50 protein-coding genes and 2 pseudogenes (1 of these 52 running past the window's edge) are annotated in these 57,671 nt (G+C 40.0%); 5 read left to right on the top strand and 47 right to left on the bottom strand.

Annotation, left to right across the window (positions count from 1 at the left end; translation table 11 throughout):
- Positions 1–504: pseudogene (locus JOC28_RS03215) on the bottom strand (2-hydroxycarboxylate transporter family protein); its annotated part reaches 126 nt to the left of the window's first position; the annotation flags it as partial.
- Positions 505–521: 17 nt separating this feature from the next.
- Positions 522–2,144 (bottom strand): malolactic enzyme, encoded by a 1,623-nt coding sequence (locus JOC28_RS03210; RefSeq protein WP_205009206.1) that lies wholly within the window; start codon positions 2,142–2,144, stop codon positions 522–524.
- Between the two features lie 153 nt (positions 2,145–2,297).
- Here JOC28_RS03210 and JOC28_RS03205 point away from each other — a divergent pair, with 153 nt between their 5' ends.
- Entirely contained in the window at positions 2,298–3,209 is a 912-nt protein-coding gene (locus tag JOC28_RS03205; RefSeq protein WP_205009205.1) for a LysR family transcriptional regulator, read from the top strand.
- Positions 3,210–3,370: 161 nt separating this feature from the next.
- Here JOC28_RS03205 and JOC28_RS03200 read toward each other — a convergent pair whose 3' ends face one another.
- The 14 genes from JOC28_RS03200 to ccpA all read right to left on the bottom strand — a co-directional run bounded on the left by JOC28_RS03200 (position 3,371) and on the right by ccpA (position 19,879).
- Entirely contained in the window at positions 3,371–3,982 is a 612-nt protein-coding gene (locus JOC28_RS03200; RefSeq protein WP_205009204.1) for a TVP38/TMEM64 family protein, read from the bottom strand.
- A gap of 312 nt (positions 3,983–4,294) precedes the next feature.
- On the bottom strand, positions 4,295–5,116 hold the full coding sequence (locus tag JOC28_RS03195; protein WP_205009203.1) for a hypothetical protein: 822 nt from the start codon (positions 5,114–5,116) through the stop codon (positions 4,295–4,297).
- A 245-nt stretch (positions 5,117–5,361) separates the two neighbouring features.
- Positions 5,362–6,924 carry a glycosyltransferase family 39 protein gene (locus tag JOC28_RS03190; protein ID WP_205009202.1) on the bottom strand — a complete coding sequence of 521 codons (1,563 nt, stop codon included), beginning with the start codon at positions 6,922–6,924 and terminating at the stop codon, positions 5,362–5,364.
- A gap of 28 nt (positions 6,925–6,952) precedes the next feature.
- Complete coding sequence (locus JOC28_RS03185; RefSeq protein WP_205009201.1) at positions 6,953–8,644, bottom strand: sensor histidine kinase; 1,692 nt, start codon at positions 8,642–8,644, stop codon at positions 6,953–6,955.
- Positions 8,589–9,275: a response regulator transcription factor gene (locus tag JOC28_RS03180; protein WP_205009200.1), complete on the bottom strand. Its 687-nt coding sequence runs from the start codon at positions 9,273–9,275 to the stop codon at positions 8,589–8,591. Before JOC28_RS03180 ends, JOC28_RS03185 begins: the two co-directional genes overlap by 56 nt.
- Positions 9,276–9,441: 166 nt before the next feature.
- Entirely contained in the window at positions 9,442–10,125 is a 684-nt protein-coding gene (locus JOC28_RS03175; protein WP_205009199.1) for a hypothetical protein, read from the bottom strand.
- On the bottom strand, positions 10,122–11,489 hold the full coding sequence (locus tag JOC28_RS03170; RefSeq protein ID WP_205009198.1) for a DUF3114 domain-containing protein: 1,368 nt from the start codon (positions 11,487–11,489) through the stop codon (positions 10,122–10,124). The genes JOC28_RS03175 and JOC28_RS03170 overlap by 4 nt, the downstream gene beginning before the upstream one ends.
- 151 nt (positions 11,490–11,640) lie before the next feature.
- Positions 11,641–12,393, bottom strand: a complete 753-nt coding sequence (locus JOC28_RS03165; protein WP_205009197.1) for a hypothetical protein — start codon at positions 12,391–12,393, stop codon at positions 11,641–11,643.
- A gap of 132 nt (positions 12,394–12,525) precedes the next feature.
- Positions 12,526–13,362, bottom strand: a complete 837-nt coding sequence (locus JOC28_RS03160; RefSeq protein ID WP_205009196.1) for a DUF3114 domain-containing protein — start codon at positions 13,360–13,362, stop codon at positions 12,526–12,528.
- 529 nt (positions 13,363–13,891) lie between these two features.
- The gene (gene thrS / locus JOC28_RS03155; protein ID WP_205009195.1) at positions 13,892–15,835 is read right to left on the bottom strand and encodes a threonine--tRNA ligase; all 1,944 of its coding nucleotides are present in this window, start codon (positions 15,833–15,835) and stop codon (positions 13,892–13,894) included.
- A 97-nt stretch (positions 15,836–15,932) separates the two neighbouring features.
- Complete coding sequence (locus JOC28_RS03150; RefSeq protein WP_205009194.1) at positions 15,933–16,103, bottom strand: hypothetical protein; 171 nt, start codon at positions 16,101–16,103, stop codon at positions 15,933–15,935.
- Positions 16,104–16,386: 283 nt separating this feature from the next.
- Positions 16,387–17,718: a glycosyltransferase family 4 protein gene (locus tag JOC28_RS03145; RefSeq protein ID WP_205009193.1), complete on the bottom strand. Its 1,332-nt coding sequence runs from the start codon at positions 17,716–17,718 to the stop codon at positions 16,387–16,389.
- A gap of 1 nt (position 17,719) precedes the next feature.
- Positions 17,720–18,718, bottom strand: coding sequence for an LTA glycolipid anchor biosynthesis glycosyltransferase, IagA/BgsA family (locus JOC28_RS03140; protein ID WP_205009192.1), 999 nt, complete (start codon positions 18,716–18,718; stop codon positions 17,720–17,722).
- 159 nt (positions 18,719–18,877) lie between these two features.
- Positions 18,878–19,879 carry a catabolite control protein A gene (gene ccpA / locus JOC28_RS03135; protein ID WP_205009191.1) on the bottom strand — a complete coding sequence of 334 codons (1,002 nt, stop codon included), beginning with the start codon at positions 19,877–19,879 and terminating at the stop codon, positions 18,878–18,880.
- Between the two features lie 378 nt (positions 19,880–20,257).
- Between ccpA and JOC28_RS03130 the strand changes: the two genes are divergently transcribed.
- Positions 20,258–21,346: a M24 family metallopeptidase gene (locus JOC28_RS03130; protein WP_205009190.1), complete on the top strand. Its 1,089-nt coding sequence runs from the start codon at positions 20,258–20,260 to the stop codon at positions 21,344–21,346.
- A 228-nt stretch (positions 21,347–21,574) separates the two neighbouring features.
- On the opposite strand, the gene JOC28_RS03125 is transcribed toward JOC28_RS03130, so the two are convergent.
- From JOC28_RS03125 to JOC28_RS03110, 4 genes are all read right to left on the bottom strand, one after another.
- On the bottom strand, positions 21,575–21,763 hold the full coding sequence (locus JOC28_RS03125; RefSeq protein WP_205009189.1) for a hypothetical protein: 189 nt from the start codon (positions 21,761–21,763) through the stop codon (positions 21,575–21,577).
- Between the two features lie 127 nt (positions 21,764–21,890).
- Positions 21,891–22,571 carry a hypothetical protein gene (locus tag JOC28_RS03120; RefSeq protein ID WP_205009188.1) on the bottom strand — a complete coding sequence of 227 codons (681 nt, stop codon included), beginning with the start codon at positions 22,569–22,571 and terminating at the stop codon, positions 21,891–21,893.
- 15 nt (positions 22,572–22,586) lie between these two features.
- Positions 22,587–23,498 carry an ROK family protein gene (locus JOC28_RS03115; RefSeq protein WP_239548835.1) on the bottom strand — a complete coding sequence of 304 codons (912 nt, stop codon included), beginning with the start codon at positions 23,496–23,498 and terminating at the stop codon, positions 22,587–22,589.
- Between the two features lie 85 nt (positions 23,499–23,583).
- Positions 23,584–24,441 (bottom strand): hypothetical protein, encoded by an 858-nt coding sequence (locus JOC28_RS03110; RefSeq protein WP_205009187.1) that lies wholly within the window; start codon positions 24,439–24,441, stop codon positions 23,584–23,586.
- A gap of 97 nt (positions 24,442–24,538) precedes the next feature.
- On the opposite strand from JOC28_RS03110, the gene JOC28_RS03105 reads away from it, so the two are divergent.
- A complete protein-coding gene (locus JOC28_RS03105) occupies positions 24,539–25,213 on the top strand; it encodes an NAD(P)H-dependent oxidoreductase (RefSeq protein ID WP_205009186.1) in 675 nt (224 codons plus the stop codon).
- A 9-nt stretch (positions 25,214–25,222) separates the two neighbouring features.
- Positions 25,223–25,618 (top strand): lactoylglutathione lyase, encoded by a 396-nt coding sequence (gloA, locus tag JOC28_RS03100; protein ID WP_205009185.1) that lies wholly within the window; start codon positions 25,223–25,225, stop codon positions 25,616–25,618.
- 33 nt (positions 25,619–25,651) lie between these two features.
- On the opposite strand, the gene JOC28_RS03095 is transcribed toward gloA, so the two are convergent.
- Positions 25,652–27,121, bottom strand: coding sequence for a glycoside hydrolase family 1 protein (locus JOC28_RS03095; RefSeq protein ID WP_205009184.1), 1,470 nt, complete (start codon positions 27,119–27,121; stop codon positions 25,652–25,654).
- Positions 27,122–27,130: 9 nt separating this feature from the next.
- A pseudogene (locus JOC28_RS10870) lies at positions 27,131–28,978 on the bottom strand (glucose PTS transporter subunit IIA).
- A 160-nt stretch (positions 28,979–29,138) separates the two neighbouring features.
- Here JOC28_RS10870 and JOC28_RS03085 point away from each other — a divergent pair.
- Positions 29,139–29,888 carry a MurR/RpiR family transcriptional regulator gene (locus JOC28_RS03085; protein ID WP_205009183.1) on the top strand — a complete coding sequence of 250 codons (750 nt, stop codon included), beginning with the start codon at positions 29,139–29,141 and terminating at the stop codon, positions 29,886–29,888.
- A gap of 327 nt (positions 29,889–30,215) precedes the next feature.
- On the opposite strand, the gene smpB is transcribed toward JOC28_RS03085, so the two are convergent.
- The 25 genes from smpB to JOC28_RS02960 all read right to left on the bottom strand — a co-directional run bounded on the left by smpB (position 30,216) and on the right by JOC28_RS02960 (position 57,169).
- On the bottom strand, positions 30,216–30,683 hold the full coding sequence (smpB, locus tag JOC28_RS03080) for an SsrA-binding protein SmpB (RefSeq protein ID WP_205009182.1): 468 nt from the start codon (positions 30,681–30,683) through the stop codon (positions 30,216–30,218).
- Positions 30,684–30,698: 15 nt separating this feature from the next.
- Positions 30,699–33,143 (bottom strand): ribonuclease R, encoded by a 2,445-nt coding sequence (rnr, locus tag JOC28_RS03075; RefSeq protein ID WP_205009181.1) that lies wholly within the window; start codon positions 33,141–33,143, stop codon positions 30,699–30,701.
- 524 nt (positions 33,144–33,667) lie between these two features.
- Positions 33,668–33,904 (bottom strand): preprotein translocase subunit SecG, encoded by a 237-nt coding sequence (gene secG / locus JOC28_RS03070; RefSeq protein WP_205009180.1) that lies wholly within the window; start codon positions 33,902–33,904, stop codon positions 33,668–33,670.
- Between the two features lie 45 nt (positions 33,905–33,949).
- Positions 33,950–34,096, bottom strand: a complete 147-nt coding sequence (gene rpmG / locus JOC28_RS03065) for a 50S ribosomal protein L33 (protein ID WP_205009179.1) — start codon at positions 34,094–34,096, stop codon at positions 33,950–33,952.
- The gene (locus JOC28_RS03060; protein ID WP_205009207.1) at positions 34,093–35,286 is read right to left on the bottom strand and encodes a multidrug efflux MFS transporter; all 1,194 of its coding nucleotides are present in this window, start codon (positions 35,284–35,286) and stop codon (positions 34,093–34,095) included. Before JOC28_RS03060 ends, rpmG begins: the two co-directional genes overlap by 4 nt.
- A 109-nt stretch (positions 35,287–35,395) precedes the next feature.
- On the bottom strand, positions 35,396–37,042 hold the full coding sequence (locus JOC28_RS03055; RefSeq protein ID WP_205009178.1) for a hypothetical protein: 1,647 nt from the start codon (positions 37,040–37,042) through the stop codon (positions 35,396–35,398).
- A complete protein-coding gene (locus JOC28_RS03050) occupies positions 37,032–37,733 on the bottom strand; it encodes an ABC transporter ATP-binding protein (protein ID WP_205009177.1) in 702 nt (233 codons plus the stop codon). The genes JOC28_RS03055 and JOC28_RS03050 overlap by 11 nt, the downstream gene beginning before the upstream one ends.
- Before the next feature lie 163 nt (positions 37,734–37,896).
- A complete protein-coding gene (gene coaE / locus JOC28_RS03045; RefSeq protein ID WP_205009176.1) occupies positions 37,897–38,517 on the bottom strand; it encodes a dephospho-CoA kinase in 621 nt (206 codons plus the stop codon).
- On the bottom strand, positions 38,514–39,335 hold the full coding sequence (gene mutM / locus JOC28_RS03040) for a DNA-formamidopyrimidine glycosylase (protein ID WP_205009175.1): 822 nt from the start codon (positions 39,333–39,335) through the stop codon (positions 38,514–38,516). Before mutM ends, coaE begins: the two co-directional genes overlap by 4 nt.
- The gene (locus JOC28_RS03035) at positions 39,328–39,780 is read right to left on the bottom strand and encodes a hypothetical protein (protein WP_205009174.1); all 453 of its coding nucleotides are present in this window, start codon (positions 39,778–39,780) and stop codon (positions 39,328–39,330) included. The genes mutM and JOC28_RS03035 overlap by 8 nt, the downstream gene beginning before the upstream one ends.
- A 106-nt stretch (positions 39,781–39,886) precedes the next feature.
- Positions 39,887–40,459 (bottom strand): histidine phosphatase family protein, encoded by a 573-nt coding sequence (locus tag JOC28_RS03030; protein ID WP_205009173.1) that lies wholly within the window; start codon positions 40,457–40,459, stop codon positions 39,887–39,889.
- An 11-nt stretch (positions 40,460–40,470) separates the two neighbouring features.
- Positions 40,471–40,941, bottom strand: coding sequence for an NUDIX hydrolase (locus tag JOC28_RS03025; RefSeq protein ID WP_205009172.1), 471 nt, complete (start codon positions 40,939–40,941; stop codon positions 40,471–40,473).
- A 9-nt stretch (positions 40,942–40,950) separates the two neighbouring features.
- Positions 40,951–41,421 carry an 8-oxo-dGTP diphosphatase gene (locus JOC28_RS03020; RefSeq protein ID WP_205009171.1) on the bottom strand — a complete coding sequence of 157 codons (471 nt, stop codon included), beginning with the start codon at positions 41,419–41,421 and terminating at the stop codon, positions 40,951–40,953.
- Between the two features lie 55 nt (positions 41,422–41,476).
- Complete coding sequence (locus JOC28_RS03015; protein WP_205009170.1) at positions 41,477–42,001, bottom strand: DinB family protein; 525 nt, start codon at positions 41,999–42,001, stop codon at positions 41,477–41,479.
- 157 nt (positions 42,002–42,158) lie between these two features.
- On the bottom strand, positions 42,159–43,055 hold the full coding sequence (gene era, locus JOC28_RS03010; RefSeq protein WP_205009169.1) for a GTPase Era: 897 nt from the start codon (positions 43,053–43,055) through the stop codon (positions 42,159–42,161).
- A gap of 249 nt (positions 43,056–43,304) precedes the next feature.
- On the bottom strand, positions 43,305–43,748 hold the full coding sequence (locus tag JOC28_RS03005; RefSeq protein ID WP_205009168.1) for a diacylglycerol kinase family protein: 444 nt from the start codon (positions 43,746–43,748) through the stop codon (positions 43,305–43,307).
- Positions 43,729–44,226, bottom strand: coding sequence for an rRNA maturation RNase YbeY (gene ybeY, locus JOC28_RS03000; RefSeq protein WP_205009167.1), 498 nt, complete (start codon positions 44,224–44,226; stop codon positions 43,729–43,731). Before ybeY ends, JOC28_RS03005 begins: the two co-directional genes overlap by 20 nt.
- A gap of 128 nt (positions 44,227–44,354) precedes the next feature.
- Complete coding sequence (locus JOC28_RS02995) at positions 44,355–45,092, bottom strand: DUF6994 family protein (RefSeq protein WP_205009166.1); 738 nt, start codon at positions 45,090–45,092, stop codon at positions 44,355–44,357.
- A 40-nt stretch (positions 45,093–45,132) separates the two neighbouring features.
- Positions 45,133–46,185 (bottom strand): PhoH family protein, encoded by a 1,053-nt coding sequence (locus tag JOC28_RS02990; RefSeq protein WP_205009165.1) that lies wholly within the window; start codon positions 46,183–46,185, stop codon positions 45,133–45,135.
- Positions 46,186–46,276: 91 nt separating this feature from the next.
- Positions 46,277–47,629, bottom strand: a complete 1,353-nt coding sequence (locus JOC28_RS02985; protein ID WP_205009164.1) for a LysM peptidoglycan-binding domain-containing protein — start codon at positions 47,627–47,629, stop codon at positions 46,277–46,279.
- A 245-nt stretch (positions 47,630–47,874) separates the two neighbouring features.
- Entirely contained in the window at positions 47,875–48,090 is a 216-nt protein-coding gene (locus JOC28_RS02980) for a YozE family protein (protein ID WP_205009163.1), read from the bottom strand.
- A gap of 25 nt (positions 48,091–48,115) precedes the next feature.
- Positions 48,116–48,625: a peptide-methionine (S)-S-oxide reductase MsrA gene (gene msrA / locus JOC28_RS02975; protein WP_205009162.1), complete on the bottom strand. Its 510-nt coding sequence runs from the start codon at positions 48,623–48,625 to the stop codon at positions 48,116–48,118.
- 267 nt (positions 48,626–48,892) lie between these two features.
- Positions 48,893–51,187 carry a GbpC/Spa domain-containing protein gene (locus JOC28_RS02970; RefSeq protein ID WP_205009161.1) on the bottom strand — a complete coding sequence of 765 codons (2,295 nt, stop codon included), beginning with the start codon at positions 51,185–51,187 and terminating at the stop codon, positions 48,893–48,895.
- A 113-nt stretch (positions 51,188–51,300) separates the two neighbouring features.
- Entirely contained in the window at positions 51,301–56,163 is a 4,863-nt protein-coding gene (locus tag JOC28_RS02965) for a glycoside hydrolase family 70 protein (protein WP_205009160.1), read from the bottom strand.
- 133 nt (positions 56,164–56,296) lie between these two features.
- On the bottom strand, positions 56,297–57,169 hold the full coding sequence (locus tag JOC28_RS02960; protein WP_205009159.1) for a helix-turn-helix domain-containing protein: 873 nt from the start codon (positions 57,167–57,169) through the stop codon (positions 56,297–56,299).
- Positions 57,170–57,671 lie beyond the last annotated feature (502 nt).

The following is a 57,671-nucleotide window of genomic DNA, read 5'->3' as shown; positions in this document are numbered from 1 at the left end:
CATTTGGGCAAATGAGATATACATAACAGAGTGACCGAAACCTTGTCCAAGAAGGGCACCCATTGCACCTGTCGCAAAGAAACCAACAACCATTGAAATCAAGGCAACTGGAATGAATTTTGTAGAGGCTTTAACCAAGAGGTTACGGTTCATACCAAGGATAGAACCACAGATGAGGGCTGCGATATAGAAATCGAGGAAGCCCCAATCGCTCATAAAGCTAGAAGTTGCTGAAACAACGTCTTTTGGAACAAGACCAGTCGCAGCAAGCACTGCAGCTGCAATCAAGGTGAAGACTGAACCACCACCCAGGTAAGTATTCCAAAATGGAAGTTTTTCTCCAATATAGTAGAACAAGTGTCCAAGAACCACCAACATGAAGGTGATACCAACCATGTTAAGTGGCAATTTGCCCATTGCGATAACAACGATAAGTGTCAGAACAAAACCTAGGTAGAGAGGTAAAGACACACCTGAGATTTTGATATCATTTAGTTTTTTCACTTAATCTCCGACCTTTCTTAGTATTCTGGATACCATTTAAGGTCACGAACTGCTTTAGCCATGTCAGTTTCTTTAGCTTGAGCCAATCCTTGTTCTTGAGCTTTTTTAGCAACTGCTTCCGCTACTTTGATAGAAACGTCAGCAACATATTTGAATGGAGGAAGAACTGGTGCACCTGGTTGTCCTGGGTTAACGATACCTGACAATGAGTGAGCGGCTGCACCGATCATTTCGTCTGTAAGAAGTGATGCTTCTGAAGCAAGCATACCAAGACCAAGACCTGGGTAGATCAAAGCGTTGTTAGCTTGACCGATTTCATAGTCAACACCTTTGTAGCTGATTGTTCCTGAAGGAACACCAGTAGCAACGAAGGCTTTACCGTCTGACCATTCGATAACTTGTTGTGCAGTTGCTTCCAATTTTTTAGTTGGGTTTGAGATTGGGAAGATAACTGGGCGTTCAGTGTTTTCACACATTGCTTCAACAACTTCTTTAGTGAAGGCACCTGGGTTAGTTGATGTACCAACCAAGATTGTTGGTTTAACTGTCTTAACAACGTTAAGAAGATCAGTCATGTCGCCAGCGTTAGCAAAGTCTTCACGTTTTTTAGCGAATGGTTTTTGAGCTGGAGTAAGGTCTTCCATATCGTCGAACAAGAGACCTTGTTTGTCGATCATGAAGAAACGTTTGTAAGCTTCTTCTTCTGAAAGTCCTTCTGAAACCATTTCAGCGTGAACACGATCAGCAATACCAGCACCAGCTGAACCACCACCGTAGCAAAGGTAAACTTGGTCAGTCAATTTTTCACCAGTGATGTCAAGGGCACCGAAGATACCACCAAGAACTACGATACCAGTACCTTGGATATCATCGTTGAAAGTTGGGATTTCTTTTTTGTAACGGTTAAGGATATCAGCCGCTGTTGAACGACCGAAATCTTCCCAGTGAAGGTAAAGTTTAGGGAATGTGTTTTCAGCGATTTGAACAAATTGGTCGATGAAGTTATCGTATTGTTCACCGCGAACACGTTCATGACGGTTACCAAGATACATTGGGTCTTCCAAAAGTTCTTTACGGTTAGTACCAGCATCGATAACAAGTGGCAATACTGATGAAGGATCGATACCTGCTGCTGCAGTGTAGACCATCAATTTACCAACTGAGATATCAACACCTTGAGTTCCCCAGTCACCGATACCAAGGATACCTTCTGCGTCAGTAACAACGATCAAACGGATATCACGGTCACCAGCAGCGTTTTTCAATGTTTCTTCGATATTTTCTGGGTGGTTAATATCAAGGTAAGCTGCATATTGTGGGTCTACAAAAAGGTGGCTGTAGTTTTCGATTGTGTCAGCGATAACTGGATCATAAACGATTGGGTTGAATTCAACAATGTGTTGGTTGAAAAGGTAGTAGAAAAGAGTACGGTTTGTGTTGAAGATTTCCATCAAGAACAAACGTTTTTCCAAGTCACTTGATTTTTGTGAGAAATGTTGGTAAGTTTGCTCAGCTTGTTCTTCAATTGTTTGAACGTAAGGAGGCAAAAGTCCGATAAGACCAAGTTCTTTACGTTCTTCCATTGTAAAGGCAGTACCTTTGTTAAGGAATGGGTTGTTTAAAATGTCATGTGCACGCATGATCGTGACCTCCATAAAGTAAAATATGATAAGATTTTTTCTTATGGAGGCATTATAAACCTCTCATCTTCTTATAGTCAACTTGCCAAGGTTTGATAAATAATATTTATAATAAAAGAGCTAATATGATAAAATATTAGCAAAGGAGTCCTTATGAACCTCAGAGATTTTGACTATTTTTTCCAGCTATCCCAGCTCAATTCTTACACTGCTGTCGCCAAGCATTTTGGGGTCAGTCAGCCCACAATCACCTATGCCATCAAGCGTCTAGAAGAGCAATTCAATTGCCATCTCATCATCAAAGACCCTGCCCATCGAACGGTTGAATTAACTCAGGAGGGCTTGATTCTAGCTCGTCATATAGAGCAGATTTTAATTGAAGTTTCCGTTGCTCATAAAGAAATTAAACGCTATTCTCAAAAAAAATTGACTATCGGTTTTCCACCCATTATCAGAGCCCGTATCATTTCAAAATTATTGAATCACAAGAAGGATCTTTCCTTCCTCAGTAATTTTGACCTGCATACTGAAGGATCTAAGTTTCTCCTGCAGGAGCTTTTGAATGGGGAGCTTGATTTTTCCTTTATCGGAAGTCATCTACCGCTAGAACATCCCAATCTGGAAATCTTCCCCCTCTACAAGCGTGAATTTTATATCTTTGTTTCCGAAAAGCACCCTCTAGCTGATAGAAAAGAAATTTCCTTCAAGGAATTACTGGATCAAAATTTTATCATGCTCGACTCAGGGCATACCCATTACGATGTCTTTAATCAACTCAATCAACAGTATCATAATCAAGCAAAGGTTATTTTTGAGCTCAATGAAGTGTCACTGGTTGGACAGCTAGTTAAGGAAAATATTGGCATTACCCTCTTGACTGACTTTGTCCTCTTTACCGACACTGAAGGGCTGGTAAAAATCCCTCTGGTCGAATCTGAAAAGCAATACTTCCACGTCAGCTATGCCTATCCCAAAAACGCAGTGCTATCTCCAGATTTGGAGAATCTCATCTCTATTTTAGAAGACATCAAGACGAACCAAAAGAGCCTGGGAAAAAACTCCTAAGCCCCTTTATTTTTTTCTAGTCTGATTTGCAAGACGCAGTGGTTGAGTGGGCTCTAATTCGTTGATAAATCAACTCTTACAGCCCTACTCAACTGTGCGGAGGTGGGACGACAAAATCGAATTCCTTCGGAATTACCGATTTTTGTCCCACTCTCTTTTTCTTATTGGAATATCTGAAGAACTGCATTTAGTCCTTGATAACCAATTATGGTGTAGAGATAAAGTGTCGCTGGTTTTGAAATGAGGAAAATGACTATAAATTTTTTCCAGGTCATTTTGGAGAGCCCTGCTACCACACAGAGAAAATCGTCTGGAAAGCCTGGTAAAATGAAGGCTGCGGCTAGGAATTTTTCAAAGAATTTACCATCATTGCGGTCTAGATAGGAAACATACTTATCATAGGTCTCTTCTGAGACAAAGGCTTTCGCGAAGCCATTTCCATAACGACGAGCCAAACCAAAGGCTAAGAGTGAACCGATGAAAATCCCCACAAAATTATAGATAAAGCCGTAAAGAGGACCAAAGATGATATGTCCGATAATGGCTGTCATACCACCAGGAATGATCGGGTAAATGACCTGCACCATCTGTAAAAGGATAAAGAGCAGAGGTCCAAAAGCCCCTAAACTAACCAAGGTCTTCTGAAAACTGCCTCCAACAGCCATCATATTAGGATGAGTCTTGAAGTAGTAAAGGAGAAAAGCTGACGCAAACAAACCAAGGATGGTCAAGCTTCTGATAATCAGTTTCTGATCAATAGTTTTTACTTTCATAGCTTCCTCCTTCTTCCTGTTACAATACTATTTACTACTTCTTCACTTTTCCTTTTTTCATAACTGAACCCGTTTTAAAGGTCAATAAACTAACCAAGAGCGCAAAAATTCCGAAAAGTGACAAGAAACCAATACCTAATTTTTTCATAAAATCCTCTTTTTACTTATTAAGATAGTTCCAGTATAAAGGAAATTTAAGTAAAAAGCTCGGCTAAACCGTCAAAAAATTGTGGCAAAAGTGTGGCAGAAAAGAAATCAGATTTTAAACCAACTTCTTCTCTAGTCTATCTAAAAACGCAAATGTGATCTGGCTTAGCTCCAAGAATCGTCTGAATCATCGTCAGACCAGTTACCTTTTGCTGCACCACCAAAAATTTGGGCAATCATTTCATCTGTCACCTTGTTGTCTTTGAGGCTTGTTGAGACTGCATTTTGAGCTGTTTCCAATTGTTTTTCAAGGTCTGATTGTTTTTCAACATAGCTTGCATAAGTTGTTGAATATTTCTCTTTCAAGGTCTTGAGGGATTCGATATCTTTCAAGAGTTTAGACTTATCATCTGATGATAGGCTTGAGTCATCGACAGCTTGTTTAAGGTCAGTCAGATCATCTGTATCAAGGTCTTCGATACTGTCTGGTGTATCTGCATTGAGCTTAGACCAGATACTTGCATTAGTCTTCATCAAGTTTGTGAACTCAGTATTGAGTGGTTCGATATTGTCTGTATAGAGTTTTTCCAGCTGACTTTGAAGGTCGCTTGCCTTCGTGATATTATCTTTAGCTTTTTCAATAGCTGCAAGGAAGGTCTTCTTATCGTCTGATGACAAACCAGAATCATTGATAGCCGTTTTCCATTCGTCATAGGTCATGCTTGCTGTTGCTGCGTTAAATGATTCGCTATCTTCACGGTCTCCCCAATTATCAGAGCCGTCAGCTAATTGACTGAAATCTGAATCAAAGCGAGTTTCCATACGATCTTCAAAATCACCGTGATCACCGATCTTAGTTCCGACAGCTACACCTGCACCTGCTACTAGAAGAACACCTGCGCTGATGAGGAGGGTTTTCTTCCAGTTCTTAGTCAAGCCAGTTTTAGCTTTTTGAAGTTGTGATTTGATTTGATCTTTTTTAGACATGTTTGTTACCTCTTTTATTATCTTTTTGATGATACTAGTATAGCTCTTAAAAAAATAGAATGCTCGGTCATTTCAGGGTAAAGCTGTGGCAAGAATGTGGCAAAGTTTTCGGTCTTTTTTCCTAAATTCTAGGACTTAAAAAATATCTCTAGTATCAACTAAAGAAGTCACCAAAGACCTCAACTTGAATCTTAGAAACAAGAAAACCTCGGTCCTAGTAAGATCTAGAATCGAGGTTTTGTTTGTTATTTTTTGCGCCAGCTGTACTTTTTAAAGTCTCCGCTCTGCCATTTTTCAAAAGTATAGGCGTAGCCTGCAACCACAAATGGTAAAAGTAGGTAGACATAAGGTGAAGTGTACTGACTCTTAGTCTCCCAAAGCAGGTGGAAGACAAGGCCACCTGCTAGGTAGATAAAGGGATAGAGCTTGAGGTGGGCATCCTTGTCCGTCTTCTTGAAGAAGGCAATGAAGAGGAAGGCACCCGCATAAATCATGATAAGAATAGCATGCGTAATCTGATAGAGAATACGATAGAGCCAACGTCCGTGATAAAGGCTGGCAGCAAAGGCATTAATCAGAGGCTGCTTCTTGAAACGACTGGGACCAGACCAGATTGACTCAAAGGTCGAATCCATCCAGGTCGATAAGAACTTGTCCTTAAAGAAGGTCCAGGTATAAGCTGGATGTTGAATGAAATAGGAGACACTCTCCTGTACACTCGCTTTTGCATCCGCTTCGATTGCCTTGTAATCACCGTTTTTTTCAAAATAAATGCGGCGCACATAATGGTTATACCAGCCTGGTTGACGACGACTATTACCATCATCTTGCAAGCCCATAGCCAACCAGGTCACCTTAGGAGTCCCACTCAGGTCCTGACCAGACAAGTGTTCATAATAAGCCACCGTTGCCTTGTTCATCCCCCAGCCTAGACCAATCATGGCTAAAGCAATCAGAATAGGCTTGAAAGATTTTTTGCTCATGGTTTCAAAAAAGAGGACCAAGCTCAAAGCCACCAATAGGAGAATATAGTTATTCCTAATCCAATAGGATAGGGCTAAGAAGACAATTGCTCCTGCTGCCCATTTCCAATTTTTAGTCTTCAAATAGCGGAGCAGGAAATAGATACCGAAGCTGGCAAAGAAGAGCCCAAAGATTATGCCATATACAAAGAGAATATTGAAAAATTGCGGCAGAAAGGCAAAACTCAATAAAATACTATATCGGGTAATCTGTTCATCCTTAAAGAGCAGGTCTGTCGTCTTCCAAGTGGAAAAATTGATCCCAATGACCGCAAAGAGATTGAGAACAAAGAAGATAACCATACTTGGAATAGGAATAATCTTCATGACCAGACGTTCAAAGGTCACAAGTCCCAACTGGTGAGGATAGCGATAGAGATACTCTCCCGTTTGGAGAAATCTCAAATTACCACTATTAATTTCAACTGCCGAGCGAAAGACAGTCGCTGCATCATCTCTGGTCTTATCAGTCGTTATAGCAATCAAGACAATCCCGATAAGCAAGTAAGTCAGAGCAAGCGACCAGAAGACCTTCTTATGCGACTGCTTAGCAAACCATTTTCTACTGATATAAAGGATAAAGACAAAGAAAATCAAGGTCAAAAAGACCCAAATCTTAACTGGCAGCAGCTCTGCCCATTCCCCACCGTCCAGATAAACAATGGTCTGAACCAATAAGGAGGACAAGAACAGCAAGCCCATGAGGGGAATACCGCCCCACCTGACCAGCCACTGCAAGGCTTTGGATAAGCCCAATCCCATACGATAAAGTCGGTTTTTCATCATTTTCCAGAGCTTATAACCCTAAGCTCTGCTACTCCTTTCCTGAATTGATTGGAAGTGTCAGACTAAAGCAGGTGCTTTCTGCATCCGACTCCACCCAAATCTGTCCACCGTGTCTTTCCACGATGTCTTTAGTCATGGCCAAGCCGATACCGAAATTGCCTCCGCTTCCCTTATAGAAACGTTCAAAGAGGTGCTTACGGTCTTCTGCTGAAATAGCAGGGCCATTATTGCAAATCGAAATTTTAAGAAGATTTCCTGTCTGCTTAGTCTCGATAGAAATCTTGTCCTTGGCATAGCGGACAGCATTTGACAGGATATTCATCAAGGCTCTTTCAATCAAGCGTTCGTCAGCTTGAATTTCGACAAATTCATCTTCAAACTGGTGTTGGAAGATAATTCCCTTATCATCAGCCTTATTCTTAAGACGCCAAGTCAGATCATAGAGAATCTCTGGAATACTGATAGTTTCCAAATCAAGCTGAGACTGGGTCGATTCCATCTTAGAAATGGTCAGAATATCATCAACCAGCTCTGCCATTTTCTGACTTTCGTCAAAGATAACTGAGGCAGCCGCCTTCTCATCCTTGATAACACCTTCTTTAATGCCTTCCGCATAACCTTGGATGGACATGAGTGGCGTACGCAATTCATGACTCGAATTCTGGAAGAAGACTTGCTGACTGCGCTGATTGGCATCAATCATATCACTCATGTGCTGAACTGTTGACGACACCTCATTGAACTCCTTGTAAGGAAGAACAGGTGCAACCAAATCCTCCTCACGATTTCCAAGGCGTGTAATATAGTCCTTCAAGCTAAGAAAGGCCTTGTCAGTCTTGCGAGAAGTCAGGTAGATAAAGACTGTGGCAACGAGACCGATAACCAGGAAGATAATCAAGAGAGCAATGTTGATCCAAGTGTCCATGCTCTCAACTGGTGTTACATTGGCAAAGACAAAAACATAGTAATTCTTAGCTGTTTCACCACTTGAAGCCTCACGAATATAGTAGTCATTAAGGACACCCTTATAGGTTCCCATATCAACGACATAGGTGTAACCGTGAATTTTAACCTTGGCCATCTGAGCATTGTCAAGCAGGGTCACCGTATCTTCAACAGGTTCTTCCTGATCAGAGGCAGTTGAACTCGCCTGACTACTTGATTGGTCGCTGGATTGACTAGTTGAAGTCGTGCTTTCCTCTGACTCATCGTCGTCATCATCGCTATCGTCATCCTTGTCATCATCATCCCAATCATCTGAGTCATCTTCATCATCAAAAAATCCCCAAGAATCAGCATTCTTATAGAAATAATTGGTGATGGTTTTAGAGATGGTCTTGTCTGAAAAATCATCTAGGCTAGTCGACAGGTACTGTGTTTCAAAATCCTCATCCACAATCACATAGGTCGTTTCAAAGATATTTGCCTGTGTGCTATCACCATTTGCCGACACACCTGAGTAGAGCGAATTGAGAATGGTAAACTGATTTTGAATGGCTGTACTGGTCTGCTCATCGATAAAATAGCTGAGCGTCAAATTGAAGACCAACCAGATAGTTCCAAATGAGAAGAAGATGATGGACAGAGGTTGCAAAAAGAGTGTCTTTCTCAGACTAGAGCGACTGCGATTTTGCCACCAACGTCTCGGATGAAGCAGGACTTCCTTAATCTTTTTTAGCCAATTTGAAACCATAGCCCCAAACCGTTTCAATAAGGACATCACTCTCCACCTCTCTTAATTTCTTACGCAGACGCTTGATGGTATCATCCGTCACGCGCGTCTCCACATCACTTTCATAACCCCAGACCTTCTCCAAAAGCTCGTCACGAGACACCGCCTCATCCTTTTGCAGCATCAAGACACGCAAAAGCTCAAACTCCGTATTGGTCAGCTTGATTGGCTTATCTTGGAACATAGCAGAGCGGTCCTTCTCAGACAGACTTAGACCATGGTAGTCCATCTTAGCCGTATTATCAGCTGCTTGCGCTCTGGGCTGACGCGTCAAAATCGCCTTGACACGTAGAGTTAATTTGATAGGAGAAAAGGGTTTGGTAAAGTAGTCATCAGCCCCAGCTGAAAAACCCTCCACAAAATCCTTATCGCTATCACGCGCGGTCAAAAGAATGATCGGCACATCTGAACGCTTACGAATAGCCTGGGCTGTACCAAAACCATCTGTCCCAGGCATCATGACATCCAAAATCACCACATCTGCCTCTTCTTCCATAAAACGCAGGAGCAATTGATCTCCTGTCTCAAAAATCTCGACCTCCATGCCCTCTTCTCTCAAAAAAGAGGCAATCAGTTCACGGATATTTTTTTCATCATCAGCAACATATACTTTTGCCATTTTAGTCACCTTTTTCACTTAGTTCAAAACAAAATACCATTTCAGTTAGACTTTCTCAACCTGCTCTAAAGACTCAGAAATTCATTTTGTTTTCTTTAGTCCTATCTTATCATAATTAGGTCAAAAAATGGCAGTCCGTCACAGACTGCCACACTATTGCCTAAATTTACTGAGCTTGGCTACTGCTTGCTTGACTGTCTGCTTTCTTGTAATCAGCCAAAAAGGATTCAACACTGTCAGCTAATTTCTCATCCGAAGTTGTCACATCAGTAGTTGAGACGGTTCCTGTCTCAGCGAGACTACCATCTGCCTGTAAACTCTGTTGAGCGGTACGGTAGATATAGGCTCCATCTTTCTTCTGCAATTGAGGCTTAGCTGGGTATTGCTGAATGGTAATAGCAGATTCTGTCAGACTTGAGTAGGTCTTCTTCTTATAGGCAGCAACTGTTAAAAATTCTAGCTTGACCTCACGAGTGGTCAGAAGATAGTAATCATCTCCAGATTTCTTATAGGTACCTTCGCCCATCCAGATTGTTGGGTAGATGTCATCTGTCTCTGCTTCTTCACGCGCCTCATCCAGATAATCTTGGTCGTAATTCTCAGCATAATAATAAACAAAGTGGCTCTCGTCAACCAGCTTAAAGTCCTGATCAATATCGTAAACCTTGCCAATCTCAATCTTTGAAACCGATTCAAAACTGAAATCATCAAAATCCTGGGCCGTTTCAACCAAGCCCCAATCATCTTCGACAAAGTAAGCATCATAAAAGAAATAACCGGCACCTGCTGCTACAAGCAGGAAAACCGTAGCCAAGGCAATCAAGCCCTTTTTTCTTTTTAATTTTTTCATTTACGATACCCCTCAATCATCTTCTTAAAGGAATTGGCACTAGATTTGACTAGACTTGCTGCACTCTTACCTTTTTGAGAATAGTAACCTTCTTTGTTATAGTAGGAATTTGCCCACTGCAACTTATCCGATTCTTGCCAAGAATACTTCAATTTATTAGGAGACTTGTAGGTATAGGTCTGACGATTTGCTTCGATACGGAAGGTCGGATCATTAGGTCCAACTGGTTTCACATCTAGTCTAATATGAGCGGCATCATTGGCAGAAGCATAGTTAAAGCTTGCACCATTGATAATTCCCGTCTCTGAAGCACCCTCAGGATCAACCTCATTCAAAAACTCACCTTGACTGTTGAGGATAAACTCAGTGTGAAAATCCATCACAATCTTGATATTGGTAGACATGGTATAGTTGGGATAGACGACAACTCCATCTCCAAACTGACCAAGTTGAACGGAAACCTTATTGTGCAGACGAGAGGATTCACCCAAATCATAGGTGACATCATAGTCGTAACCATCGATACCAAGTGCCTCGCTGACACTATTTTTCTCATCCTTGGTTGCCAAATAGCGTGCCAAAGCCTGCTTGTCTGTCTCTCCATCCTTACCATAGTTTGTCCTGACCCACTGAGCCTGCTGGGCAGAGATGACATAACGAAATTGATGAGTCATACGAGCCAGACTAGTCTTTTTAGAAAGACTACGCTTGGGAAAGGCCTTTTTGACTACCTCTGAGAAACTATCCCAAAAATCGCTAGCTGGCTCCAAATCATCTGAAAAACTTGCAACCAAACGTGCCGTCTCTTGATTATCACCTGAAAGATTATTAGGCAAAGCCATATTTTGATAGGAGACTGTCAGCAATTGCTGAGCTTCTTTCTCACCAAGTACCTGATAGACTTGGGCATACCACATATTTTGAAAGCTACTACTACCGAAACGCTTGGTCTGACTGAGCTGATCTGATAAATCCTTTTGCAGGCTTGCCAGGTCACCTTTTTTTGAAAGCCCATCGATAAAACCATCTGCGATAGAAATATAAGACCAACCATCTTGAGAAAGAGATTGACTAGCCGCTTCAAGTTGACTCTTGAGACTATCCTTATCGCTGTCTGATAGAGCCTTTGGCAAGAGCTTGAGATGACTGGCGATTGCCTTAATAACCAATTCTTGATTATCTGTTACTTTCAATGTCACAGATTGATCCGCATTAATTGTGTCCGCCCCTTCTAGAGCGAGCGAACTTGATGAACTTGTTGCATCCGTTGAGCTGCTGCTATCTTCGGCAAGACTGACTGTCAAGGGCAGGGCTAGCCCCAAAGCAAGACTTGTCATCGCTCCAAAAATCACTTTTTTCTTCATAAAAATATTTTAACATAAGCGCAAAGCTCTGAAAACAGTCAAGCTCAAACGATATAGAGAACAATTCAAGCCTCAGTTTTTTGTCTCACAAAAATCAGACTAAAAAGAGGCTAAAAACTTACCTTTTAGCCTCACATCTTATTTATCAATCCTATTCTTGACTGCCGCCAGCATTTGCATAGACTGCCTCCCACATGTCGCTTGTGATTTGGTACTTATCATAGATGGCATCAACAGATTTTTGAGCTGCGTCATACTGGTTTTGAAGGTCAGTCACCGCTGTGTCAAAAGCTGATAATTGGCTAGCATACTGCTGGTCCAAGGCAGCAGCTTCATTGACATCTGCAACCAGCGCTGCTTTTTCAGTATCAGTCAAAACTGTTGAAGCATTGATTTCTGCTATAAGCTTTTGATTGGCGGTCTCGCTTGATGTATCAGTGTCCTCTTGGTCCTCTGAGACATTTTCATTGGCGTCAGACTCATCTTCTGCATTGTAGAATTTTTCCCAAGTGCTTTCATTGTCCGCATAGACCGCTTCTTCAGCTTTATAGTAATCGCCCAGCTGGCTGTCTTCTAGGTTCTGAATCTGTTTATCCAGATCGTCTAGTTGACTATCGTACTGCGCAGCTTCATTGACAGCATTGGTAAAGGCTGTCTTTTGGTCATCTGTCAATGAGCTCTTAGGAATCAAGCTCAGAAGTTCTTGACACTCTTGAGCGTGAGTCCATTCAGATTCTGTGCTTGTGCTGTCTTGGCTTGACTGACTTGTCTGGCTAACTTGACTGCTTTGACTGGTAGCTGTGGTCTGTTCTGCTGAGACAAAGTGGCTGACACCAACTGCCATGGATAAACCAAGTGCTCCGAGTACTAGGGCTGATTTCAGCGAAATTGCTTTTGTTTTCATGTGAGTAACCTCTTGCATCGACCTTGCGATGCCCTTTCTCTTTATGCTACTAGTATAGCGCAGCCATTTTTCAAAAGCTCGGTCATTCAAGGGTAAAGCTGTGGCAAGTATCCGATCATTTTTGTGGCAAATTTAGGACTTTTTAACCGCCCTGCAAAATTGCTGGCGCTGACGTTTGAGTTGCTTAGCCAGAGACTGCTGATTTTGACTAAAACTGCCAGTCTTGGCATAGAGACCGTCATGCGGTTGTGGTCTAAACAAGGGACGTTGACCACTCGGAGATTTATAGGACCTAGCCAGTTTTTTCCTAAACTGCGGATCATGCTGGCTAATGGGAGCAACATCTAGCTGTGCATGTCTCCACCAACGACCATAGTTAAAGCTGGCGCCATTAACAATTCCAGCCAAGCGAAAAGTCTCTGTATCTACTTCATTGAGAAAATAGCCCTGACTAGATAGGATAAACTCCGTGTGATATCCCAGAATAATCTTGCTATTAAGCATGGCAATTCCATCAGGAAAAGAGGTATCCTTCTTATGACGTTTATTGTGCAAACGACCCAAATCCCAAGTCCAGAATCGCTTACCTTTCAGATAAAGAGCCAAAGCCTGCCAGTCGTTCATGTCATCTTTTCTATAATGACGACGAACATAGTCCGCCTGCTGACTCGAAATTACATAGCGTAGCTGATGAATCTTACGCTCTAAGGAGCCTGGCTGAGCCAAAGTTAGACCAGGAAAAGCAAGATTGACCAGATCCGCCAACTGTCTAAAAAAGGGATTATGAGGTGCCAGGTCACTTGAAAACCTAGCAACCAGCTTCTTATTCTCAGCCAAGTCACCCGATAAATCCTTGGGCATTCCAATCAGATCAAGAAAATCTTTCAAGAGAATTCTAGCAGACTGACTAGACTTGACTGACTTTCTCCTCAACCAAAATTGACTAAATTCTTTATCACCTATTAACATGCCCCTATTATAGCATAGCCTATCTAAAATCTCTTTTTGATGACTATTTTATGATAAACAAAAAGACAACCAGCTTAGATTAGCTAGTTGTCTCAGACTGTAGATAAACCTAACTTTTCAACGGAATTGGACACAAAAGCTCTGCTTGTTTAAAATAAATGACCGATTTCATGCGAGCGGGAGTGCTAAGACAGTCTGGGGATAGACTGTTTGAGGTTGGAAATAGAGAAAGCGAAGCTTTCATCAAGACAGTCTGGGAGACTGTCTTAGGCATTTACCTGATACTTCCGCCGTGATGAAAGTATAAGAAATGCCTATATAAAAATATTTCTTATACTCGGAATGTTTGAGAGTGAGACAGTCCAGTGGACTGTCTCAGGTCTGAGCTTTGAAACTGGAAGGCGAAGAGGCTCAAATGGAATTCCACTGATTCCTGAAATCATCCACTGGATAATTTCACCTACCGTCCGACATCACTTAAGGAAAGTATCGGAAAAAGACTTTGTCTTAAAAATAATTATAAAACTTCTTAATCTTCTACACGTGATTTGCGTGCGATGTCAGCTTGGATATCTGAGATGAAGTCGTTGAGGGCTTTTGTCTCAGTAGCCTTGCTTCCGTAGCGACGGATGTTAACTGCTTTTTCTTCCATCTCTTTATCACCAACGATCAATTGATATGGAATTTTTTGTGTTTGAGCCGCACGAATCTTGTACTGCATTTTTTCGTTACGGTCATCAACTTCGGCACGGATACCACGATCTTTAAGGGCTTTAGCCACTTCCCAAGCGTAGTCGATGTGAGCTTCGTTTGAGATTGGGATAACAGACACTTGTTGTGGTGCCAACCATGTTGGGAATGCTCCCTTGTAGTTTTCAATCAAGATAGCTGTGAAGCGTTCCATTGTTGAGATAACACCACGGTGAATCATAACAGGACGGTGTTCTTCACCATCAGCACCGATGTATTTGAGATCAAAACGCTCTGGAAGAAGGAAGTCAAGCTGAATTGTTGATAAGGTTTCTTCATTCCCAAGGGCAGTTTTCACTTGGATGTCAAGTTTTGGACCGTAGAAGGCTGCTTCGCCTTCAGCTTCAAAGTAATCTACACCCATTTCATCAAGGGCAGCTTTAAGCATGCTTTGAGCGTTTTCCCACATTTCATCGTTGTCATAGTATTTTTCCTTGTCTTCAGGATCACGGTATGACAAACGGAAACGGTAGTCATTAAGATTGAAGTCACCGTAAACATCGATAATCAATTGAAGCGCACGTTGGAATTCTTCTTGAATTTGCTCTGGTGTGACAAAGATGTGACCATCATTGAGTGACATTTCACGTACACGTTGAAGACCTGTAAGGGCACCTGATTTTTCATAACGGTGCATCATACCGATTTCAGCGATACGGATTGGCAATTCACGGTATGAGTGAACATGGTGTTTGAAAACTTGGATGTGGTGTGGACAGTTCATTGGACGAAGAACGAACTCTTCACCATCACCCATATCCATAGTTGGGAACATGTCTTCAGAATAGTGCTCCCAGTGACCTGATGTCTTGTAAAGTTCAACAGAGGCTACTGGTGGTGTATAAACGTGTTGGTAACCTGATGCCAACTCTTTATCAACAATGTAGCGTTCCAATTCACGACGAATTGTCGCACCATTTGGCAACCAGAATGGCAAACCTTGACCAACTTCTTGTGAAATCATAAAGAGGTCAAGCTCTTTACCAAGTTTACGGTGGTCACGTTCTTTAGCTTCCTCACGACGTTGGATGTAAGCTTTAAGGTCTTTTTTGTCAAACCAAGCTGTACCATAGACACGTTGCATCATAGCGTTATCGCTATTTCCACGCCAGTAAGCACCAGCCACATTGAGCAATTGGAAGACTTGGATACGACCAGTTGATGGCACGTGTGGGCCACGGCAAAGGTCAACGTATTCACCCTGACGGTAGATAGTAAGTCCACCTTCATCTTCTGAGTGCTCTTCGATCAATTCAAGTTTGTAAGGATCGTTTTTGAAAATCTCACGTGCTTCATCTTTAGATACTTCCTCACGAATTGAAGGGAAGTTTTCTTTAACGATTTTCTTCATTTCTTCTTCGATACGTGGCAGATCTTCGTTAGAAATTTGCCCTGCTTCATTGTCAGTATCATAGTAGAAACCATCTTCGATCGCTGGACCAACTCCCAAGTGGATGTCTGGGAAAAGGCGGCGCGCAGCTTGTGCAAAAAGGTGAGCAGCTGAGTGACGAAGCACAGGAAGAGCATCCTCATGGTCAGGTGTCACGATTTCGATGCTACCATCTTCAGTCAAAGCACGAGTTGTGTCAACCAATTTACCATTGAATTTACCTGCCAAAGCTTTCTTAGCAAGCGATTTGCTGATAGATTCAGCAACTTCAAAAGTTGTTACGCCATTCTCAAATTCACGAACAGCGCCATCTGGGAAAGTAATGTTAATCATATTAAGATACCAAGTCCTACTGGAAAACTACTGGAAAATCGATAAAATAGATTCATCTTTTTTCTGAGTTTTCAAGACAGATTAGTTCCTTTCTATATTATTTTTCTTTTTTAATAGCAGAACCAAGCAGACTACCAGCAACAATACCGATGCCGAGCCAAGAATAACCAAACCAGACACCCCACAGAGATAAAAGAATGCCTGCGACCAGACCAATCATCAAACCTTCAAGTAAAAATGTTTCGCGAGATTTTTTATTATTTGCCATCTTGTTTATCCTAACTTTTAGTCATAAAAAAATTGCGACTGTCCTCAAGGACGTCGCAACGTGGTTCCACCTTTATTTATCCACAACAAAAAAAGTTGCAGACCTCTACTGGCTATATCGTGGCCACCGTTTTATGTTTTCATAAAAACAAGGAAGGAGTATTTTCGGATAGGTTTACGTCTTTGCAGCAACCAGACGCTCTCTGAAAAACCTGACACCTCAAACATGTCTTCGTTAAGTATTATAACACGATTTCTTAAATTTTCAAGCAGTCAATCGCTTTTTAATCGAAGAAATCTCTCAGGCTGTCAATCAAGCTCTTAGGTGTCTTGACCATACGAGCCGTCGTCTTAGCTGTGCCTCTGACCACACGAGACGGGGCACTCATGGTACGTCTTACAACCTTGATATGAGTATATTTTCGCTTACCATCTCTTGAAAATGGGCTGCGCTCAACCTTATATTCTTTAGAGATAATCAAATCCAGATAGAGCTCATAGACTGATTTTCCAAAATGATCAGCTGAAATGCTATAAAGCTTTTCGTCCAACTTAGCCTGATCCATTTGAGGCGTTGATTGGATAGCCTCAATGATAGCCTGAGACAGATTGTTCTCATCATAGTAAAGAGTCCCAAACATAACATCATCAATCAAGTCATCCAAATAAGGATTTCCATGTGCAATCACTGGAGTCCCACTTGCCAAACTCTCTGTATAAGTCAGCCCCTGGGTCTCGCTAGTTGAAGCAGAGATGAAGAAATCAGCCGCCTTGTAATAAAGTGCCGTCTCAGTCTGAGCAACCATTCCTGTAAAGATAACTGCATCTTGAATCCCAAGCTCCTTAGTCAGTTCTTCCAAATCAGGGCGATAAGGACCATCACCTACCACAACTAATTTGAGCTGAGGTTGGTTTTCTAAAACTGCTGGCAGAGACTTCAACACCGCCTGAATATTTTTCTCATAAGAAATGCGAGATAGACTCAAGAGCATAGTATCCGCATCAGCAATTCCCAGTTGAGAGCGCAGCTCTTTGACATCCTCATCGGTCAAATCAGGTCGTAAGTACTGGTCAAGCTCAATCCCTGTCGGAATGATACGCTTTTGAATAGCTACATCATAGCCATCCAGAATGTTTTGAACGATTCGACTCGGACAGATAACCGCATCATAATTGCGCAAGTAATCCTTAACGAAATACTTGACCATGCTAGGTTTAATCAAACGCCCCTTGGCGATATAATGCACATAGTCTTCATAATGAGTGTGGTAGGTATGAACGATAGGAATCCCCAACTCACGCGCAATCATATAGCCGAAACTCCCCATAACAAACTCTGTATGGGTATGGATAATATCCAAATCGTGTTCCTTAGCAATCTGATAAGCTGTATTAAGCCCAGAGTAGACCATACGACGATCGGTAAAAGCGATAAATGGAACACTAGGCAGACGAACAATGGTTGGATCATCATCTACCTTGATATTCTTTTCAGTAGCCGTAAAAATATAGACATCATGCCCAGCTTTTTCGAGTTCCTCCTTCAAGGTACGAATACTAGTCGCAACCCCAGAAACTTGTGGAAAATATGTGTCTGTAAAAAAGCCGATTTTCATCCTAATCCTCCATCACTTTCTGATAGACATCAGCCAATTGCTGAGCAACTAATTCAATTCGGCGGCTCTGAGCAACTGCATAGCCAGCATCTTCTTTTTGACTCTGACCAGACAGAACCTTACGAAGAGCAGAGACAAAACCTGGAACATCAGAAGCAAACTCGACCGCATCCTGACCGATCCATCCCTCATAAACAGGAATATCACGAAGAACCAGGTGTTGATGACTGGCAAGCGCTTCAAGGACAACAATCCCTTCCGTTTCTTCCAAACTTGGGAAGAAAAAGGCGTCCGCTCCGCTCATTGCTCCCTCGTAGATATCTCCCTTAATATAACCTGGGAAAATTACATTTGAAGGGTGATTTTTCTCAACCAAACGGCGAATCTTAGCTGGGATAAGCATCTTGTTGATTTGCCCAAACCAGATAAAGGTCACATCGGGCATGCTTTCTGCTACCTTAACAAAATCCTCAATTCCCTTACGCTTAAAATAAAGACCAGCTGAAATAACCACTTTCTGACCTTCTTTTAGCTGAAAATATTCTCTAAAAGCCTCTTCCTTAGTCTTATCAGGCACATACTTAGCCAAATCAATCCCATTTGACACAGGGTAGATAGGACAGGTAATCCCATAAGATTGGATCAACGATTTTGAATATTCTGTCGGTGTGATAATCGCATCCGCTGCACGATAAAAATGCATCAGATACCACTTAAATAGTGGCGCAATCTGATTTGATAAAATAAAAGAATTTCTAAAATCTTCTTTGGTTGAATGGCCGTGCATGATAACCTTTTTACCTGAACGCTTGGCAGTTTTCAAAAGATGCCAACTCATCAGACCGTAAGTATTGATATGGACAAGGTCATAATCATCATGTTCATCAGTCGTATAAGGAATTCCTTGAGACTCAAGCGCCCTTTGCTGGTGCTTGATTGCTCGACCGATTCCTGACTTACTGATAGCCTTTTCACCTTCTAAGTACAGTAAAACTTTCATACCATTATTATAGCTCATTTGCTCCATTTTTTCACTTAAAATCTTATGAGAAGCATTCTTCTTGGAGTTTGTCATAACCCTTTTTTTCTATTTCAAATAAAAAAGTGGAAGACTGACTCAGCACTTCCACTCTTAATTAGGACAAGGTTAAACCTGTCCCTAGCGACTAGAATCACGTTTAGTAATGCCGTGATTAAGGATGATTTCCTTATCTTCTAGTTCTTCTTTGTTCATGATTTTTGTCAACATACGCATGCTGACAGCTCCTAAGTCATAGATTGGTTGACTAATTGAGCTGAGGTTTGGACGTGTGTACTTGGTGATTGGTGAATCGTTACTTGTAATGATTTCAAAGTCTTCTGGTACTGATTTACCAGCTGCAAAGAGACCATTCAAGAGACCTGCTGCCAATTCATCCTCAGCTACATAAGCTGCTGTCGCTCCTGAATTAAGGACACGCTCTGCCAAGTCAAAACCGTCTTGATAACGGTAATTAGCTTCAAAAACCAAACCTTCGTTGAATGGCAAACCACTTGCTGTTAGACCATCCTTAAAGCCGTTTAGGCGAAGCTTACCATTGATATCATCGATTAGCGGACCTGATACAAAGGCGATTTTTTCATGTCTTTGAGACAGCTCGCCAATAACATCAGAAACAGCCTGTGCATAGTCAATATTGACACTTGGAAGTTGGTGCTCAAGGTCAACTGTACCTGCAAGAACAACTGGTGTGCGTGAACGCGAAAACTCAGCACGAATCTTTTCAGTCAAGTGGTGACCCATGAAGATAATACCATCAACCTGCTTAGCAAATAGGGTGTTAACCACTCCCACTTCCTTATCGTCATCCTCATCACTTGAAGCTAAAACAATATTGTACTTGTACATAGCAGCGATATCATCGATACCCTTAGCTAAAATTGAAAAATAGCTGTTAGCAATATTTGGGATGACCACTCCGACGGTAGTTGTTTTCTTACTTGCCAAACCACGAGCTACGGCATTTGGTCGATAGTCAAGTCGATCAATCACTTCAAGAACCTTTTTACGAGTATTTTCCTTGACGTTTTTATTGCCATTTACGACACGGCTAACGGTAGCCATTGACACACCAGCCTCACGGGCAACGTCATAAATAGTAATCGTATCATCGGTATTCATTCTTATTATCATCCTTTCTTTTGTAAATTACGCTTTCAAATATATTTTACCATTAAGTGAAAACACTTTCAAGTAAATAGCTGTGCTTAAAGGAAAAAATGAAAGGGATTTCTGATAATAATCTGCTATTTTAAAGTAGTTTTTACAGAATTTCCGACCAAAATCTCAAGGACCTTCTATGAATATTCCTATCTGATAAAAAAATCTCTTACAAGACCGATAAGTATTTTAGCAACAGTCGGATTTTCAAAATGCTTACATTTTTTCAGAAAAACGAAAGAAAACAATAAATCACTTCCTATCCAATCTATTTCTTCTTGCAATTTAGATTATTTTTTGAAAAAATAGAGGTAATAGATGTAGGAAAGGAATTACTTCATGACTAAACTCGCCCATATTCGTCACTTTTTATCTGAAAAAGGCTCAAACATCGCTATCCTATCTGATCCCGTAACCGTCAACTACCTGACAGGTTTCTACTGTGATCCACATGAACGTCAGATGTTTCTCTTCGTCTATCAGGATGCTGAACCCATTCTCTTTGTTCCTGCCTTGGAGGTCGCACGCGCCCAAGCACAGCTTGATTTCCCTGTCTTTGGCTACGTGGATTCTGAAAATCCTTGGCAAAAAATCACTAGTGTCCTACCTTCACTCGATAGTCCAGTCGTTTTTGCTGAATTTAACAACCTCAATGTTACAAAATTCCAAGGACTACAAACTGTTTTTTCAGGTCGCTTTGACAATCTAACACCTCTTATCGAAACCATGCGTGTTATCAAGTCTCAAGACGAAATCGAGAAGATGCTAATTGCTGGAAAATGGGCTGATGTCGCTGTTCAAATCGGCTTTGACAATATCAAAAAAGGCAATACCGAGACTGACATTATTGCTCAGATTGAGTTTGAACTCAAAAAACAGGGAATTAATCAGATGTCCTTTGACACCATGGTCCTAACTGGGAATAACGCTGCCAATCCGCACGGTATTCCCGGAACAAATCCTATTGAGGACAATGCTCTGCTACTTTTTGACCTCGGTGTTGTCTACGACGGCTACACCAGCGACATGACTCGTACGGTTGCTGTCGGTCAACCGACACAATTCCAAAAAGACATTTACCAGCTCTGCCTTGAAGCACAATTAACTGCTCAAGACTTTATCAAACCTGGAGTCACTGCCAGCCAAGTCGATGCAGCTGCTCGTCAAGTTATCGAAAAAGCTGGCTACGGTGAGTATTTCAACCACCGTCTGGGACACGGTCTTGGTATGGATGTTCACGAATTTCCTTCTATCATGGAGGGCAATGACCTTGTCATCCAAGAAGGCATGTGCTTCTCAGTCGAGCCTGGTATTTATATTCCCGGCAAGGTCGGTGTCCGTATCGAAGACTGCGGTTATGTGACTAAGTCTGGCTTTGAAGTCTTTACCCAAACTCCAAAAGAACTTCAATATTTCTCATTGGATTAATGGGCTGAGCTGATGACATCATTAAAAAGAGATCGATTCTGTGGCGACTGTGGGCAGGAACTGGTAGAAAAGGAACTAGAAGGCGAAGGTCTTGTCCCTTTCTGTCCAAACTGTCAGAGCTTCCGCTTTCCAATGTTTAGCTCTGCCCTCTTAGACTACCTAAATAAGTAAAAAAGTTTGGAAAACTCTTTTCCAAACTTTTTTACTGGCTTTTCGTCAGATTGATTACTATCCTTCTCTTTTCAATAATTCTTGGTGTTTCTTAAGATACTGCTTACCATACCATTCTTCAAGTGATTTTCCTTCCCACTCTCGGTACTCTTCAGAGTATTTCCACTTATAGTAGGCGTTTAAGTAACTAGGAAATTCCATAAAGATAATAAATGCTGCTACTAAAATATTTAATAACGCCCACATTAACGTAATACCAATTCCGTTTATTGATGTGGATACATCTGATAAATATCCTCCTCTAAAAAACTTAAAATGGACTACAATCCCTAGGATAGGTGTTCCGTATTTCAATAATAATTTAATGACATAATCAAATAAAGATGTAGTGACATTCGAATGATATAAATGCTTCTTTACATTTACCGACTAACCACAAAATAAAAATTATTCCTATAATTAGCATCACTCTTTGTCCTTTATCAGATGAGTCTGACTTATACCTTTCATCTTTTATAAACATTAAATTCAAAAGATTTCGAATTCTATTTCTAAAAATAATATAGATAAAATAAAAATTTATCGCTAAAAAAGAAAGAGTTCCAAATAGTCCTAAGCTTGCTGAAAAACCTGTTAAACAAAATAAGTTCCATTCTATTAATAACCATAAAAAATATGTCACAAATAAATGAAATTGACCTCTATAGATCAAAATAAATTTTTGACTAAATCTTTTTCCCATGATGATTAGAAATAACCAAGTACACCCCAAAAGCAAAAATATCCAATAGGGTAGAAAGTTATATGTACTTTGCTTTAAAAATGAACTATCGAAATGACTATAGATATAATAACTAGCCTTGTAAAAAATCCAATTAGGTCCGAATGTAAAAAAGATTGTCAGTAGAGTAAGCCAGATATATGACTTTAAAGTACCTCTATATTTTTCTTTTTCCTCTGTCTCTGCTAAATTTCTTTCGATAAAACCATTTGATACGGTATCATCTCTTAAATTTAAACTCTCTTCAAAGCTTGCTTGAAATAGCTTTTTCATACTAGTCCTCGTAATCTATTTACCATTCTTCAATTGATAGGCTGCACCGATAAGATTGGCGCCATTTTTGTGTTGGCAGATGGCGATTGCTGGTCGGTTGACAACTTTGAAAAAGAGTGGCTGCTCTGCTTCCAGTTTGGTAATTTGTCTTTCTAGTTCTTCAAGTAGGATTGGTTGACTAGAAATTCCTCCACCAAGAACTACCTTACCTAGGTCTAAAATCGCCTGAACGTTATTGATATAGATTGCTAAATAGCGACAGTATTGTTCAAAAATTGGATAGACGCGAGAGTCTCTTTTATTGATATAGTCAAAGACTTGTCTGCCGTCCGTTTCATCTTCAAGTTCCAGCACTGCTGAACAACGTCGGATCATACTGACAGCTGAGACATGGTTACCTGCAAACTCAAACTCCTCCAGCTCAGCATTTTTGGGAGGAACCATAAAAGTCAGCTCGCCCGCTTGAAAGTTAGATCCTTGATAAATCTGACCATTCAGAATAATGCCACCGCCAAGACCTGATCCCAGGACCATGGCAAGGCCGTTTTGACAGCCTTTTAGCTGTCCAGTCGCATACTCGGCAAGCGCCGCCGCCTTGCCATCGTTAATGGCAGAAGCTGGAAGCCCATACTGCTCAGTCACAAAAGCACGATAGGCAAAGCCATCTAAGAAATTCAGGAGACCTCCCTTGTAGAGAATGCCATTTTCATCATCTACTGTCCCTGGAAATGAGAAAGCGAGACCTGAAATCTTTCCTAGATGAGGTGTCACAATCTGGTCAATCAAACTTAGACAGCTTTCCATGTTCTTGGGAGAAGGCAGAGCTTCAAAAACTTGCACCAAATCAAACTCTTCTGAAACCAATGCAGACTTCACCTGTGTACCACCAAAATCGAGCGCTAAAATCATTTCTTGTCTCCTTTTCATCCATTCTACTCCTTACTATGGAAAATATAATCTCCACATTCAAAAAAGAAACTGAGGTTTGCAGTTACCTTAAGATTTAATGAAATTACCACATTGCACCTGTTTCTTGCTTGCGCATTAGACTTGTCTCCTTTTCAGAATAGGTCATCTGTAACTCTACTTTATTTTCCTCATCATCAAAAGTTTTTCCATAAGTCAATATAATATAAATATAGTCCCCCGTAGCTAATAGTTGCACATTTGAAGGTTTTCCAAATAATTGATAGATCTCAGAAAGTGATGTCCCATCCTCCAACGTGTCATACTTTTCCTTCGTCCACTGATTTTTATAATTTTCACGACTCGCTACCGTAACAAGCTCACTACTATAATTTTTAACTGTGAGCATTTTATCGTATAAACGAAATTTTCCGTTAACATATTTAAAAGAAAAACTTCCATAATCATAAATATTATCAGTTACATAATCTAGAACAATTCTATTCGTATTAGCAAAATCTTCCAACGGTTGACCTCCATATGGTGAACCATATTTTTTAATAAAGTTTTCCAAACTAATACCATCTTCTCCAGATTCATCTATCGTTAAACTAGCGTATTCATCAAGTGTCCAATGATGATTTGTATAAGTATGTTCCTTGGTAAGCTCTTCAATATAAGCAGTTAATTCTTCCTGCGAGTAATGTGACTGTGTTGTCTGTGATTGTGATGGCTGCTGAGATTGTGTTGTTTGCGACTGTGATGACTTCGAATTACTACTCATGTAATAAAAAGTACCTAAAAGAGTCAACACTACTAGAAAAATCACTCCCTTCATTCTCAATCGCAAAGAATTTGTTCTAGCTTCAACTTCTTGATTGATAAAACTTTCTTCCATATCCTGTGAAATGGAATCAAAACTATCCGATTTCTTCTTTCTTATCAACTTCTTTTTCATTTTCATTAAATGCTCCTCCGTACTTATTTTAACAAATTAAACTTATTTTATAAATAGACTTTTCATGCCGGAAAATGATAGAATAACTTCTAAGGAGGTTTTCATGACACAATCAATTTCAAAAGAAGCGATTCGTACAGCTTACGACCGTCGTGTGGCTGTTCGAGTCTACAATGAGGAGACGATTTCCAAAGAGGATATGGAATTTATCCTTGATACTGCTTGGCTCAGCCCTTCTTCTGTTGGTCTAGAAGGCTGGCGCTTTGTCGTTCTTGACCGTAAGCATATTGAGGAGCTCCGCGATTCTCTAAAACCAGTCGCATGGGGTGCAGGTCCACAGCTCGACACTGCTAGTCACTTTGTCCTTCTGCTTGCTGCTAAAAATGCTCGCTATGATAGTCAAATTATCAAGGATAGTCTGCTTCGTCGTGGCATTACTGACGAAGATGTTCCTGCCCGTTTGGGTCTTTATAAGGACTTCCAAGAAAGAGATCAGAAGGTCGCTGACGACCCACGCGCACTCTTTGATTGGACTGCCAAACAAACCTACATCGCTATGGGGAATATGATGACCACTGCTGCTATGATTGGGATTGACAGCTGTCCTATTGAAGGATTCACCTACGATGCTGTTAATGACATTCTAGCTGACGCTGGTATTATCGATAGTGACAAAGAAGGAATCGCCAGCATGATTTCCTTTGGCTATCGTCTCAAAGATCCTAAACACCCACGTAGTCGTAAACCACGCCAAGAAGTGATTACTTGGCTAGATTAAGGAGTTATCATGAAATTTTTACACACATGCGTTCGCGTTCAAAATCTTGAAAAATCAATTCAGTTCTATCAAGAAGCCCTAGGCTTTAAGGAAGTTCGCCGCAGCGATTTTCCAGAAGCCAAGTTCACTTTGGTCTACCTCGCCTTTGAGGAAGACCCTAGCTACGAGCTTGAGCTGACCTATAACTACGATCACGAAGCCTATGATTTGGGAAATGGCTACGCTCACATTGCAGTTGGCGTTGAAGACCTTGAAGCTAGCCACCAAGCACACGAGGAAGCTGGTTACACTGTTACCAAACTAATGGGACTACCAGGTCGTGCACCAATGTACTACTTCATTACTGACCCAGATGGCTATAAAATCGAAGTTATTCGCTTGAAACAATTTTTGGGTGAGGAATAAAAATCAAAAGAGCTTTTTTCAAAGCTCTTTTTTCTATTCTGCTAATTTAGCACCATTTGATGAAATAATCTCTTTCATCCATTCGTACGATTTCTTAGGTGTTCGTTTGAGACTACCATTACCTTTATCATCCATATCCACGTAGATAAATCCATATCTTTTCTTCATTTCACCAGTTGATAGCGATACTAAATCAATAGGTGCCCACATGGTATAACCTAGACACTCTACCCCATCGAGATTGATAGCGTCAGCCATTGCTTGAAGATGTTTCTTCAAATAGTCGATACGGTAGTCATCCTCAACATAATCATTTTCATCAGCTACATCAACGGCACCCATACCATTTTCAACAATAAAAATTGGTTTCTGAATACGATCAAAGATGTCGTTCATCACATGACGTAGACCTAGTGGATCGACTGCCCAACCCCAAGGTGTTTCTTCCAAATATGGGTTTGGAGAGCCACCAACATTAAACCAGTCATCGCCTGCCTGTGTTGTATTTGAGCGATAGTAAGAAAATGAAATAAAATCAAGTTGTCCTTCTCGGAGAATTTCCTCGTCACCAGGTTCGAAAGCAATTCCACTAACCCCTCTATTTCTCCAAACTGATTTTGAATAACTTGGATAGTAACCGCGTCCCATAATATCAATAAAATACCAGTTTTCACGACGTTCTTGCATACGATGAAAAACATCCTCTGGCTTACATGTTCTAGCATAAAGTTCGCTCATGGCATACATAGCACCAAACTGACTATTAGGCATCAATTCGTGTCCCAATTTGACTGCCATAGCACTAGCTACAAACATATGATGATCTGCCTGATAACGCTCTTGACCACCTGATTGTCTTGTTCCCATTGGACCAAAACCTCGTACTGCGTTAATTTCATTAAAGGTCAACCAGTAGCGACAACGGTCTCCATATCGTTCAAAAAGAACTTTACAATATTTAACATAGGCATCAATGACTTTTCGTGATGACCAACCATCATACTTGAGAGCAAGTTGCATTGGCATTTCATCGTGACAAATGGTAATCAATGGCTCCATACCATACTTAGCCATCTCGTTGATGACATCATCATAGAATTGAAGCCCTGCTTCATTAGGTTCAAGTTCTTCTCCTGTTGGAAAAATACGTGACCAACAGATTGAGAAACGAAAAACATTGAAACCCATACCTGCCATCAATTTGATATCTTCCTTATAATGATGGTAAAAATCGACAGCTTTGTGACTTGGATAGTATTCATTCTCTAAAAAAATAGGTGTGGCATCACCAGGAACAGGGTCTGCATAAAAGAATGAACTTCTGGGATTGATAATACTTCCGTCAGAACGTTTCATAGTGTGATGTCTTGGATTTTCTTGCGAACCATCTGTTTCATAGTCATGTGACAAAATACCACGACCACCTTCTCCAAATCCACCTTCAAATTGGAAATCTGCTGTTGCTCCTCCCCACAAGAAGCCTTCTGGTAATTGATAAGTCATAATAGTCTCCTAATTCAATTCTTGTCCTTGTTTAACGCTACCACTTGTCTTAAGTTCAATTGTTTTATCATTTGGATTTGTGATGATAAGCATTGTGGTTGTGTCATAACCTTTTTGATGAATCTCTTCACGATTGATTCTGATAATTGGTTGTCCTGCACGTACAGTTTCTCCTGACTTGCAGAGCACATCAAATCCCTGACCATTAAGTTCTACGGTATTGATACCGATATGTACCAACATTTCCACACCATCTTTTCGAGTAATGCCAAAAGCATGTCCAGTTGGAAAGACAGTTGTCAATTCACCGTTTGATGGTGCTGTAATAAAGTCGCTTTCCAAGTCAAAGGCAACACCGTCACCCATTAGTTTTTGAGAGAAGACAGGATCATCTACCTTCTCCAATGGAACAAGATTAGCATCCGCAACAGCAACAATCACATCATCAGCGACAGTTATTTGAACAGGCTCAGTTACTTCTTGATTGCTTTCTTCAATTCCCAAAACATAGGCAACAATTGCGGAAACGACAATCGTAACAAGAATACCAACTGCTGCCGCCATAGCTGTTTTTCCAAAGATTGGAAGTGCAAGTGGATTTGAATACCCCATTACAAAAGCTCTCGCCCCCAAAAGTCCTGCTACAACACCACCTGCAAAACCACCTGCCATAACAGCCCACATTGGACGTTTTTATTTAAGGTTGACACCATAAATAGCTGGTTCAGAAACCCCTGCTACTAGGGCACCTACAGCAATAGAAAGGTATTCGCTACGTTTTAATTTGTCTTTGGTACGGGCACTAACACCTAGAACTGCACCGCCTTCTGCCATATTGTGCATTAAAAAGGCTGGGCGAAGTAATGAGTCATAACCAGGATCAACAAGGAGTTGAGGCATAAATGGTGTAATAGCTTGGTGCATACCTGTCATTACCATCCAAGGAAGGGCTGCAGCAAGTAAACCAACAGCTAATGGACCTACGGTACTATCTAGGAACATAAAGATTGAAGCTACAACTTGTCCAATATAATTACCTAGAGGACCAAGAATGAGATAACCTAAACTACCAGCAATGAAAATTGTTCCCATACCTACAAAGATAGCTTTGAAAATATTAGGAATTATCCTATTGAGATATTTCTCGCTATAATAAGCTACAACTGAAATCAAAAGGGCTGGTAACAATGAGGTTCCATATGAAATCGGATTGACAGTAATATTGAACAAATCAAAAGGATTACCGGATGCAACAAGTGTTGTATAGTTTGCATGCAAAAGAGCTGCGGCTGCTGCCATTGAATAAATTGGTGTTCCTCCAAGCTTTCTTGAAGCGCCATAGGCCACCCAAATCGGCATAAAATAGAATGGTGCATCTCCGATTGAAGAAAGTAATAGATAAGATGATGATGTCGCCCAGTCTTTTGAGATGAAGGTCGTAATCAAAATAAGAGCAACTTTCAGCATACCCCCAGCAATCAAGCCTGGAACCATCGGCGTTACAGAAGCTGATACAAATCCAATTAGCTTGGCAAAAGCATTCTTCCATGTTAGCTTTTCTTTAGATCCCACATCACCATCAAGATTCTCATCAATAGATCCTCCATCTTCAATTGGAAAATCTTTAAGAATTTGATCATAAGTTTGGACAAGATGCGGTCCCAAAATAACCATATATTGTCCACCAGCATAGACAACTCCTATTACTCCTTCCAAATTTTCAAGTGCTTCTTTATTAGCTTTAGAGACATCTTTCAAATTAAAACGTAATCTAGTCATACAGTGAGATAATATATTTACGTTTTCTACACCACCGATATTGGAAATAATATCATTTGATAGTTTTTTATAATCCATAGACTTTCTCCTTTTGATAATTTTACCAACACATTTTGTAAGTTTTTACAGTGCTATTTTAGTCCTTTTTGAAAACGTTGTCAATATTTTTATTAACTTTTGACAAAATTATCAATTCTTTATAAAATAACTGTATAAATCATAGTATTAGGAGATCAATATGAATATTCTAGAACGAATGATGCACAGTGAAAAACAATTCTCAAATTCAGAGAAAAAAGTCTATCATTTTTTAACGGAGAACCTCAGCAAAGTGGAAACCTATACCATCACTAAGGTTGCTAATGAAAGTCACACTTCTACTTCTGCTGTCCTAAGATTTTGTCAAACTCTTGGTTATAAAGGTTACAAGGACTTTCGGTTTGATGTCATCTCACATCTGCATAATTCTCCAGTTCTTGATAATCAGGATATTGTAAGTAAAATGACGAGTAATTTCTCAACAATTGTCAATCGTCTCAATACCTTAGAACGTGATAAGATTCAAAAACTCATTTTATCACTCAAAGAATCAAGTAGAATCCATCTCTTTGGTATTCACGCCTCGTCTTTGCCTGCTAGACAATTGTATTTTGGATTGCAAAATTTAGGAATTCCTAGTCATTTGGCTTGCGATCTTAACAGTGGAGCTCATCTGACAAATATTATTAATGAGGATGATTTACTAATTATGTTTTCAATCTCAGGTAATCTCGAGAATTTTAGAAGTAGCCTTAGCGAAATTGAAAATAATATGCCCAACGAGTCCTATTTAGTTACCCTAAGTCCGACAGCTAAATCAGGAAAATTCTTCTCAAATACTATTCTATTACCTGGTGCCTTGGAAGATAACCAATCAATCGTTGACCTTCAATCAATTCCTATGATGTTTGTCGAAATTCTCCTCAACATCCTCCATTCACAACTATAAGAAAAAAAAAGAGCCCAATCGGCTCTTTTTCAGGATGTAGACAAATCTAACTTTCAACGGAATTGGATGCAAAAGCTCTGCTTGTTTAAAATAAATTTTTCAATTTCATGCGAGCGTTAGCGAGCACCCAAAAGATACTTCCGCCGTGATGAAAGTGTAAGAAATGCTTTTATATAGGCATTTCTTACACTCGGAATATTTGAGACACTTGGCTCAAATATTAGTCATGGAATTCCGTAGGAAGTCGCTGACGTCCGACATCACTTAAGGAAAGTATCGAAAAAAAGACTTTGTCTTCAACGATAAAAAGAGCCTAGGCGGCTCTTTTTATCGTTGATTCATGCTTTTCATGACACGTTTGATGTCACGGTCTTGGTCACGGCGTTTGATGGATTCACGTTTGTCATAGTCATGTTTTCCTTTTGCCAGACCAATCAAGACCTTAGCGAAGCCATTTTTCAAATAAACCTTGAGAGGAATCAGAGTCATCCCTGTTCCTTTGAGTTCATTTTCCAGTTTGGCAATTTCACGTTTTTTGAGGAGAAGTTTGCGGGTGCGCTCTGGTTCTTGATTCCAGATATTACCCTGTTCGAATGGTGCAATGTGGACATTGACCAACCAAGCTTCACCGTTTTTGATTTGGGCATAGCCATCCTTGAGCTGAATACGGGCTGCACGGACAGACTTAATCTCCGTTCCTGTCAGCACGATACCAGCTTCGACGGTATCGACGATACTGTAATCATGTCTGGCCTTCTTATTCTGCGCCAGAAGATTTTCATCATGTTTAGGCATGGAAATCCTCCAATCCTATCTTGAGTTTTTCTTTTGTGAACGTTTTGCGGCATCTTTGTAGAAAGGTTTCTTCCCTTTCTTTCTAGAGTCATTTGACTGTCTGTCACCTGATGATTGTCTACGATCATTTTGGCGACGGTTAGAAGAATTCTTATCATTTCTACGATCTTGTCCACCACGGTCATTTCTGTCCTTACGGCGATTGTTATCACCACGGTTTCCTCGACCACCACGACGCTCTTTTTTATCCTTGTCATCTCGGCGAGCTCTGCCATTGCCACGAGGCTTACGAACTAAGGATTTATCGATTTTTTCAATGATATCAAAGTCACTTGGTAAGTATTCAAAGTCAATATCACCTGTTTCCTTGTCAGCACGAACAAGCTTGATTCGGATTGGCTGACCGACCTTGAAGACCTTGCCTGATTTTTCACCTTGAAGACTCATGGTGCGTTCGTTATAGTTGTAGAATTCTGGCAAGGTTGTGATGTGAATCAGACCTTCGATGGTATTTGGCAACTCGATAAACATACCGAATTTGACAACACTGGCAACAACTCCATCGAACTCCTCACCAACGTATTCTTCCATATACTCAGCCTTCTTCATAGCCTCAACCACACGTTCAGCATCGATAGCACGACGCTCGAGTGTTGATGATGAGGTTGCCAATTCTGGAATTACTTGTGCAAAGTGGTCCTGAGTCTCTTGAGAATTATTCTTAGTATACTCACGAATCATGCGATGCACCAAGAGGTCAGGATAACGACGGATTGGGCTCGTAAAGTGTGTATAATACTCTGCTGCCAAACCATAGTGACCATGATTATGCTCAGAATAGCGAGCCTGTTGCATTGAACGAAGCAACATCATGTTAAGCACTTCGCTGCCTGGTTGACCCTCGATCGTTGCCATGAAATCTTGAAGAGCAGACTGACTGAGCTTGTTGGCAGTTCCGTGAACCTGCACACCAAACAATGACGCATAATCGATGAACTTCTGCAATTTTTCAGCCTTTGGCTCCTCGTGGATACGGTAGATGAAAGGCATTTTATTTTTGGCAAAATGCTGAGCAACGCATTCATTGGCTGCAAGCATGAAGGACTCAATCATACGCTCAGCTGTTCCACGCTCACGTAGAACGATATCAACCGGCATCCCCTTGTCATTAACAATGATTTTAGCTTCCGCAGTATCAAAGTTAAGAGCCCCACGGCGTGTACGCATGCTCTCTAAAATCGAGTGCAGCTCTGCCATATTTCCAACAGCATCAACGATAGGAGCAAACTCTTTAAGAGCCTCTTCATCGCCAGCCAACATGTCATTGACACGTGAGTAAGTCATACGGAAGGTTGTATTGATAACAGACTGGCAGATTTGATAGTCAACCAAACGCCCCTTGTCGTCAATTTCCATAATTGCTGATTGCGTCAAGCGATCAACATTTGGATTCAGTGAACAGATACCATTTGACAGACGTTCTGGCAACATTGGTACCACACGGTCAGTCACATAGACAGATGTCCCACGGGCAACGGCCTCACGGTTAAGAGCAGAGCCTTCTGTTACGTAGTAAGAAACATCCGCAATGTGGACACCTAGTTCAAAGTTACCATTGTCTAGACGTTTGATATGCACAGCATCGTCCAAGTCCTTAGCGTCCGCACCGTCAATCGTGAAAGTCACTTCCTGACGAAGGTCAACACGCCCAATCAAATCCTCTGCTAATGGAGCATCTGGCACAGCATTTGCCTCTGCCATAACATCTTCAGGGAATTCTGAGACGATATCCATTGACTCAAGCACTTCGAGAACATCAATCCCGACATCGCCTTGGTGACCGATAATATCACGAACATTTCCGACAAAGTAATCGTGGTGACGGTTTGGATATTTTTCGATATCAACCTTGATAATCTCAGTACCATCAAGAAGAACAGGCTCTTTCTTGATGTAGATTTTTTGTTGAATCTTTTGATTTTTAGATTTGATGTAACCAGCGTATTTTGGTTTTTCATCATCTAGGATAAATTTGCCGACAACTGTTTTTAAGGCATGGTCAACAATGTCAACCACACGCGCTTCGGCTGCAGTTCCCTTAAGACGGTCTGCTGGTTTTTTGATAACAACTTCAACCGTGTCTCCATCAATTGCGTGACCAACATCCGTACGACCGATAAACATGTCATCTTCATTGTCATCCACGAAAAGGAAACCAAAACCGGCCTTATTAGCACGGAAGACACCTTGAACGGTGATCTGTTCCTTCTTCTCTCGAGCTGGTCTCAATGAAATTGTTCCATCATCTGAGAAGCGCAGCTCCTTCTTACTCTCCATTTGAGAGATTGTTTTAATCAATTTTGGAAAATGTTCACTCCCAGTCATATTGAGACTAGCAGCCAAGTCATTGACATTTGATTTACCATTTTCCTTTAAATAAGTAATAATTTGGTTTTTCATAATATGATACAAAGGGCGAAGACCTCAAAGTCAAAATAGGAAAACGACGCTGTATGCTTGCATACTAGGAGTTTTATCTTTTTGACACAGGGGGCAGCCCGTGTTCTAATCCTCTCTATGATACAAAGGGCGTTAAGCGGATAGTGAAAATGTGCTCCAACTGTCTAAGGAAGAGTTGGAGCTGGGAAATAGAGAAAGCAAAGCTTTAGCTTTCATCATAAGTCTCAAATCTCTGATGTCGTAAACTCATCAAACGCCTACGACACTGCTGGCAACGATAAGTCGCCAATAACTTGAGACAAGCTATCTGTTTCACACAGCCTTTAGCCCCTATTATAATCCTTTCTCAGATAGAAAGTTTCTATCTTTTTTCTACTGCTCATAGGCAGCATTAATAGTTATAAATATTAAATAGAATCGGTGCTCCGAGTCTGGCATGGTCTGACTGACTAGGCACTAAGACATTTCACTCTTCTTTTGTTCATCATAAAAAAAGAAGCCTGACACTATGGGTCAAAGCTACTTTAGTTACTTGATAAAATTGCAAGCACTAGGGCAATCGCTAACCAAAAGAAAACTAGAATTGCTGTAAAACGTTGCATAAAAGCCTCGAAACCACGAGCTTTTGTACGTTCAAAAAGTGCTTCTGAACCACTGCTATCAAAAACATTACTACTTGGATTTTTTTGAGGTTGCATGAAAATCGCAATCACCAACAAGACTGAAATCACAAGAAGAATTGTTAGTAGTAAGTTATACATGATTTTTCCTCCACATAAGTCACTAAAATTCTATCATAAAATCCCTTAAGATTCAACATGTAAGGTTACTTTTCTCTCTTTAGGGCAATATTTAGGCACTTCAATCTTATCTGGATGACTGGCCTTATTCTTGCTGGTCAGATAGTTTTTACTGCCACAGCTACTGCATTTTAAATTGATTTTTACTCTCACACGATATCCCTAACCTTTATAAAACGTCTAAAATTCAAGAAGCTCCAGACAAAATTACTAAAAACGATGGCGCTGGTCACAAAGAAGACCCAACGGTAACCCAGTCCTGTCGCCACGGCTGATCCGACAAAGGGACCTACAACCTGTCCGAGATAGCTAAACATTTGATTGTAGGAAAAGATTCGAGACAGACCTTCTTTGGGGCTGATTTTAGTCAATAGTGAATTAACACTAGGCATCAAGGCACCAGTTCCAAAGCCATAGAGAAAACGAAGTACTCCCAACTGCAAAGGTGTCTGTGCTAAACCACATAGGAAATACATGCTAAAGCTGTAAAATAGAGCTAATAGCAAGAGTCTGTGATTACCGATACGGTCTCCGATTTTTCCAAGTCGTGAACTCGATAGCATACTAGAAAATCCCATTGAGGAAACAATCAAACCTGAAATAAACATAAGATTCTCTGTTTCACCTAGGTGTCTAATATAAAGCGCTAAAATGGGTGACACTGACTGAGCGGAAATATAGATAATCATACTCGTCACAAAGAGACCAAGCAAGATTTGTCTATCTTTAACACGCGCAAAAACTTCACGCGTTGGCATGACATCTTTTCTCTCTACAGGTTCAAAGTCCTCTTTAACCATAAAAACAGTCATGATATTACAGATCAAAAGGAGAAATCCTACAAAAAGAAAGACATTTCGCATGCCCAGCCATTCAGCCAGACTACCGCCCAAGAGCGGTCCAATCAGATTTCCAGCAGTCAATCCCGTCGCCAGAGTTCCAAGTGCGTATCCCGATTTATCCTTGGGAGCTTGGCTAGCAATCAAGGCGGTCGCATTTGGCACATAGCCAGCAAAGAGACCATTCATCAGCCTGAGAAACAAAAGCCAGTAGACATTCGGTATAAAGGCTAGGCCTCCCATAGTAAAAGTCATTGCGAAGCTTGCCCTAACCATCATGGGTTTACGTCCGTAACGGTCGGCTAATTTTCCCCAAAGAGGAGAAACGAGGGCCGATGCTAAAGCGGAAATAGCTACAGCCAGTCCCGCTAAAAACTCAATCTGCCCCTTTGGCGCCCCCAGCTCCTCGACATAGAGAGCCATAAATGGCATAACAAGTGAAAAGCTTGCCCCGGTCAAAAAATTACCAAGCCAAGCTACACGTAAATTCTGTTTCCAGTTAATACTAGTGATAACGAGTCATCTTCTTTCCCATACAATATTCTTATATTATAGCATAAATCCAACATATTTTGACTGATTTCTTTTTGGAAATTGCAGGGCTGCTACTCTACTACTTGAGTTTAAAAGTTTTTGGTGCTAGTTTTAGAACAGCAAGATATCCACTTACTAAAAATACAATCATTATAAGTAAAATCGTTAACATCCAAAATTTTGTTATATGTGGAGCTAAGTTAAATATCCAGGATGCTGTTAAGTAGAAAACTCCAGTTAAGGTATTATAAACAAAACTTTTAGAGGACATTCCATCTGTAAATGGTTGGAGAAGAAAATAAAGGTAGAGAAAGTAAAGACTAAAGAAAATCATTGAAATCAGTTGACCTAAAATGAGGAGTAATACTTGTTCTATCTTCCAATTAAAAAATACAAGGTAAGCAGTCAAATAAAGTAGATTCGACATCAAAAATAAGGGAGTATTTAAAATTAAACTTGTCCTAAAACGTGTTTTCAAACTCTCTTTGACCACCTCTGATTTTCGATAATAAGAGAATTTCAATAGAGGTCTATCTAAATGATAGAAACAAAATTTCATATAGGTTTCACCTAAATAAAAGAAATAACCTAGAATAACAGAGATAAAAAAGAAACCGTTGAAATCCACCACAGATTTCCAATTTAGATTATTGAGAAAACCCATATTTATAAGATATGTGCTTATAATCAATAATATCCAAACTAATAAGAAAATGATAAATCGAATAGCAATTCCCTTCCTTAAACGCTTACCCATTCTCTGCATGAATAGATTATTAAGATAGGGAATTCCACGTAGCTCTTGTTGAGATGATTTGGTAGAAAAATCTATTTCCTCTTCTTTGACTTCAACAGCCTTAAGAGTCGCATTTTCAAGTAAATTTTCATGTTCCCTCATACTCTCGTGAGTTACCAGTGCCCTAGTTAACTGATCTAATTCTTTATTTTGTGACAATAAATAAAAAGATACTAACCAAAGAATTATTCCCAATAAACCTGCTTGCCATGAATAAAAAGTAAGAGTCCAAGATGATGGTGCAATGATTAAACAAACAGATAAGACAAAACCAATAAAAAAGGAAATGCCTGACAAATAGTTCAATCGACTTTCTTTAATCTGGTGTGAGGTATGATATAGCGGCAAAGTAGCTACTTTAACAAATAGACGACTACCGGCTAGCAAGAGAATGAAGGCTAGAGCATTGAATATAGAATAACCATTAAAAATCATAAAAACACCAAAAACAACTATTCTAAAAATTAATCCCTTAACATCATCCAATAATTCAAACGATTTAAAATAGTCCTTTGGCCTTATCCTAAATACTCTAATAGCCATTGCTAGTGACATATCTAGACGATTAATCAATTTTAAATTTAAAGGAAGATAAAGAAATATAGATAAGATTACCATAATGGTTAGACTTCCAATAAAGTGCGATGACTCCTTATTATTTATGGAAATCGTTTCATACAAACGAGAGAGCAAAAAACTGGATGTTAAGTATGCAAATATTACATAAGCAATACTCCTTATCAAAGAAATGATAATCGTAATTAAAAGTTGAATAATAAAGGCAAGCCCTTTGAATTCATTAATAGCATAAATACGATTTGGGAGCAATTTTCCTAAAAATGGGATTTTTTGTAATTGATATAGAAAAATATTATAGGTTTCAACCGACTTCATAACAAGTTGATATTTAATCAGAGATTTATAAGTCATAATCCTCTCCTTTCAAGACCTCTAACAAACGCTCCTCAAATTGTTCATGTTTACGGTCCATATCCAAACTTGTTAAAACTCCCTTATCTAAAATCGCTATACTATCGCATAAATCCTCAGCTAAAGCCATAATATGAGTTGATAAAATGATAATATGATTCTCTCTAAATTCAAGTAATAAGCGCTTAATAGCTATACTAGATACGACATCTACAGCCGTTAACGGTTCATCTAAAAGAATTATCTTGGGTTTAGAAATCAAAATACACAGTAGAGAGAGTTTGCTTTTCATACCATCTGAATAGCCCTTAATCAAATGGTGACGGTCTTCTTGGCTAATCTCCATAAAATCCAAATAATCATCAACAGATTTATCAGAGTTTGGTGCATGTAAATCCATATAGAATTTAATAAATTCATAGGCTGTCAAAAAATCGGGTAAGTAATTTTCCGAAAAGACCATCCCGATATCATCACTACTTATCTTCCTTTCAATACCTGCCTCACGTAAACATATCTCACCTTTATCCGCAGGAAATTCACCATAAAGGATGTTAAATAGGGTAGTCTTTCCAGCACCATTTCGACCTAACAGACCAGTAATTTCACCCGATTTAAAAGTATAATCTGCTCCTTTAAGAACGGACTTATTTTGAAAATTTTTGTGAAGATTTCTAACAATTAACTCCATATTATCATCTCCTTTTAGTTTTTACATTTATTATACCTTAAAATGTATTCGTTTACAAAGCGCAAAAAAACAGCATCCCCAGAGAATGCTGCTAAGTTAGCTAAGTGTATATTTTTTCTAAGCTTAATATCTATCTCCAGACCAAGGCGTCTGGGGAATAACTCTAGCTGCCACTTTGAGCTCCTTTCAAGCCAGCAAGTAAATCATCTAGTAAATCATCTAATTGTTGATAGGTTTCCTCCAGACTACCACTATTGTCGATGATATGACTAGCTACTTTCTTCTTGGCATCAGTTGACATCTGACTGGCTATGCGAGCTGCTGCTTCATCTTTTGAATAAGTATTTCTATCCATAAGACGTTGAAGCTGAGTTTCCTTATCAAGGGCAACCAACCAAATCTGATCAAACCAATCTATGTAATCCTGTTCAATCAAGAGAGGAATGTCCATAAAAAAGACCTCTTCCTGCTCAGCCAGTTCATCTCTCTTCTCAGCTAGTTTTTGATGAATGATAGCTCCTTGCAGACGAGCTGATTTGTCTAAATTGTCCTGACTGGAAAAGATAAGCTCTGCTAGTTTGGGACGGTTCAACTGACCATCCTGACCTAAAATATCTGGTCCCAACCAGTCTAACAAGGCTTGATAAAGAGCTCCGCCTTTTTCCTGCAAATCATGGACCACCTGATCCGCATCGATAACCTTAAATCCCTTTTTTCTAAGGTAGTTGGTAACGGTCGATTTGCCAGAAGCAATTCCTCCAGTTAATCCAATAATCTTCGTCATTCTTTTTGACACCGCGGACAGAAATGACTGCCTCGCCCTTTCAACTGAATTTTCACAATCTCACGCCCACAACGTGGACAAGGCTGCCCAGTCTTGCCATAGACCTGATGATAGTCCTGCATGGTGCCGTCCTCACCTAGAGCATTTTTATAGCTACGAATGGTCGATCCACCCTTCTCCACAGCCAAGCCAAGGATTCGGATAGTCTCATCGTGAAGACTCTTAATTTCCGCCTTCTTAAGACTAGAGCTCACTCGCCCAGGATGCACACGCGCCGCCCACAGCACCTCATCCACATAGATATTTCCAAGCCCCACAACCAGACGCTGCTCCAGAAGGTAGGGTTTGATGAGTTTTTGGGAAGATAACAGAGCTTCTTCAAATGGTTTGAGCTTGAAAGACTCTTTAGTCGGCTCTGGACCTAGCTTTTTCTTAGCGAAGTAAGCCTCCTCATCGTCTTTTGACAAGAGCTCCATAGTACCGAACTTCCTCACATCTTGATAAATCAAGGTTGAGCCGTCAGAAAGCTTGAAAAAAGCATGAAAGTGCTTATTATCAGGAACTTGGTCAGGAAAAACTAGATACTTACCCTCCATTCTCAAATGAGAAATGATGACCTGACTCCCCAAATCAAAAATCAAATACTTACCACGACGACGCATAGCTTGGATTGTCTGACCAATCAGATTGACCTCAAAACTGTCCAGCCCAGTCAAAACCAACTTAGGATAAGATACCTTAACCGACTGGATTTTCTTACCAACTATCAGACGCTCCAAACCACGCCTAACTGTTTCAACCTCAGGTAATTCAGGCATGATTTTCCTCCTTCTCTACCGGTAACCATCTACGACGATAGCAAATTGCTGCTATGAGAGACAATACCGAAATCAACAGAAATAAAACGACACTTGCTATGGCTAAAATTGAAAAAATTGGCGATAAGGTTTCATAGGAGGGACGTTCATCCACCATTCTCTGTAGTGGGAAATTATCTAGCATTAGCAGCAAAATAAAAGCTGGTACTAGTGTCGTTAAAAAAGCCAAAATTATAGAAAACAGACGCTTGGTTGTAAACATAAGTAATCCAAAATATGGAAGTAGCAAAAGAAAGTAAGGCAAACCAAATAAAAAGATACTGAGGAAAAGAATAGTTCCCCAATTCCACTGCCAAATCATATAAAAAACTAGACTATAACTCAGACCATATAGTGACAACAAAATCATCCTTAACCTTCTTAATTGTTGATCAGTAAAATTCATTTAATCTCCCTCACTATCCAATTACAAATCCTAAAGTAGGCACCATCTTTTTCTCTCTCAAAACCGTCTCAATTTCAGCTAATTCAAATATGACTTGGTTCCTTTTCTACAATTCAAACAGATTGACCTCTTCAATAGACAAACAGGTTTTCCCCTCAAATCTGAAGACGACAATCCAAGGCATAAGCCCTTTAACTCTCTCAAAATCAGCATAGGCAAAAGTCTTATCATAGTGGTTAATAATGGTGCTAAGGGCTGTCCCATGACTCCCTACGACAAGATTTTGACCCTCATGCTCTTCCAAAAGTTGCTCCAAAGCAGCAATATTGCGAGTAGCAACTTCAGAAAGGCTCTCTCCATCTGCTAGCTTATAGGAAAAATCTGCCCACTGCTGCTGAGAAAAAGCCTGAAAATCCTCAATCCAATCAGTGGTGATTTTTCGCTCCCTAAAGTCATCACGTTCTATGACAGCCAAGCCCAACTTATCAGCCAAGGGACGAACCGTCTCTTTTGCCCTCACATAGGGACTAGAGTAAATAGCAGTGATACCCTTATCCTCCAAAAATGCCGTCACTAAATGCCTATCACGCTCACCTTTCTCAGATAATTCACGCTCATAATCATTATGATTGTCGTAATTAGGTTCTGCATGTCTAACAAAATAACAGGTCGTTACCATGACTACCTCCCTCAACGGCCCATAGCGAAGCTATTATCAAAATACTCCGTCAGCATGAGACGATGCTTGTCACTAATACTAACTTCACTAGCAATCTCTTCTTTTGAAAAATAGCGGAGCTTAAGCGTCTCTTCATTCCTAAAATCAGCTATCGCAGGCTCTTCAAGTGCCTTAAATTCATAGAGAGCAACCACAGTCTGTACCTTGTCACCATTAGGATAGATCTCTTCAAAATTACTGTAAAGATTGAGAAAACGCACCGCTTCTACCCTAATCCCAGTCTCCTCAAAAAATTCTCTCTCAGCCGTTTCTTGACTTGACTCACCAAGTTCCATAGCTCCACCTGGAATAGCCCAGGTTTTCTTGTCTCCTCGCAACTGCATTAAGACACGCCCTTGACTATCTGACAAAATACCACCAGCAAAAGTCAAAATGACCTTGTCATGCCCAACTTTTGAGCGAATGTATGAAATATAGTCCATCTTTTCTCCTTAAAAGAAAATCCGTTGAAGAATATCTTCGCTATCACGCTCATAGTAAAGCTCAGACAAAGACTGATCAAAAAAGACAGGTATCATATCTTCCATCGAATCTGCCAAGTTCAGCTGACCAGACTCCAGCTCTGCCTTTGTCACCCAACGCACCTCACCTTCATCAGATGAGGTCAGCTCACCAGTAAACTGATTACTACGATACAAAAAGACCAGATAACGAACCTTATCCCTCGTGTAAAAATGCTTGATCCCAACAAGTTGAGGATTTGAAATAGTAAGTCCAGTCTCTTCAAAGACCTCTCTGATAACTGCTGCATGAAGACTCTCCCCTTCTTCAATATGACCTCCAGGAAAAACAGCACCAGCCCAATCATAACGCTCAGGATCACGAATCTGCATGACAAAACGACCTGCTCCGTCTTCAATCAAACACATATTGGTTAAAATCACTTCCTGACTTCGTGACATAAGATCCTCCTTTATCGTTTTTATCAAAAAAGATTCTGGGAAACTTCCCAAAATCTCAATCTTTCAGTCCAAGTAGACGTCTTGCATAAATTGCCTGACCTGAATGCATAATAGCATCATCAATAATTGATACCATACGTACCCCACGTGTAACAGCTGGAGTCCAAGAATCATCGATAATATCATCTAGACTCTTCTCATCCAAACTTTCCAAGTAAGAAACCGCAAAATCAGTTGCAGCATTGAGATAAGCAATTAGGCTATCCAAGTCATTAGCAGTAATCTTCTCTGCCTGTTCTAGGCTATGATTCCAACCATCTTCATTTTCTTCAAGTTGGAAGTCAAATCGACTCGCAAAATTCTGCTGCTTCCAAACGGAGTCAAGACCTGCTAAATCAGCTGTTTGAAGATCCAATTCTCTGGCAGTATGCCAAGTTAACCAAGTCAAAGATTTCACCTGAGGGCTAGATTCTGCAACTGGAAAAGCATTGGCCTGCTCAACCGTTACACCGTCTAACATTCTTAAGAAACGCTCACGTGAACGATTTAAACTATCAATCAACATCTCTAAATAGGTCATCTTTATCTTCTTTCTAAACATGTGAACAAGTCTCAGACTTAAAGCTGTCCACTAAACAGCCTCAATTTCGAATCTGCGTACTCGGGATATTAGAGCCTATCCCCAGGCTCCTTCGCTTTTCAATTTCTAGGCTCAGGCTACTGATGTCCACTGGACATCAGTACTCCTTCTCATTATATCCAAAGTCGGCTAGGTCAAGTTTTTTGTCACGCCAGTTTTTCTTGACTTTGACCCATGTTTCTAGGTAGACTTTGTCACCAAGCATGATTTCGATATCACGGCGGGCCATTTTCCCGATTTTCTTAAGCATGGCACCTTGTTTTCCGATGATAATCCCTTTTTGGCTATCACGTTCAACCATGATTGTGGCGCGAATATGAACCTTATCTGTCTCAGGGTCACGCTTCATAGATTCGATAACGACTGCAACTGAGTGTGGTACTTCCTGTTGTGTCAAGTGTAGCACTTTCTCACGAATCATCTCAGATACCAAGAAACGCTCTGGGTGGTCAGTGATTTGATCTTCTGAGAAATATTGGAAACCTTCTTCCAAATTATCTGTCAAGACCTTGATAAGCGTGTCTACATTGTTACCTTGAAGGGCAGAAATTGGAATAATTTCCTTGAAATCCATCTGACTACGGAAATCATCAATTTGTTCCAAAAGCTGGTCAGGATGAACCTTATCAATTTTATTGATAACCAAGATTACAGGGATTTTAGCTGATTTGAGACGTTCTATAATCATGTCATCACCCTTACCACGTTTCTCATCTGCTGGCACCATGAAAAGGACTGTTTCAACTTCACGAAGCGTTGAATAAGCAGATTCAACCATGAAATCACCCAAGGCAGTCTTAGGTTTGTGAATTCCTGGGGTATCGATGAAAACGATCTGTTCATTTTCAGTCGTGTAAATCCCCATAATCTTATTACGAGTAGTCTGAGCCTTGTCAGACATGATAGCGATTTTCTGACCCATAACATGGTTCAAAAAGGTTGATTTCCCAACATTTGGACGGCCAAGAATGGCAACAAATCCTGATTTAAACATAAGATATAAAGGACGTTAAAAGCCAAGTAAAAATAGGAAACTGACTAAAAATCCTGATTTTTGACAGTTTCTCTTTTTTACACAGCTTTTAGTCCGTGTTCAGTTATGAACACAAACTTGTCCACTCCTTCCAATTTCTAATTCCTATAAATGTCTATCATTCCATTTACCATCTTCATGGTAAAAAACATTTAGATAAAGTGTTCTTCTCAAAGACGGGTAGCATTCTACAAAGCTATCCTGAGTTTTTTAAAATAGCAGCGCCCATAACTTAGGCACGAAGATAATGAGACCAATGATAATAGCAAGAAAAGAGACCATAAGCACAGCTCCTGCCGCCATATCCTTAGCCTTCTTAGCACGCATGGAAAAATGATAATCACTGGCCAAATCAACCACATTTTCAATGGCTGAATTAACAATCTCAAAAGTGATAACCAAGAAAGCGCACATCAAAAGCAGCATCCACTCCATAGCTGACACGCCGAAAACAAGACCAGCTAGAATAACCAAGAGAGCAGAAACGGCGTGTTTACGCATATTTCTCTCCTCGATAAAGGCAGTCTTGATTCCTGTCCATGCAAATTCAAAGCTGTTTAGGAAGTTGGCATTCTTCCACTTTTTCTTGGCATCTTTTGGCTCAATTTTTCCTGATTTTTCGTAAATTTTGACTTTATTCTCTTGTGAGTCCATAGGCACTTAAAATCTCTTCCTGTAAAGTAAACATTTCCTTTTCTTCTTCAGGGGTATAGTGATCGTAGCCGTTGATGTGGAGGAAACCATGAACAGCTAAAAAGCCCATCTCTCGTTCAAATGAGTGACCGTAATCCTCAGCCTGCTCACGCGCCTTATCAATAGAAATAAAGAGCTCACCAATATAGCTATCAAACTCATCCAGCATCTCAGCAAGTTCAGGATTTTCAGCCAAATCCTCATCATCAAAGACAATAGGTGTCTCAGGCTTGTACTCGAGACTGATAACATCCGTCGGACGGTCTGTATCACGGTATTCCAGATTAAGTTCATGGCTGCGCTCATTGGTCACGAAAGTCACTGCCATCTCCTTGTCAGACTTACCAGTCTTCTCAGCCGCAAACTCCAACAAGTCTAGCGTCTGCTTTTTCATTTCATCAGAGACCTGACCAGTCTCATCAATCATTTCAACGTACATATTCTTAATGAAGGGAACAGTCCGTCCCCTTTCCTTTCTTACTCTAAGTAGTTCTAATCACTTTATTATAGCATAAAGAAAAGGAATTAGCTTGAAGAAACAAGTAATCCCTTTCATTTCTACTTCCATTACTCTTGGTCTATATAGGAAAGATTGAAACTTCCCTTTCGAGTTAATTCTATTAAATACTTCATATAATCCGAAATTGTAGTTTCAATAATATCTCGAGAAAGCACTGTTGTTAGTGTTTTTTTCTGATTACTACTAATATCTAATACGTTATAGTTATCATCTACCCAAGCTCTTAACTGCAACTTCTCAATAAATTGTGGAAAATCATTAAATTGCTTTAACCAAGCATAAGTTGTTCGATTATCACTAGTGTTCAAGTAAACAGAACTCATTGGAGTATTGTTATCTCCTTCAAAAAAGAGTTTTAAATCAAATAACAAACAATCAATTCGATCTAAATATTTAGTATAACGATAAGTATTAATAGTTGGTGACTTATGTTTTGGCCATACAAAATGCAAGTCTATATTCGAACGAATTAACTCGTAATCCAAAATCCATTTTTCATAGTCATTTTTATAATGGGTTGATAATTGTTTTCGTCCACAAATAATATCAGCGGAAAGTTTTACCGTCTCATCTCCAACCTTATCTACAAGATAATTTCTACGATAATCTAAGTTCAACTTTTCCCCTAGTTGTCTATATAATTCATCGTCACAACTATCTGGATCAATATTTAAGCATTCAAAAAATTTTTCAATATAAGTGGAATCCGTATCTTGTAATAAATGATAATAGTCACTACCAAAAAAATCATTGAATCGTTTAATATTTTCTTTGTATATTTTCATAATGATTTAAAACTTAAATCTAATGTTTCTACTCTCAGCTTCACTGATTTTCCTCTGGCAACTCTCCAATAACCTCATAGCTAGTCAAACCTGACTTTTGTGGTGTGACCTCTTCTAGTTCTTTTTGGAAAATAGCTGCGCGGTCATCTTCGTAAGCCTTGATAATTTCAGCAACAACAGGATGACGAACCACATCCTTGGCAGAAAAATGAACGAAGTCAATCTGCTTAATGCCCTGCAATTTTTCAGCCGCATCAATCAAACCAGACTTGACCTTACGAGGCAGGTCAATCTGACTGGTATCCCCATTGACAATCATCTTAGAGTTAAAACCAAGACGGGTTAAAAACATCTTCATCTGCATGATGGTCGTATTCTGAGCCTCATCCAAGATGACAAAGGCATCATCTAGAGTACGCCCACGCATGTAGGCAAGCGGAGCAATTTCAATAATCTCACGTTCCATGAGACGAGTCGTCTGCTCCTTACCTAGAATCTGATAGAGTGCGTCATAGACAGGACGAAGGTAAGGATCAACCTTTTCCTTGAGATCACCAGGCAGGAAACCTAGACTCTCACCAGCTTCAACCGCAGGACGGGTCAAAATGATACGTTTAACCTGACCACGCTTAAGTGCTGTCACTGCCAAAGTCACTGCTAGGAAGGTTTTACCAGTACCTGCAGGACCGACACCGAAGACCACATCGTGATTTTTAACAGAGTCAACATAGACCTTTTGCCCCAAAGTCTTGACACGAATAGGCTTGCCAGAATTATCCTTGATAATCTCCTCTTCGTAAAGAGCAATAAACTTATCAATATTACCAGACTCAGCCATAGAAAGCGCCGTTACCACATCAGAGGTATTGGCTACCATACCACGCCCCACCAAGACAAGCAAAGCTTCTATCGTAAGACGAGCAGTCTCAACAGCTGCCTCATCATCACCTAAAATCTGCACACGCTCTGTCCTAGCATGAATAATGACACCTAGATTATCTTCAATAAGTTTGAGATGACGCTCATTGCTCCCAAAAAGAGCAAAAACATCATCAGGATGATTTAGTCCAATCTCAACCGAATACTCTTGCAAATAGAGTTCCTCTTTCTTTCGTCAAATATAGCCTTATTATAACAAAAAACCACGCACTTACGTGATTTTTTACATTTTCTAAACTTAAAGCTTAGCCGTTAAATGATACGTGAACGTGGTCGTAGTGGTTTTCTGTAACACTTCCACGGTCAGGCATTGGATTCCAAGTGTTAGCTGGTCCGTAAATGCTATTATATGGTGAGTAGAAACGTTGTTTCCAGATGATATATGAGATACCATTTTCAGCCATGTGGTCGATTGCATACTGAGCAACTTGGTCACCAAGTGCTGAGCTTTCAGGAACCATAACGTCAACCGCCAAACCTTTTCCGTGGTCTTGTGGATCACCTGCACGGTAACCACCAATATTTGAAATACCAAAGACATTAGCTACTGTTTGTGCAAAGGCTGCAGCTGGTGCCTGCATATTTTCAGTATTGATAGTAACATTGTTAGTTGCGCTTGCAGCTGTTGTAGCTTGAGTAGCCTCTGCTACTGTTGTTTCTTCAGTAGTTGCTTCTGTTGTCTCACTTGCTTCAATCACTTGATTGATAGCTTCTGTAACTGGCTCAGTAGTCTCTGCATAAGTCTGTGCAGCAGTTGTTTCACTCACGATAGCTTGAGTCAATTCAGCTACAGTTGTTTCAGCAGAAGTTTCTTCTACAGGTGTCTCAGTAGTCTCTGCTACTGTCGTTTCCTCAGTTGTTGCTTCTGTTGTCTCTGCTACTGAAGTTTCAGAACTTGTCTCAACTGCTGTTTCAGTTGTCTCTGAACTTACTTGGCTAGCACTTGTTTCTTCAACAGTTGTTTCTGATGTTTCAACTGGGCTAACTTCTGTTGTTTCAGCAAGTGTAGTCTCTGCTACTGGTGCTTGGCTAGTTACTTCAGTCTCGCTGGCAGCACTTGTTTCAGAGCTTGCTTGACTTTCTGTCACTTGGGCAATAGCATCCGCTACTGGTGTTGTTGTTTCAGCATATGCTTGTTCAGTTGTTGTATCAACGATCGCCTGAGTTAAATCAGCTACGCTAACCGTTTGATCTTCAACAACTACTTGATTGTTTTCCAAGTCAGCTGTCGCTTTAATCGTTTCATCTGAACCAGGTGAAACAGGCGTTTCAACTTCGACTGCCGCAACTTGATTTTGATCATTGTAAGTCGCTGTCAAAACTGTCTCTGGGAAAATCAAATCCAAATCAGCAATTTTATTGATATTTCCAAGAACATTAACGTCGATATTCATAGCTTGTGCAATTGTGCTAAGCGTATCACCGTATTGAACAGTGTAGGTAACAGTGTTGCCATCAGTTACAAGACCAGCTTGAATTTCTTCAACTGAACGTGGTGTCCATGTTGTTTCATCTGCTTGTGCTTGACCAGCTGCAAACATTGAAAGAGCTACGGTTGAATATAAAAGTGACTTTTTACTTAATTTTTTAGAAATCATATATTTATTATTTTCCTTTTTCTTAACTTTACTGATCTACTATCATATCATAAAATTTCCTTAAAGGAAGGCATTTTAGCCTATTTAAAAGAATTGCTATCTTTGTAGACAGTTTTACAACTTTTGTTACAAGCCCCTAATATTTTGTCATATTTTGTCATAAAAGGAATTATTGTCAGAAAATAAAGACAGTCCATCTTTAGAGCCAGTTAGATAAATCATCCCGTTACTAGCAAGTCAAATCATCAATGCGCTAGATAATCTTCCCAGATTTGATCAAATTGACCCAGATTAAAGGAAAAGCTTGCCTGGTCCTCCAGATAACGACTGACTTCTTCAAAATCATCAGTGTGTTTAGGAAAGGTCGTATCATCAAAGGCAAGATCTGCCAAAATCGCTACTGGTTCATCTGATTTAGGATTACGCTGGGCCATTAGCCACATATAAAAGGATTTTCTCATTTCTCTTCCTCCATGTTTCTTATACTCACTGCCAATTTTCCTCTAGGAAGGCATGTCTTCTGGCGCTACTTAAAGCATAGCGTTCTGGATTTGTTCTGTAGAAAGCTTGATGGTAGTCCTCGGCAGGATAAAAAGGCTGTGCTGCTTCAATCTGAGTCACGATTGGCTGATCAAAACGACCTGATGCTTGTAGGTCTGCCTTAGACTGCTCTGCCATTTTTCTTTGACGGTCATCACTGTAAAAGATGACTGGACGGTAGTTATCGCCACGATCTTCAAACTGCCCAAATGCATCTGTTGGGTCTGTCTGCGCCCAATAAATCTGGAGCAGGTCTTGGTAGGATATTTTCTCAGAGTCAAAGATAATCTCTACTGCTTCTGTATGCCCAGTAGTTTTAGAACAAACCTCTTCATAGGTCGGATTAGGCACATGCCCTGCAGTGTAACCTGACAGAACAGATAAAACACCGTCTCGCTCTTCAAAAGGCTGAACCATACACCAAAAACAGCCACCAGCAAATATTGCTCTCTCCATAACAGAACCTCCTTGCTTAATATGCTCCATTTTAACAGAAATACTGACGCTTGTCGCCTTAAAAGTAAAAAGAAGAGAGTGGGACAAAAATCGGTAATTCCAAAGGAATTCGATTTTGTCGTCCCACCTCCGCACAGTTGAGTAGGGCTGTAAGAGTTGATTTATCAACGAATTAGAGACCACTCAACCCCTGCGCCTTGCAAACTAGATTATAAAAAAGAAGAAGGCTAGGACTTTTGTCCTAACCTCTTCTCATTCTAGATTAGCTTAGCAATATGAAAAGTGTCCACCGCCAAAGCTTGAAAAATTGTAGCCGTATGAACTGAAGCTTCTGCTATAGTTGCTAAATGAGCTATAACGAACAGCTGAGTATGAGTAAGATTTACCATAACCAGGAAGACATGGATTGCTTACGAAACTTCTTGTTGGGTAGGCACAACCGTAACCATAGTAGCTTGGCAGGCAAGGATTTGAACGGAATGAATAGCTTGGATAATCACAACCGTAGTAACGTGGTAAACGAGGATAGCAATAGAAATCATAGCTTGGGAAGTCACAACCTGGACGTGGACGGTCTTTCTTAGTATCATCTTTGTCAGGTGTCTTAGTGTCGTCTACTACTGTTTCAACAACTTGGTTTTCATGATAAGAAACACTTGGTGTTTCAGGTGCTTCTGGAGCAACTGGTGCCTGACCTGGTTCTTCTGGCACCGCTACTGTTGAATTCACAGCAAACCAGTAAACAGTATTTGTCCCTGCTTCATTTCCTGAAACAGCAAAGTTCAAGTTACCATCTTTCAAGACGATAGCTGCAGATCCATAGTAGTAAGTTGCAGATGCTGGATCATCCCAACCATTTTCAGCATTGAAGGTTGAACCGTGTGCCATGTACTCATTGTCATTAACCGCATAAACCACACCATCCTGATTTGTTACTGATGAACCTGGAATTTGGATATAAGTGTTATTTCCGATTGTCACTTTTTCAATGTGGTTTGACTTGTCATATTTAACTGTTGGTGTGTATGTTACAAGACCAGTCAAAGGATCAAGTGTGTAAGTTCCAAAACTATTTTGATCAGCGTCTACTGTATTACCGTTTTGATCCAAAGCAGCAATTGAACTTGCATCAAGGACTTGTCCATTGACGACAAATTTTGCTGGATTGTCTTTTGAAAGGACAACTGTATCTCCAAAAGCAGCTGCAAGTGATTTACTTTGAGCAAGACCATCTTTAAGACTTGGTTTGCTTCCATCAGCATAAACATCAACTGTTACAGTTACCAAATTACCTTCGATATCCTTAGCTTGCACCTGAACTGCCTGTGGAAGTTCTTCAGTAACATAAGCCATACCATTCCAGTGGTTCAATGATGACAAACTCATGATAACAGATGAAGCTGACAAATCAATCTCCTGACCTGCTTCATTGTAGAATTTGATTGACATATCAACAGACAACTCAGCTTCCTGGTTATCAGTATTTGAACCAATAGTGATTGTTTGAGTTGGGTCGTGGTGAAGACGAACAACAACGCCCTGACGGTCACTTGTTGAGCTTACCAAAGTATATGAGTAGACAATCTTAGCAATCGTTTCAGAACCAACTTTAGCATTTTCAAGATTTGTATAGGTTGCTGTTACCGTATCACCTGTGTACATTACACCCCAAACATCTTCATTTGCAGCGTATTGGTTATCAGAAGTAAGTTCAGACCAAGCAAATCCTTCAAGATTGTAAGATGTCAATGTATCATCACTAGCATGGTTTTTCACACCTTCTTTAGTGATGTAAACATTCAAGCCATCAACTGCCACGACAGCATTTGGTTCCTTAGTCAAAATCAAATCTTGTGCAGTTGCTAGGATACCTGCACCAGTACCTGTTGAAACTTCTTCTTGGTATTGGTCATAAGCATCTTTTTTAGCTTGGTATTGTGCTAATTCTTGCTCATATTGAGCCTGCTCTGCTTGATATTGAGCAAGGGCAGCTTGGTATTGAGCGACTGTTTCAGCAATAGCTTGTGCTTGAGCTTCATTATCCTCAATAGCCACTGCGGTACTTGCTTGAGTCTCAGTAGCAGTCTGTGTTACAGTTAGCCCTGCTTCTTTAGCAGCAGCTACTGCTTCAGTCAAGGCAGGTGTTTCAACAGAATAAGTTATAGTACTTGTATTACCGCTTGTTTGACGAGAAGTTTCTGTGATTGTTGAAGCAGCGCTTGATGAAGACTCAGTAGATACTGTTTCTTCTGTTGAAGTCACTTGAGCTTGCTCTTGCGATTCTTGGCTTACTTCAAGACTTTGTTCTGCTTGAACAGGAGCCTGACTTGTTTGGCTAACTTGCTCTTGGCTTGTAAGGACTTCTTCTTGAGAAGTGGTATCCTCATCAACCTGAGAAACCCATTCACTTGTTATAGGAGCTGTTGTTGCTACTTCATCAGCAGATACTCCAGCACCAATCAAGGTCAAACTTGCTGCAATTGCAAGCGACACAACACCAACAGTTTTCTTACGAATTGAAAAAACTTCTTTTGAATTTTTAAAGTCTTTAAAACTTTTCATACATTTTCTCCTTTTTCTTTATCGTTTTTCTAATTTCCCTTAAAAACGCACGAAAGATACCCTAGAATCTAGGATATCTTTCGTTTTTTCAACTAAGTCGAGATTGACTTAAATTATTTATAAGTAATACCGTAACGGTTAACGTAGATACGTGTTCCATCAGCAAGTGTTACCCATGCATTGTAAACACGGCGACCTGAATCTGCATCGTAGAAGGCATACATACCGTTACCAAGTGATACATAATCACCTTTAACTTGTTTACCATCAGCTGCAAAGTACAATTGTTGACCGTAGACAGTTTGTGCACCAGTCAAAGCAACGCCGTCTGCACCGAAGTAATACCAGTCGTTGTCACCAACACGGACGAATTTGTTTGTAACCAATTCACCTGAGTTTGCGTCGTAGTAACGTACTTTACCTTCTGAGTCAGTAACGATGCTACCTTTGACTTGTTTACCATTTTCATCAAAGTAAAGGCTTTGACCATTGATTGTTTGTGCGCCACGAACAACATTACCGTCGTTGTCAGCGTAGTACCAATCATCTCCTACTGAGAAGAAGCGACCTTTAACTTGAACTCCGTTGGCTTCGAAGTAGAGGTATTGACCGTTGATTGTTTGGAAACCAGTTACAGCAACACCGTTTTCACCGAAGTAATACCAGTCGTTTTCGCCAATAAGGACAAATTTATTTCTTACTTGAACACCTGAGTTTGCATCGTAGTAAGTAAGATTTCCACTAGCATCTGTAACAGTTTGACCTTTAACTTGAACTCCGTTTTCGTCGAAGTAGAGGTTTTGACCTTTAACTGTTTGCGCACCAGTTACAACATAACCGTTTGCATCAGCATAGTACCAGTTATCTCCAACTGAGAAGAATTTACCAACTACTTTAACACCTGAGTTCACATCGAAGTAAAGTGTGTTACCGTTAGCGTCTGTTGTAAATCCTTTAACTTGTTTACCATCAGCACCGAAGAGGTAAACTTTACCACTGATTGTGTATTGACCAGTGACACGGTTACCACGTGAGTTGAAGTAATACCAGTTGTTATCGCCTGTTGTGATGAATTTAGAGTATGCTTTAGCACCTGAATTTGCATCAAAGTAGTTTACATTTCCATTTTCATCAGTTACGAATTGACCTTTAACTTGAACTCCGTTTTCGTCGAAGTAAAGAACAGTTCCGTCAACAGTCACTTCACCAGTAACAGCTGCACCAGTTTCATCGAAGTAATACCACTTGTCGCCGTCGTTAGCAAACTTGTTAGTTGCCATGTTACCTGAATCAGCATCGAAGTAATACAATTTACCGTTAGCTGCAGTAATAAATTTACCTTTAACTTGGTAACCATTTGCCATGAAGTACTTAGTTGTACCATCGATTTCAGAGAAACCAGTAGCCAAGGCTGAGTCTTCATAGTAGTAACGCCAGTTTGAAGTTGTCACTGATTGACCAAGTTCATCAACAGCAGTTTCTTTAACTTCGTTCCAACCAACAGTTGTGCTACGTTTACCGCTTGTACCATAGTAGTATGATGTACCAGTTTCGTCAGTTACGATAGCATCTGTAAGAAGGATACCGTTTGGCAAGAAGTAATAGTTGTAACCATCAATTTCTTGAGCACCAACAACAAGATAGCCATCTTCGTTGAAGTAGTATTTGTTTCCGTTGTAAGTTACAAATCCTGAAGTTACACGGTTACCTGATGTTGAGTAGTAGCTCATACCAGTTCCATCGTAGTAGAATCCAGTTTGAGCACTTGTATCACCAGTCAATTGTGCTGGAAGGAATGAACCATCAGCTGTAACTGTGAAGTATTTACCTGAATCGCTAAGAACATATTCAGCACCACGACCAAGGATGTTTGTACCGTTGAGGTATTCTGCTTTCCATTGTTTGATCTTAACTGAAGCGTCAATAGTTTGACCAGTTGAAATCATAACATCTGTAAAGAGACTTGGGTAAAGTTCTTGAAGTTTTTCAAGGAACTCACCACCGTATTTAGCTTGAAGGTCTTCACCAGATGATTTAGAGTTTGCAACGTACAATTTGTTGACAAGCTCAGTATCAGGAGTTGTTACACCGTAGTTATTAACACGTGTAGCTGTTACAACTTCTTTATCTGTCAATGCGTAGATTTGGTCTGGAACCCAGTCAAGGATTACTTGAATACCTGCTGCGTGAAGTGATGACAAGGCATTACGGAGATCTTCTGATGAACCGTATTTGTTGTTTTCACTCATAGCCAAGTCGTAACGGTCATCAAAGGCATAACCATTTTGGATGATTGAGTCAAGGAATGAACCGTCAGTTGTTGAAACGTATTGTGGTGCGATTTCAAATGATGTGATTCCCCACTTAGCAAAGAGTTCTGCATTTTCAGCAATTTTCTTGTTAGTGTATTGTGAATCGTTTTCAACGAAATCTTGGAAGTTTGAGAAGCCTTCGTAGATAACTTGTGCTTCAAGAGCTGCTGAAGCTTGATAGATTTGTTCGCCTTCAGCTTTTTGTTCAGTAGATGCTGACGCAAGAACGTATTGATCTTCTGCTGCTCCTACTGGTACCCAAACTGCAACGAAACCACTCATATCAACAGTAGAGAAACCTTTGATTTCATCTGCTGTGAAGTAGAGGTAGCCATCAGCATCAGTTGTTTTAACAAGAGTTGTATCTGAATCATTAAGTGATGATACGATTCCGTTTTCTGTACCGATGATCAATGGACGGTAGGCTTGGTTAGTGTGGGCTGCACCCATGTTAACTTTCAAGACAGCATCTTCTTTAAGTTCCAAGTCAGGGTTGTTTGATACGATAGTCAACATACCTGAGTTACGACCATATTGACCACCTTCAGTATCAGTTGCGCTCATCAAATCTTGACCGTAACGTACAGAAACATAAACACCGTTGTTAGTTGCAGCTGTTGAACCGTCAGCAACTGTTGCAGTTGCATCAAGATAGTCAACGTATGATGTTTGACCACCTGCTACATATTTAGAACGTGCTTCAAGAAGTGTTGTGATTTGTTCATGGTATGGAGACTCAGTTTCCATGTATTGACCGTTATCTGTGTAAAGGTCACCATAGTAAACACGAGTTGCTTGACCCATATTTTGAAGCATGATTGCATAAGCTGCAGGAATGTTGTAGTGAGTGAATTTCTTATCAACACTGTTCATGTCTTCATTATAGATAGCGAAGGCTTGTTTCAATTGATCAAGCGTGAATGTGAAGCCATCTGTAGTTGGATCGATGTACTTGCTGATGATGTTAGCAATAACTGTTTGAACTTCTGAGTCGTGGGCACGAACGAAGATGTAAGATGCTTTACCAGTATCATCATAAGATGTCACGTTAGAACGGTCAACAAGACCATAGTAACCACCATTGATAATGTCATCAAGTTTTGCAGTACGAGTTTCCCCACCAGTTTCTGATGTAATTGGGCGAGTCAATGCGTAAAGGAGTGACAGACGAAGTCCGTTATCCATGGCAAGTGCACCACCATTTGTGTCGTAGTTGTAGTATGGGTCGTTGTGTGACCATGCTTCAAGGATTGAGATGTGAGCAAGTGCATTTGCTTCTGTCTCATCAATACCGTAAGCAGCTTTGAAGAGGTTAGTATAAAGTTGAAGCATATCGGCATCAACGTTATCTACCGCATCGACACGAACACCGTCAAAGTTGGCAGTATCATCACCAAAGACGATTGTACCCCAGTTCATGAGGTAGTAAAGTTGGTTAAGCATTTCAGCTTGAACAACAGGGTTTGAGTTATCGATATCGTTTGAAAGCAAGAACTCATAACCACCAAGTCCACCATTGTCATTACCAACTGTGTACTTGATATCGCCTGTTTGGTTAGTAGGCGTGCGGTTAAGCAAACGATAGTCAGAGTTAGCCCACTCAGTCAAATCACTGTTAACATAAAGGAGGGCACCTTTTTGCAAGTGGTCTGAGTTAGGTGTTTCTGATGTCATGTTCCATTTGTCTTGAGTAGTAACAAATGAACTGATCACTTCACGCAACCAGTCAGTAGTTGCTTGTGCAGTGATTTTTTGTTCGATTTTAACTTGGATAGCTTTTACGGCTGTGTTAAGAACGACTTGTTCTTGATCAGCTGTATAAGTTGTATCCAAACCGAAGTAATCTGACATGTAGTTCAAATATGATACTTGTGTATCAACATCTGGCCACCATGCCATAAGAAGTGGACGGAAATCACTTTCAGTTGAGGCAACCCATGTTGTCCCGTTTTCAAGGATTTCAGTAGGACGGTACCAGCTATCAGCTGTCAAGTAGCCGTCAATCAATTCAAAGCTTGCTTCTGTTGAATCATAAGCACGGTTGTTGCTTGTGAAAGCGTCAGTAAGATTTGTCAAACCTTGAGTAAATGAGTAAGTTGATGCACTTGTAAGGGCACCAGTTTCATCAAAGTACAAGAGTTGACCATCAACAGTGATAGCGAAGTTAGTTTTGTAAGAACCATCTTCTTGTACATAGTAGTACTTACCATCAACAAGTTTGATGTTGCTCAATGACAAAGCAGCTTCTTTTTCTTGTTCTGAAACAGTTGCACTAGCAGCTTCTGATGCTGTAGTAGTCGCTTCAGTTGCTGTTGTTGCAGCAGTGGTTGTTTCTTCTGATGTTGTTTCAGCAGTTTCTGAGACAGTAGTTTCTGTACTTGCTTCAGAAGTCGTCGTAGTTTCTGATACTACGCTTGCTTCTGCAGCGGCTTCATCTGTTGTTGCAGCTTCAGTTGTTGAAACAGTCTCTTCCGTAACTGATTCAACAGTAGTCGATTCATCTGATACTAGTGTCGTTGTTGTATCGTTATCAGTAGTAACCGATTCAGCAGAAACAGATGCTGGTGCACCACCAACAATCCCTGCCAACGCTACAGCAGCAACGCTAAGAGTTACCCAATGTTTTTTAACTTTGTGTAACTTAAAACGAACTTTCTTCTCCATTTTTTATCCTCCTATGGACAATAAAGATATGCAAGCAAATAATGGATTAATTAGATTAACCCATTATTATTTTACTCTTAAATTATATAAGATAACTTCCAGCTTTGACTTTTTCTTGCCTATATGAAACAAATCAAAGCTTCTGCAAATCTTTTTCTAATGTCTCAACAACGGAATAACACTCCAAACTCTTGAGAACTGTTAGGCATTCCTGGATATCAGACATAGCATTTGAATAGCCCAGGCGGTAAGAATAGAAGGCACGATTAAACTTAATCAAGAGCTTCTCATAAACATAAGTATCTGGAATATCCAGATGCTCCAAATAAGTGATAAATCGACGTGCTAATTGAAGATTATCGTCCAAGATACATACTCGGACTACTTTTAACAGCATACGCTGAACAATCGTCCTGTTTTCAGGAACGTTTGAATAAAACTGTGTACGTGCCAACATCTCGCTAGCAAACACATCCAACATATCAGCTGGGAAGAAATCAACACAACTTGTGAAGAGATTTAACTCATAACTTCCCCACTCATCAACAGAAAAAAGGTAATCTGTTAAAAATTGCAGTTCAGTAGGCTTCAAAAGCTTGTGATCATGAAGATCCAAATAGTGGGCCTTGGCTGCGATTAGATTCAACTGATATTTTTTAACCTTTGGATTATCTTTCTGAAGGTTTTGGCACTGTTGGACAATAGATTCTAATTTTACAATATTATGTGCATCAACTGCTTTGGATAAATTATCAAAAAATTGTAAATCATCTGAAAGGTTATAATTTTGGCTAATAAGTAGAAACTCATTAACACTGGTATTCATTCGATTTAGGCATTCGTAAAAGATGTTAATAGTGATGTTGCTGATCCCTCTCTCGAATCGAGACAACTGTGACACAGAGACAATCCCTTCTGAAACCTCTTGCAAGGACATATTTCGGGATAAACGAATCTCTTTAAAAATTTTTCCAAAATCTTGATGTAACTGTTCTTTTCTTTGCATATACGCTCTCTCTCTCTTATGCATTATTAAAAAGTTTTATCAATTGATATTTTTATTATTTTTTCTATAAACGACGCTACTTTATTTTCTCTCCTTTTCTAAAAACACTAATACCTTTTATTTTAACATAAATATTTGTAGCGTCAAATCATTTAATCGAGTAAAGTTTTCTTTACTTAACAATGATTTTATCATATCTTTATAACATTTTTAAGTCTTTTCTGACATTTTGATGACGATTATTTTTTATTTTTTGAACTTGAAAGATATTTTTGACGATTTAGATAAGAGTATATTTTAATTGGATGAGTGAAAAATTAAATCATTTTTTCTGCTATATTTTCACGTTACTTTCGTTATATCAACACTTCTTTTCTTGTATATGGGATAATTTAAGCAAAAAGAAAGAGGCTGGGCAAAAACGAGCTTCAACATAAAACCACACAATGATTTCCGTCTCGAAAACAATCAAGACGAAAGAATCACTGTGTGGTTTTTGAGT

This window comes from Streptococcus loxodontisalivarius (assembly GCF_016908645.1).
GTDB classification, from domain to species: domain Bacteria; phylum Bacillota; class Bacilli; order Lactobacillales; family Streptococcaceae; genus Streptococcus; species Streptococcus loxodontisalivarius.
This window is presented reverse-complemented; position numbering and strand designations above follow the sequence as displayed.

What these genes read in the sequence shown, in the direction of transcription:
- JOC28_RS03210 (WP_205009206.1), bottom strand. Translation starts at nt 2,144, where the DNA reads ATGCGTGCACATGACATTTTAAACAACCCATTCCTTAACAAAGGTACT.
- JOC28_RS03205 (WP_205009205.1), top strand. Translation starts at nt 2,298, where the DNA reads ATGAACCTCAGAGATTTTGACTATTTTTTCCAGCTATCCCAGCTCAAT.
- JOC28_RS03200 (WP_205009204.1), bottom strand. Translation starts at nt 3,982, where the DNA reads ATGAAAGTAAAAACTATTGATCAGAAACTGATTATCAGAAGCTTGACC.
- JOC28_RS03195 (WP_205009203.1), bottom strand. Translation starts at nt 5,116, where the DNA reads ATGTCTAAAAAAGATCAAATCAAATCACAACTTCAAAAAGCTAAAACT.
- JOC28_RS03190 (WP_205009202.1), bottom strand. Translation starts at nt 6,924, where the DNA reads ATGATGAAAAACCGACTTTATCGTATGGGATTGGGCTTATCCAAAGCC.
- JOC28_RS03185 (WP_205009201.1), bottom strand. Translation starts at nt 8,644, where the DNA reads ATGTCCTTATTGAAACGGTTTGGGGCTATGGTTTCAAATTGGCTAAAA.
- JOC28_RS03180 (WP_205009200.1), bottom strand. Translation starts at nt 9,275, where the DNA reads ATGGCAAAAGTATATGTTGCTGATGATGAAAAAAATATCCGTGAACTG.
- JOC28_RS03175 (WP_205009199.1), bottom strand. Translation starts at nt 10,125, where the DNA reads ATGAAAAAATTAAAAAGAAAAAAGGGCTTGATTGCCTTGGCTACGGTT.
- JOC28_RS03170 (WP_205009198.1), bottom strand. Translation starts at nt 11,489, where the DNA reads ATGAAGAAAAAAGTGATTTTTGGAGCGATGACAAGTCTTGCTTTGGGG.
- JOC28_RS03165 (WP_205009197.1), bottom strand. Translation starts at nt 12,393, where the DNA reads ATGAAAACAAAAGCAATTTCGCTGAAATCAGCCCTAGTACTCGGAGCA.
- JOC28_RS03160 (WP_205009196.1), bottom strand. Translation starts at nt 13,362, where the DNA reads ATGTTAATAGGTGATAAAGAATTTAGTCAATTTTGGTTGAGGAGAAAG.
- thrS (WP_205009195.1), bottom strand. Translation starts at nt 15,835, where the DNA reads ATGATTAACATTACTTTCCCAGATGGCGCTGTTCGTGAATTTGAGAAT.
- JOC28_RS03150 (WP_205009194.1), bottom strand. Translation starts at nt 16,103, where the DNA reads ATGGCAAATAATAAAAAATCTCGCGAAACATTTTTACTTGAAGGTTTG.
- JOC28_RS03145 (WP_205009193.1), bottom strand. Translation starts at nt 17,718, where the DNA reads ATGAAAATCGGCTTTTTTACAGACACATATTTTCCACAAGTTTCTGGG.
- JOC28_RS03140 (WP_205009192.1), bottom strand. Translation starts at nt 18,718, where the DNA reads ATGAAAGTTTTACTGTACTTAGAAGGTGAAAAGGCTATCAGTAAGTCA.
- ccpA (WP_205009191.1), bottom strand. Translation starts at nt 19,879, where the DNA reads ATGAATACCGATGATACGATTACTATTTATGACGTTGCCCGTGAGGCT.
- JOC28_RS03130 (WP_205009190.1), top strand. Translation starts at nt 20,258, where the DNA reads ATGACTAAACTCGCCCATATTCGTCACTTTTTATCTGAAAAAGGCTCA.
- JOC28_RS03125 (WP_205009189.1), bottom strand. Translation starts at nt 21,763, where the DNA reads ATGTGGGCGTTATTAAATATTTTAGTAGCAGCATTTATTATCTTTATG.
- JOC28_RS03120 (WP_205009188.1), bottom strand. Translation starts at nt 22,571, where the DNA reads ATGAAAAAGCTATTTCAAGCAAGCTTTGAAGAGAGTTTAAATTTAAGA.
- JOC28_RS03115 (WP_239548835.1), bottom strand. Translation starts at nt 23,498, where the DNA reads ATGAAAAGGAGACAAGAAATGATTTTAGCGCTCGATTTTGGTGGTACA.
- JOC28_RS03110 (WP_205009187.1), bottom strand. Translation starts at nt 24,441, where the DNA reads ATGAAAATGAAAAAGAAGTTGATAAGAAAGAAGAAATCGGATAGTTTT.
- JOC28_RS03105 (WP_205009186.1), top strand. Translation starts at nt 24,539, where the DNA reads ATGACACAATCAATTTCAAAAGAAGCGATTCGTACAGCTTACGACCGT.
- gloA (WP_205009185.1), top strand. Translation starts at nt 25,223, where the DNA reads ATGAAATTTTTACACACATGCGTTCGCGTTCAAAATCTTGAAAAATCA.
- JOC28_RS03095 (WP_205009184.1), bottom strand. Translation starts at nt 27,121, where the DNA reads ATGACTTATCAATTACCAGAAGGCTTCTTGTGGGGAGGAGCAACAGCA.
- JOC28_RS03085 (WP_205009183.1), top strand. Translation starts at nt 29,139, where the DNA reads ATGAATATTCTAGAACGAATGATGCACAGTGAAAAACAATTCTCAAAT.
- smpB (WP_205009182.1), bottom strand. Translation starts at nt 30,683, where the DNA reads ATGCCTAAACATGATGAAAATCTTCTGGCGCAGAATAAGAAGGCCAGA.
- rnr (WP_205009181.1), bottom strand. Translation starts at nt 33,143, where the DNA reads ATGAAAAACCAAATTATTACTTATTTAAAGGAAAATGGTAAATCAAAT.
- secG (WP_205009180.1), bottom strand. Translation starts at nt 33,904, where the DNA reads ATGTATAACTTACTACTAACAATTCTTCTTGTGATTTCAGTCTTGTTG.
- JOC28_RS03055 (WP_205009178.1), bottom strand. Translation starts at nt 37,042, where the DNA reads ATGACTTATAAATCTCTGATTAAATATCAACTTGTTATGAAGTCGGTT.
- JOC28_RS03050 (WP_205009177.1), bottom strand. Translation starts at nt 37,733, where the DNA reads ATGGAGTTAATTGTTAGAAATCTTCACAAAAATTTTCAAAATAAGTCC.
- coaE (WP_205009176.1), bottom strand. Translation starts at nt 38,517, where the DNA reads ATGACGAAGATTATTGGATTAACTGGAGGAATTGCTTCTGGCAAATCG.
- mutM (WP_205009175.1), bottom strand. Translation starts at nt 39,335, where the DNA reads ATGCCTGAATTACCTGAGGTTGAAACAGTTAGGCGTGGTTTGGAGCGT.
- JOC28_RS03035 (WP_205009174.1), bottom strand. Translation starts at nt 39,780, where the DNA reads ATGAATTTTACTGATCAACAATTAAGAAGGTTAAGGATGATTTTGTTG.
- JOC28_RS03030 (WP_205009173.1), bottom strand. Translation starts at nt 40,459, where the DNA reads ATGGTAACGACCTGTTATTTTGTTAGACATGCAGAACCTAATTACGAC.
- JOC28_RS03025 (WP_205009172.1), bottom strand. Translation starts at nt 40,941, where the DNA reads ATGGACTATATTTCATACATTCGCTCAAAAGTTGGGCATGACAAGGTC.
- JOC28_RS03020 (WP_205009171.1), bottom strand. Translation starts at nt 41,421, where the DNA reads ATGTCACGAAGTCAGGAAGTGATTTTAACCAATATGTGTTTGATTGAA.
- JOC28_RS03015 (WP_205009170.1), bottom strand. Translation starts at nt 42,001, where the DNA reads ATGACCTATTTAGAGATGTTGATTGATAGTTTAAATCGTTCACGTGAG.
- era (WP_205009169.1), bottom strand. Translation starts at nt 43,055, where the DNA reads ATGTTTAAATCAGGATTTGTTGCCATTCTTGGCCGTCCAAATGTTGGG.
- JOC28_RS03005 (WP_205009168.1), bottom strand. Translation starts at nt 43,748, where the DNA reads ATGGACTCACAAGAGAATAAAGTCAAAATTTACGAAAAATCAGGAAAA.
- ybeY (WP_205009167.1), bottom strand. Translation starts at nt 44,226, where the DNA reads ATGTACGTTGAAATGATTGATGAGACTGGTCAGGTCTCTGATGAAATG.
- JOC28_RS02995 (WP_205009166.1), bottom strand. Translation starts at nt 45,092, where the DNA reads ATGAAAATATACAAAGAAAATATTAAACGATTCAATGATTTTTTTGGT.
- JOC28_RS02985 (WP_205009164.1), bottom strand. Translation starts at nt 47,629, where the DNA reads ATGATTTCTAAAAAATTAAGTAAAAAGTCACTTTTATATTCAACCGTA.
- JOC28_RS02980 (WP_205009163.1), bottom strand. Translation starts at nt 48,090, where the DNA reads ATGAGAAAATCCTTTTATATGTGGCTAATGGCCCAGCGTAATCCTAAA.
- msrA (WP_205009162.1), bottom strand. Translation starts at nt 48,625, where the DNA reads ATGGAGAGAGCAATATTTGCTGGTGGCTGTTTTTGGTGTATGGTTCAG.
- JOC28_RS02970 (WP_205009161.1), bottom strand. Translation starts at nt 51,187, where the DNA reads ATGAAAAGTTTTAAAGACTTTAAAAATTCAAAAGAAGTTTTTTCAATT.
- JOC28_RS02965 (WP_205009160.1), bottom strand. Translation starts at nt 56,163, where the DNA reads ATGGAGAAGAAAGTTCGTTTTAAGTTACACAAAGTTAAAAAACATTGG.
- JOC28_RS02960 (WP_205009159.1), bottom strand. Translation starts at nt 57,169, where the DNA reads ATGCAAAGAAAAGAACAGTTACATCAAGATTTTGGAAAAATTTTTAAA.